At 71.1% G+C, this 50,721-nt stretch carries 48 protein-coding genes and 2 pseudogenes; 24 read left to right on the top strand and 26 right to left on the bottom strand.

Translation table 11 applies throughout. From position 1 onward, the window contains the following. Positions 1–29 precede the first annotated feature (29 nt). From CW362_RS26585 to CW362_RS26570, 4 genes are read left to right on the top strand one after another with little or no spacing between them, the layout of a single operon-like run. Entirely contained in the window at positions 30–1,103 is a 1,074-nt protein-coding gene (locus tag CW362_RS26585) for a substrate-binding domain-containing protein (RefSeq protein WP_103552072.1), read from the top strand. A 12-nt stretch (positions 1,104–1,115) separates the two neighbouring features. Beyond that, positions 1,116–2,288 (top strand): toxic anion resistance protein, encoded by a 1,173-nt coding sequence (locus CW362_RS26580; RefSeq protein WP_103552071.1) that lies wholly within the window; start codon positions 1,116–1,118, stop codon positions 2,286–2,288. Beyond that, positions 2,285–3,829 carry a substrate-binding and vWA domain-containing protein gene (locus tag CW362_RS26575; RefSeq protein ID WP_103552070.1) on the top strand — a complete coding sequence of 515 codons (1,545 nt, stop codon included), beginning with the start codon at positions 2,285–2,287 and terminating at the stop codon, positions 3,827–3,829. Before CW362_RS26580 ends, CW362_RS26575 begins: the two co-directional genes overlap by 4 nt. Beyond that, positions 3,774–4,424 (top strand): hypothetical protein, encoded by a 651-nt coding sequence (locus CW362_RS26570; RefSeq protein ID WP_103552069.1) that lies wholly within the window; start codon positions 3,774–3,776, stop codon positions 4,422–4,424. Before CW362_RS26575 ends, CW362_RS26570 begins: the two co-directional genes overlap by 56 nt. A gap of 61 nt (positions 4,425–4,485) precedes the next feature. On the opposite strand, the gene CW362_RS26565 is transcribed toward CW362_RS26570, so the two are convergent. The 7 genes from CW362_RS26565 to CW362_RS26535 all read right to left on the bottom strand — a co-directional run bounded on the left by CW362_RS26565 (position 4,486) and on the right by CW362_RS26535 (position 12,070). Continuing rightward, positions 4,486–5,655: a hypothetical protein gene (locus tag CW362_RS26565; protein WP_103552068.1), complete on the bottom strand. Its 1,170-nt coding sequence runs from the start codon at positions 5,653–5,655 to the stop codon at positions 4,486–4,488. Beyond that, entirely contained in the window at positions 5,652–6,458 is an 807-nt protein-coding gene (locus tag CW362_RS26560) for a PP2C family serine/threonine-protein phosphatase (RefSeq protein ID WP_103552067.1), read from the bottom strand. Before CW362_RS26560 ends, CW362_RS26565 begins: the two co-directional genes overlap by 4 nt. Positions 6,459–6,485: 27 nt before the next feature. Continuing rightward, positions 6,486–7,247, bottom strand: coding sequence for a vWA domain-containing protein (locus CW362_RS26555; RefSeq protein WP_103552066.1), 762 nt, complete (start codon positions 7,245–7,247; stop codon positions 6,486–6,488). Positions 7,248–7,264: 17 nt separating this feature from the next. After that, positions 7,265–8,458 (bottom strand): hypothetical protein, encoded by a 1,194-nt coding sequence (locus CW362_RS44815; protein WP_240658062.1) that lies wholly within the window; start codon positions 8,456–8,458, stop codon positions 7,265–7,267. A gap of 138 nt (positions 8,459–8,596) precedes the next feature. Beyond that, positions 8,597–9,061 (bottom strand): hypothetical protein, encoded by a 465-nt coding sequence (locus CW362_RS26545; RefSeq protein ID WP_103552065.1) that lies wholly within the window; start codon positions 9,059–9,061, stop codon positions 8,597–8,599. Next, complete coding sequence (locus CW362_RS26540; RefSeq protein WP_338069079.1) at positions 9,048–10,010, bottom strand: serine/threonine-protein kinase; 963 nt, start codon at positions 10,008–10,010, stop codon at positions 9,048–9,050. Before CW362_RS26540 ends, CW362_RS26545 begins: the two co-directional genes overlap by 14 nt. A 242-nt stretch (positions 10,011–10,252) precedes the next feature. Beyond that, positions 10,253–12,070 carry a phosphoenolpyruvate carboxykinase (GTP) gene (locus tag CW362_RS26535; protein ID WP_103552063.1) on the bottom strand — a complete coding sequence of 606 codons (1,818 nt, stop codon included), beginning with the start codon at positions 12,068–12,070 and terminating at the stop codon, positions 10,253–10,255. 321 nt (positions 12,071–12,391) lie between these two features. On the opposite strand from CW362_RS26535, the gene trhA reads away from it, so the two are divergent. From trhA to CW362_RS26515, 4 genes are all read left to right on the top strand, one after another. Beyond that, a complete protein-coding gene (gene trhA / locus CW362_RS26530; RefSeq protein ID WP_103552062.1) occupies positions 12,392–13,105 on the top strand; it encodes a PAQR family membrane homeostasis protein TrhA in 714 nt (237 codons plus the stop codon). 169 nt (positions 13,106–13,274) lie between these two features. After that, complete coding sequence (locus tag CW362_RS26525; protein ID WP_103552061.1) at positions 13,275–14,876, top strand: MFS transporter; 1,602 nt, start codon at positions 13,275–13,277, stop codon at positions 14,874–14,876. Continuing rightward, positions 14,873–15,535 carry a TetR/AcrR family transcriptional regulator gene (locus CW362_RS26520; protein ID WP_376453094.1) on the top strand — a complete coding sequence of 221 codons (663 nt, stop codon included), beginning with the start codon at positions 14,873–14,875 and terminating at the stop codon, positions 15,533–15,535. The genes CW362_RS26525 and CW362_RS26520 overlap by 4 nt, the downstream gene beginning before the upstream one ends. Positions 15,536–15,547: 12 nt before the next feature. Then, positions 15,548–16,273 (top strand): Mut7-C RNAse domain-containing protein, encoded by a 726-nt coding sequence (locus CW362_RS26515; protein WP_103552059.1) that lies wholly within the window; start codon positions 15,548–15,550, stop codon positions 16,271–16,273. A gap of 31 nt (positions 16,274–16,304) precedes the next feature. On the opposite strand, the gene CW362_RS26510 is transcribed toward CW362_RS26515, so the two are convergent. From CW362_RS26510 to CW362_RS26490, 5 genes are all read right to left on the bottom strand, one after another. Next, positions 16,305–18,569 carry a galactose oxidase early set domain-containing protein gene (locus CW362_RS26510; RefSeq protein WP_420856881.1) on the bottom strand — a complete coding sequence of 755 codons (2,265 nt, stop codon included), beginning with the start codon at positions 18,567–18,569 and terminating at the stop codon, positions 16,305–16,307. Positions 18,570–18,712: 143 nt separating this feature from the next. After that, entirely contained in the window at positions 18,713–19,918 is a 1,206-nt protein-coding gene (locus CW362_RS26505) for a glycosyltransferase (RefSeq protein ID WP_103552057.1), read from the bottom strand. Beyond that, on the bottom strand, positions 19,915–21,576 hold the full coding sequence (locus CW362_RS26500) for an ArnT family glycosyltransferase (protein ID WP_103552056.1): 1,662 nt from the start codon (positions 21,574–21,576) through the stop codon (positions 19,915–19,917). The genes CW362_RS26505 and CW362_RS26500 overlap by 4 nt, the downstream gene beginning before the upstream one ends. Further along, a complete protein-coding gene (locus tag CW362_RS26495; RefSeq protein WP_103552055.1) occupies positions 21,573–22,835 on the bottom strand; it encodes a glycosyltransferase in 1,263 nt (420 codons plus the stop codon). Before CW362_RS26495 ends, CW362_RS26500 begins: the two co-directional genes overlap by 4 nt. Positions 22,836–23,020: 185 nt before the next feature. Continuing rightward, complete coding sequence (locus CW362_RS26490; protein ID WP_103552054.1) at positions 23,021–25,057, bottom strand: thioredoxin domain-containing protein; 2,037 nt, start codon at positions 25,055–25,057, stop codon at positions 23,021–23,023. Positions 25,058–25,192: 135 nt separating this feature from the next. Here CW362_RS26490 and CW362_RS26485 point away from each other — a divergent pair, with 135 nt between their 5' ends. Further along, positions 25,193–25,555 (top strand): hypothetical protein, encoded by a 363-nt coding sequence (locus tag CW362_RS26485; protein WP_103552053.1) that lies wholly within the window; start codon positions 25,193–25,195, stop codon positions 25,553–25,555. Positions 25,556–25,633: 78 nt separating this feature from the next. Next, positions 25,634–28,828 carry a tetratricopeptide repeat protein gene (locus CW362_RS26480; protein ID WP_103552052.1) on the top strand — a complete coding sequence of 1,065 codons (3,195 nt, stop codon included), beginning with the start codon at positions 25,634–25,636 and terminating at the stop codon, positions 28,826–28,828. A gap of 246 nt (positions 28,829–29,074) precedes the next feature. Here CW362_RS26480 and CW362_RS26470 read toward each other — a convergent pair whose 3' ends face one another. Both CW362_RS26470 and mca read right to left on the bottom strand, forming a co-directional pair. Continuing rightward, positions 29,075–29,323, bottom strand: a complete 249-nt coding sequence (locus tag CW362_RS26470) for a hypothetical protein (protein WP_103552051.1) — start codon at positions 29,321–29,323, stop codon at positions 29,075–29,077. A 1-nt stretch (position 29,324) separates the two neighbouring features. Beyond that, on the bottom strand, positions 29,325–30,185 hold the full coding sequence (gene mca / locus CW362_RS26465; RefSeq protein ID WP_162684241.1) for a mycothiol conjugate amidase Mca: 861 nt from the start codon (positions 30,183–30,185) through the stop codon (positions 29,325–29,327). Between the two features lie 172 nt (positions 30,186–30,357). Here mca and CW362_RS26460 point away from each other — a divergent pair, with 172 nt between their 5' ends. Both CW362_RS26460 and greA read left to right on the top strand, forming a co-directional pair. Next, the gene (locus CW362_RS26460) at positions 30,358–30,759 is read left to right on the top strand and encodes a DUF4307 domain-containing protein (protein ID WP_103552049.1); all 402 of its coding nucleotides are present in this window, start codon (positions 30,358–30,360) and stop codon (positions 30,757–30,759) included. A 210-nt stretch (positions 30,760–30,969) separates the two neighbouring features. Then, a complete protein-coding gene (greA, locus tag CW362_RS26455) occupies positions 30,970–31,467 on the top strand; it encodes a transcription elongation factor GreA (RefSeq protein WP_037620575.1) in 498 nt (165 codons plus the stop codon). 124 nt (positions 31,468–31,591) lie between these two features. Here the strand turns inward: greA and CW362_RS26450 are convergent, their stop codons facing one another. The 3 genes from CW362_RS26450 to ilvA all read right to left on the bottom strand — a co-directional run bounded on the left by CW362_RS26450 (position 31,592) and on the right by ilvA (position 34,884). Further along, positions 31,592–32,449: an ABC transporter permease gene (locus CW362_RS26450; protein ID WP_103552048.1), complete on the bottom strand. Its 858-nt coding sequence runs from the start codon at positions 32,447–32,449 to the stop codon at positions 31,592–31,594. Further along, complete coding sequence (locus CW362_RS26445) at positions 32,446–33,456, bottom strand: ATP-binding cassette domain-containing protein (protein ID WP_103552047.1); 1,011 nt, start codon at positions 33,454–33,456, stop codon at positions 32,446–32,448. The genes CW362_RS26450 and CW362_RS26445 overlap by 4 nt, the downstream gene beginning before the upstream one ends. A 198-nt stretch (positions 33,457–33,654) precedes the next feature. Beyond that, positions 33,655–34,884, bottom strand: coding sequence for a threonine ammonia-lyase (ilvA, locus tag CW362_RS26440; protein WP_103552046.1), 1,230 nt, complete (start codon positions 34,882–34,884; stop codon positions 33,655–33,657). 165 nt (positions 34,885–35,049) lie between these two features. Here ilvA and CW362_RS26435 point away from each other — a divergent pair, with 165 nt between their 5' ends. From CW362_RS26435 to CW362_RS44805, 3 genes are all read left to right on the top strand, one after another. After that, the gene (locus CW362_RS26435; protein ID WP_206301061.1) at positions 35,050–35,556 is read left to right on the top strand and encodes a MarR family winged helix-turn-helix transcriptional regulator; all 507 of its coding nucleotides are present in this window, start codon (positions 35,050–35,052) and stop codon (positions 35,554–35,556) included. Positions 35,557–35,747: 191 nt separating this feature from the next. After that, positions 35,748–36,245, top strand: a complete 498-nt coding sequence (locus tag CW362_RS44810) for a sigma factor-like helix-turn-helix DNA-binding protein (RefSeq protein WP_103552045.1) — start codon at positions 35,748–35,750, stop codon at positions 36,243–36,245. Beyond that, positions 36,242–36,493 carry a hypothetical protein gene (locus tag CW362_RS44805; RefSeq protein ID WP_103552044.1) on the top strand — a complete coding sequence of 84 codons (252 nt, stop codon included), beginning with the start codon at positions 36,242–36,244 and terminating at the stop codon, positions 36,491–36,493. Before CW362_RS44810 ends, CW362_RS44805 begins: the two co-directional genes overlap by 4 nt. A 68-nt stretch (positions 36,494–36,561) precedes the next feature. On the opposite strand, the gene CW362_RS26420 is transcribed toward CW362_RS44805, so the two are convergent. Next, positions 36,562–37,716, bottom strand: coding sequence for a cystathionine gamma-synthase (locus CW362_RS26420; RefSeq protein WP_103552043.1), 1,155 nt, complete (start codon positions 37,714–37,716; stop codon positions 36,562–36,564). Between the two features lie 224 nt (positions 37,717–37,940). Here CW362_RS26420 and CW362_RS26415 point away from each other — a divergent pair, with 224 nt between their 5' ends. Together CW362_RS26415 and CW362_RS26410 are read left to right on the top strand one after the other, a co-directional pair. After that, positions 37,941–39,059 (top strand): hypothetical protein, encoded by a 1,119-nt coding sequence (locus CW362_RS26415; protein ID WP_103552042.1) that lies wholly within the window; start codon positions 37,941–37,943, stop codon positions 39,057–39,059. 88 nt (positions 39,060–39,147) lie between these two features. Then, positions 39,148–39,431: pseudogene (locus CW362_RS26410) on the top strand (DUF4291 family protein); the annotation flags it as partial. An 85-nt stretch (positions 39,432–39,516) separates the two neighbouring features. Here CW362_RS26410 and CW362_RS26405 read toward each other — a convergent pair. Beyond that, positions 39,517–40,059, bottom strand: a pseudogene (locus CW362_RS26405) (IS256 family transposase); the annotation flags it as partial. On the opposite strand from CW362_RS26405, the gene CW362_RS45700 reads away from it, so the two are divergent. The 4 genes from CW362_RS45700 to CW362_RS26390 all read left to right on the top strand — a co-directional run bounded on the left by CW362_RS45700 (position 39,997) and on the right by CW362_RS26390 (position 42,942). Then, complete coding sequence (locus CW362_RS45700; protein WP_420856880.1) at positions 39,997–40,182, top strand: DUF3885 domain-containing protein; 186 nt, start codon at positions 39,997–39,999, stop codon at positions 40,180–40,182. The pseudogene CW362_RS26405 and the gene CW362_RS45700 overlap by 63 nt on opposite strands. Before the next feature lie 332 nt (positions 40,183–40,514). Next, the gene (locus CW362_RS26400; protein ID WP_103552041.1) at positions 40,515–41,048 is read left to right on the top strand and encodes a hypothetical protein; all 534 of its coding nucleotides are present in this window, start codon (positions 40,515–40,517) and stop codon (positions 41,046–41,048) included. Positions 41,049–41,124: 76 nt separating this feature from the next. Then, a complete protein-coding gene (locus CW362_RS26395) occupies positions 41,125–42,474 on the top strand; it encodes a VanZ family protein (protein WP_240658060.1) in 1,350 nt (449 codons plus the stop codon). Between the two features lie 213 nt (positions 42,475–42,687). After that, positions 42,688–42,942 (top strand): hypothetical protein, encoded by a 255-nt coding sequence (locus CW362_RS26390; RefSeq protein ID WP_103552040.1) that lies wholly within the window; start codon positions 42,688–42,690, stop codon positions 42,940–42,942. A gap of 129 nt (positions 42,943–43,071) precedes the next feature. Here CW362_RS26390 and CW362_RS44800 read toward each other — a convergent pair whose 3' ends face one another. Beyond that, positions 43,072–43,845 (bottom strand): YqjF family protein, encoded by a 774-nt coding sequence (locus tag CW362_RS44800; RefSeq protein WP_240658059.1) that lies wholly within the window; start codon positions 43,843–43,845, stop codon positions 43,072–43,074. Positions 43,846–43,985: 140 nt separating this feature from the next. Beyond that, positions 43,986–44,534: a hypothetical protein gene (locus CW362_RS44795; protein WP_240658058.1), complete on the bottom strand. Its 549-nt coding sequence runs from the start codon at positions 44,532–44,534 to the stop codon at positions 43,986–43,988. A gap of 365 nt (positions 44,535–44,899) precedes the next feature. Between CW362_RS44795 and CW362_RS26380 the strand changes: the two genes are divergently transcribed. Continuing rightward, entirely contained in the window at positions 44,900–45,253 is a 354-nt protein-coding gene (locus CW362_RS26380) for a DUF6247 family protein (protein ID WP_103552038.1), read from the top strand. Between the two features lie 387 nt (positions 45,254–45,640). On the opposite strand, the gene CW362_RS43485 is transcribed toward CW362_RS26380, so the two are convergent. Next, entirely contained in the window at positions 45,641–45,889 is a 249-nt protein-coding gene (locus CW362_RS43485) for a hypothetical protein (RefSeq protein ID WP_162684239.1), read from the bottom strand. 429 nt (positions 45,890–46,318) lie between these two features. Between CW362_RS43485 and CW362_RS26370 the strand changes: the two genes are divergently transcribed. Beyond that, positions 46,319–46,603 carry a hypothetical protein gene (locus CW362_RS26370; RefSeq protein WP_103552036.1) on the top strand — a complete coding sequence of 95 codons (285 nt, stop codon included), beginning with the start codon at positions 46,319–46,321 and terminating at the stop codon, positions 46,601–46,603. A gap of 209 nt (positions 46,604–46,812) precedes the next feature. Here CW362_RS26370 and CW362_RS26365 read toward each other — a convergent pair whose 3' ends face one another. The 4 genes from CW362_RS26365 to CW362_RS26345 form a co-directional block, all read right to left on the bottom strand. Next, positions 46,813–47,406, bottom strand: coding sequence for a DUF4291 domain-containing protein (locus CW362_RS26365; RefSeq protein WP_103552035.1), 594 nt, complete (start codon positions 47,404–47,406; stop codon positions 46,813–46,815). A 348-nt stretch (positions 47,407–47,754) separates the two neighbouring features. Next, positions 47,755–48,159 (bottom strand): Imm50 family immunity protein, encoded by a 405-nt coding sequence (locus CW362_RS26355; RefSeq protein ID WP_103552033.1) that lies wholly within the window; start codon positions 48,157–48,159, stop codon positions 47,755–47,757. Then, entirely contained in the window at positions 48,149–48,646 is a 498-nt protein-coding gene (locus tag CW362_RS26350; protein ID WP_103552032.1) for an Imm50 family immunity protein, read from the bottom strand. Before CW362_RS26350 ends, CW362_RS26355 begins: the two co-directional genes overlap by 11 nt. A 304-nt stretch (positions 48,647–48,950) precedes the next feature. Beyond that, positions 48,951–49,451, bottom strand: coding sequence for a hypothetical protein (locus tag CW362_RS26345; RefSeq protein ID WP_162684238.1), 501 nt, complete (start codon positions 49,449–49,451; stop codon positions 48,951–48,953). A gap of 297 nt (positions 49,452–49,748) precedes the next feature. Between CW362_RS26345 and CW362_RS26340 the strand changes: the two genes are divergently transcribed. Next, the coding region (locus CW362_RS26340; protein WP_103552030.1) for a serine hydrolase domain-containing protein at positions 49,749–50,721 on the top strand (973 nt) is incomplete at its 3' end.

Here is a 50,721-nt window from a genome sequence, read left to right as displayed (position 1 = left end):
CGTTGGATTCCGAGGTGCACGCTCCAGGCGTGAGACGCATCGCGGGAATCGTCCTGGCGGTCCTGTTGATCGGCGGAGTGGCAGCAGCCGTCGTCGCGGGCCGCACTGGTCAGGACAAGGGCACGGCAACGAAGACCGTGCACGGAATGATCGGGTCGGAGAAGGCGGAGTTCTTCTCGGATCCGGACGTGGTGAAGGCCCTCGCCGCCAAGGGCTACACCGTGAGGACGGAGACCTCCGGGTCCTGGGCCATGGACGGCCTCGACCTCGAGGGGTACGACTTCGCCTTCCCCTCCAGCCAGGCGCCGGCCGACGAACTCGCGGACAAGTACCACGTCCGCAGGCCGCTGCCCCGGCCCTTCTACTCGCCGCTCGTCGTGGTGGCCCACCGCAGCGCGGCCCAGGTCCTCGCCGCCAACGGGCTGGCCACCCTCGACAAGAACACCGGCACCCTGAAGATGGCCGCCTACCTCGACGCGGCCGAGCACGAGCGGACCTGGCAGCAGCTCAAGGGCGCCAAGGCCCACGGTGAACTGACCGGCACGCTGTACATCGCCAGCACCGACCCCGAGACCTCCAGCTCGGGCGCCCTCTACCTCGCCGCCGCGTCCTACGTCGCCGACGGCGGGCGCGTCGCCTCCGACGACGCCGCCGTCGGCCGCACCGCGCCCCTGATGCACCGGCTCATCAGCGTCCAGGGCGCCCAGCAGCCCAGCACCGACGCCGCGTTCGGCGACTTCGTCAGCGGCGCCGGCAACCCGCTCGTCCTCGTCTACGAGTCACAGGTCGCCTCGCTGCTCACCCAGGGCCACGACGCCGGAGACCTCACGGTCCTCTACCCGGACACCACCGCCAACAGCGACCACACGGTCGTACCGCTCACGCCCGAGGGCCGCGCGCTGGGTGAACTCCTCAGCACCGACCCGGTGTTGCGCAAGCTGGCCGTGCGGCACGGGTTCCGTCCGCAGGGCGCGACCGGCGAGTTCACGGCGGCCACCGCCGCCCGCTCCACCTATCTCAACCAGAAGCTGACCGGCGTCCGGCAGGCGCCCGTGCCCGCCTACAAGGTGTTGCACGAGATGGCGCGCCGGGCCGGGAACTAGGGGGACCAGCACATGACCACCGAAGACACGTTCACCCTCACGCCGCCCGAGGCCGTGGCCCCCGTGCCCCGGGAGAAGGCGGGCGGGCTCGTCCCCGTCGACCCGGGGGTGCAGGACGAGATGGCGCGCAGGGCCGCGGAGTACGTCGAGGGACTCGCCGTCCTGGACGCCCGCTCCCCCGAGTTCGCCGGCAAGGTCGGGGAGATCGCCGGCCTGGGCGCGAGCGAGATGCGCGGCGCCGCCGCCCAGTCCAACCGGATGCTGGAGCGGACGATCCGCAGCCTGCCCGCCAAGGGCGAGGACGCGCAGTCGCACGTCGCCGGCTCGCTCGTCGAACTCCGGCGCGTGGTCGAGGACCTGGACCCGCGCGACCTGTCCGCGAGCAAGGGCAGGAAGTTCCTGTCCCGGCTGCCGGGCGGCAACAAGCTGCGCGACCACGTCGCCAAGTACGCCTCGGCGCAAGGCACGTTGAACAAGATCGTCGGCTCGCTGCGCGGCGGGCAGGACGAACTGCGCCGGGACAACGCGGCACTCCAGACCGAACGCGTGCGCCTCTGGGAGACGATGGGCAAGCTCCAGGAGTACGTGGTGCTGACCCAGGCCCTGGACACCGCGGTGGAGAACCACATCGCGGGCGTCGACGCCGCCGACCCCGCGGGGGCCGACACGCTCCGCTCCGACGTCCTCTTCCCGGTCCGGCAGAAGCACCAGGACCTGCTCACCCAGCTCGCCGTGTGCGCCCAGGGCTATCTGGCGATGGACGTGGTCCGGCGCAACAACGACGAGCTCATCAAGGGCGTCGACCGCGCGGCCACCACCACGGTCTCCGCACTGCGCATCTCCGTCATGCTCGCCTCGGCGCTCGACAACCAGCGCAAGGTCGTCGAGCAGGTCAACGCCCTGCGCGGCACGACGGAGGACCTGATCCGCGGCAACGCCGAGATGCTCTCCACCCAGAGCGGGGAGATCCAGCGCATCGCCGCCGACCCGGCCGTCGGCGCCGAGACCCTGCGCACCGCCTTCCAGGAGATCTACCGCACCCTGGACGCCATCGACACGTACAAGGCCCGGGCGACCGAGACGATGGCCGCGACGGTGGAGTCCCTGACCTCCGAGCTCCAGAACGCCGGAGCCCACCTGGAGCGCAGCCGCACCCGGGGCGCCCTGGAAGGCGGGAACGGATGAGAGCCCTCCGCCTCGCGGCCGGTGCCGCCGCGGCCCTGCTCGCCGTCACGGCCTGCACGGCCCACGAGGACACGAGGTCCGGGGACGACGGCGCCCCGCGGCCCGGCACCCTGCGCGTCCTCGCCTCCAGCGAACTCGGCGACATGAAACCGGTGCTCGAACAGATCCGGAAGGACACCGGCATCACGGTCCGGCCCACCTACATGGGCACCCTCGCCGCCGTGGACCTGATCGCGCGGGGCGCCTCCGACGACCGGTACGACGCCCTGTGGCTCTCCTCCGACGACTATCTGCGCCTGCGTCCGGAGGCGGCGAAGAAGGTCGTCTCGGAGACCCCGATCATGTCGAGCCCGGTGGCCGTCGGCGTCAAGCCCGCCACCGTACGGGCCCTCGGCTGGACACCGGGCGACGTCACCTGGAAGCAGGTGGAGCAGGCCGTCGCGGACGGAAGGCTCACCTACGGCATGACCGACCCGGCGCGCTCCAACTCCGGTTTCTCCACGCTGGTCTCGGTGGCCTCCGCACTGTCCGGCGCCCAGTCGGCGCTCACCGACGCCGACGTGGCCAGGGCGACCCCCCGGCTGCGCGAGTTCTTCGAGGGCCAGAAGCTGACGTCGGGGTCGTCGGGCTGGCTGGCCACCGCCTACGAACGCCGGGGCACCGTGGACGCCCTGCTCAACTACGAGTCCGTCCTCATGGGCGTGAAGGGACTGACGGTCATCCGCCCGCGCGACGGCGTCGTGACGGCCGACTACCCGCTCTCCTCCCTCGCCGCCTCCTCCCAGGACACCCGCGACGACGTCCGGCGCCTCGCCGAGGCACTGCGCGCGCCCGCCGCCCAGAAGCTGATCACCGAACGGACGCACCGCCGCCCGGTCGTCGCCTCCGTCGCCCCGGCGGCCGGACTCGACACCGGACGACGGCGTGAACTCCCCTTCCCCGGAAGCAGGTCCGTCGCCGACCGGCTCCTCGACTCCTACGAGAACGAACTGCGCCGGCCGTCCAGGACCGTGTACGTCCTCGACACCTCGGGCTCGATGGACGGCGACCGCCTCGCCCGGCTCAAGAAGTCCCTCGGCGATCTGACCGGCGACTTCCGCGACCGCGAGGAGGTGACGCTCATGCCGTTCGGCTCGCGGGTCAAGAGCGTGCGCACGCACGTGGTCCGCCCCGAGAACCCGCGGGCCGGGCTCGACGCCATCCGCGAGGACACCCGCGCGCTGAGCGCCGACGGCGACACCGCGATCTACACCTCGCTGGAGAAGGCGTACGAGCATCTGGGCGCCGACGACGACACGTTCACCTCGATCGTGCTGATGACGGACGGCGAGAACACCAGGGGCGCGAGCCCCTCCGACTTCGACGGCTTCTACCGTCGGCTGCCCGGCGGACAGCGGGAGATCCCGGTCTTCCCCATCCTGTTCGGCGACTCCGACCGCGACGAGCTCCGGCACATCGCCGACCTGACCGGCGGCCGTCTCTTCGATGCCCAAAAGGGCTCGCTGGACGGCGCCTTCGAGGAGATCCGTGGCTACCAGTAAGCTCCTCGGCTTCCTCGAGTCGCGCAAGAACCTCACCGGCAGCGCGTGCGGGATCGCCGGACTCGCGCTGACCTTCACCGGTCTCGCGGGCCCGTACTGGCCCGTCGTCGTCGCGGGTCTGTACGGCGCGGGCGCGCTGATCGCGCCGCCGGAACGCCCGGCCCCGCCCGACTTCCCGGACCCCTCCGCCCAACTGGCCGAACTGCGCGTCGACTTCGGCAAGCTGCGGGAGTACCTGGACGGCGTCGAGCTGCCCCCGGCGGCGGCCGGCCGGCTCACCGAGCTGACCGAGGTGCTCACCGCCCTGCTCGACCCGGGCTGGGTCGCCGAGGTCCTCGCCCAGGACCCCGAGAGCGTGCACGCCCTCTCCCGGACCGTACGGCAGGACGTCCCCGAGGCGGTCGACACCTTCGTCCGCACCCGGTGGTGGACCCGGCTGGCCCCCGGCACCGAACCGCCGGAGCGCCATCTGGAGCGTCAGCTCACCGTGCTGCAGGAGGAGTCGGACCGGATCGCGGCGGCGCTGCGGGAGACGGAGGCGCGGCGCCAGGAGTCCCACACGCGCTACCTGGAGGACCGCGGCCGCTCGCAGTGATCCCGGCCGCGCGAGAGCCGGGACCGCTCGCGGCGACCGGCGCGGCCCGCGGTCCGGCGGCTCAGGCGTTCGCCACGATCACCACCAGGATCATGACCGCCAGGATCAGCAGCGCCACCTTCAGCCCCGTGGGCCACGGCTCGCCCGGCGTCGGCACGGGCGGACCCGGCTGCGGCACGCCGGGCCCCGGGACCACCACCGGGACGTTGAACACGTCGTGCCCGGTGAGCGCCGCCCGGGTGCACCAGGGGCACGCGGTCAGATGCGAGCCGAACGCGTGCAGCGGGCGGGCCGGGCAGACCCGTACCAGCGCCCGCTCCTTGTCCAGGGCGCGCAGCCACGCCTCCGCGGAGGGCCGCGTGGCGGGGTCGTGCACCCCGGGACCGAAGGCGGTGCGGGCCAGCGCGAGGAGTTCGGGCGGGAGCACGGAGGGGTCGATGGTGCCGCGCGGCATGATGACCCGCTCGGGGCGCACGACGTAGGAGATGCTGGCGGCGATGTTGTCCTTGACGGTCGACTCGGAGGCGCTGTCGTGCGGGACGCCGCCGAAGGGGTGGTTCCCGGCCGTCAGCAGCTGGTAGACGAGGACCGCGAGGGCGAACTCGTCGGTGGCGCGGGTGGCGGGACCGCCGGCCTGCCGCTCGGGGGACGAGTAGTCGGTGGTGTGCATCAGACAGGGGAAGAGTTCCCCGGTCGCCGGGTCGCTGAAGGCGATGGAGTCGCAGTCGAGGAAGGTGACGAAGCCGTTGGCGTCGACGACGACGTTGCTGCTGGAGAAGTCGCCGATGACGAGATCGTCGTAGTGCATGCGGGCGGTCATGAAGGCGAGGTTCCAGGCGACGCCGAGCAGGAAGCGCCAGTCGGCCCGGTCGCCGAACAGCTTGAGGCGCTGGGCACGGGTGAACAGGCCGATCAGCTGGACGTGCTGGGGTTCGCCGAAGCGGCGCATGGCGTAGCCGAGGAACTCGCCCTCGGGGCCGCGGGCGAGAGCGGTCGGCCAGGCCAGTTCGGGCGGCTGGGAGGCGTCGGTGGGGCGGGTCACGAGCGGGGACATGGTCAGCATCCGCTTCAGCCGCAGTTCCTCCTTGAGCCCCGGCGCCTCGCGGTACAGCTTGACGACGATGCCGTCGTCGCCGACGACCGGGAAGACGGCCGCCTGGCCGCCGCCCTTGAGGGGCAGCTCGGCGAGGGTGACCCGCCTGCCGTCCAGGAACACCGTGCGGCCGCTCACGGCCGCGCCTTGAGCACGGCCCGCAGGAGGGTCTTGTCGTCGGCGTTGAGCGCGGTGAGCCGGTCCGACCGGAGCAGGGTCCCGAGGCCTTCGTGGGCGCTCGCGGTCACCGGGCCCGGGACGTCGAGGGAGCGGAACACGGCCTCGACGAAGGAGGTGTTCGGGGACAGCGCGCCGCCGGCGGACCGGTTGAGCGCGGCCTGCGCCAGTCCGTCGGTGGACAGCAGCACCCCGTCGACCCCCTCGTCGGACACGCAGTCGGTGTGCACCCAGCGGGCCGCGTCGGGCGAGGTGAGGAAGACCGTCTCGTTGCTGTACTCGCTGACTGCGGCCGGCTGCGGCAGCAGATGGAACTGCCGCTCGCCGTCCTCCGTGCCGGCCCGCAGGACGACGAAGCCGTCCCCCAGGGACAGATGGCCGAGCCAGCCCCGCGCGAGCACGACCACGGTGAGCGTGGTCGCGAAGTCCGGCGCGTCGGGGCCCGTGCGGTCCAGGAACACCTTGCGGACGTCGTGGAAGGCGTCCCGCAGCAGCTCGCGCACGGCCTTGCCGTCGCGGCGGTCCGCCGCGACGGCGGCCCGCCGCGCGAAGTGCTCGGTGGCCAGCTCCACCGCGAGCCGCGAGCCCTCCTCGGAACGCGGCCGGCTGCCCGCGCCGTCCGCGACGGCGAGGACCGCCACGGACTCCGTCACCGTGTACGCGCAGGCGTCCTGGCAGGGCCGGCCCTGGCGGCGGTGCCGGTACCCCTCGACGCTCATTCCGTGGATCCGCCACGGCGTACGGCGCTCGTCGACTGCGGTCATCACTCAGGAGTCCCATCGGGTCATCGGTCACGATTCCCAGGCCGGGCGCTGCGTCTTGAACTGGCTGAAGATCTTCTCGAAGACCTCGTCGCCCGCGCCCTTCTGCTCGGCGTTGGCGCTCGCGGACATCATCTGGAGCAGCTCGCGGAACGGGAATCCCTGCAACCGGGCGTTGAACTTCGGCGCGAACGACCGCAGCACCTGCTCGCCCCGGTCCGTGATGCCGCCGACGCCGATCGCGTACAGCCGGAAGCGGCGGGCCTGCTGCTCGTCGGCGAGCACCGGGATCAGCCGGTGCCAGGAGTCGGTGAGATGGCCCGTGGCGTCGGTGGGCAGTCCGTCGGTGACGAGACAGATCTGCGGCCGGTAGTACTGGAGCCCGGAGGCGCGCAGTTCGGCCTTGCGGGCGGCGACGATGTTCATCGACAGTTCGAGGGCCTCGGTCATCAGGGTGACCCCGGCGGCGGCGAGCTGCGGCGGGCGGAACATGTGCGCCGGCACGAAGGGGCTCACCGGGGCGCCCACGGGCAGCAGCTGGGGGCCGCGCCAGGCGGCGACGCCCTGGCCGCCGAAGGTGACCACGGCGACCTCGACGCTGTAGCTGAGGCTGACGTCGTCGTGCAGTTCCCGGGTCCACTCCGCGAGCGCGTTGTTGAGCGTCTGGATGGGCTGACCCGCCATGGAGCTGGAGATGTCGAGGCACAGGACGAGCGGCAGCCGCTGCGCGTTGTTCTCGAACTCGATGTCGGCGTACTCCGCCGGCAGGGTGGGCGGGTAGTCGCTGTGCATGGGGTTCTCTCCTGGTCTCAGGTCCTGGCGGCTTTGGCGTGCCGTCCGGGTGTCGGCGGGAACGCGTAGAGGACGTCGGAGCCCCGCTCCCCCGCCTCGGTGACGTCGACGAGTCCGCCGGGCGCGGGCGGCGGGCGGTCCGGCTCGGCCCACACCGCCCGGTACAGCACGTCGTCCACCTCGACATAGCCCTGCGGGTGCAGTTCGGTGCGGACGACGGCGGGCCGGGCGGGGCCCGGTACGTTGCCGACCCGCCGTCCGTGGCCGCGGGGCGACGGGGTGGTCCGCAGGCGGGTGGTGGCCTCGTCGGGCACGTGGGTGCGGGGACGGGCGGCGGGCTCGTCGGACGCGGGGGTGCGGGGGCGGGCGGCGGGCTCGTCGGACAGGTGGGTCCGGGGACGGGTGCGCGGCCGGGGCGCCGCGGCCTCCGGTACGGCGCCGACGCCCGAGGCGGCGAGCGAGTGCCGGGAGAGGCTCCCGACGGCGACGGACCGGGCGGAGCGGCGGATCAGGAAGAGGAGCAGGCCGAGCAGGAGGACGAGCACGGCGCACAGGACGGTGAGCACCTGGGTGGCGGTGTCCCAGCCGGAGTCGCCGCCGGGGTCGGTGCCGACCGCGGGGTCGCGGCCGGTACTGCCGATGTTCCCGGTCTCCTGCCCCTGTTTCCCGGCGGCGGTCTCACCGGCGGGGGTCGAGTTCGCGGAGGCGCCGCTTCGCGACCCGGTGACGGTGTAACTGCGCCGGGGCAGCTCGGCGGCCAGGCCCAGACCGATCAGGCGGCTGCCCCTCATGGTCTTGGTGAACGGGGCGCACCGGTCCGCCTCCCCCGCCTTGGGGTCGCAGGCCCCGCGGGCGGCCAGCTCCTCCCGGACCTCACGGGTCAGCGGGTCGATGACGGCGTCGTCCGCGACGCGCCTGCCCCTGCTGTCCGCCAGCACGAGGAGTGCCGTTCCGCCCAGCCCGGTGTGGACGCCCTTCGGCACCTCGACCAGGAGCCGCCCCCTCCGGTTCCACAGCCTCTGTTCGAGGTCCTTGCGCCGCCCGGCTCCGTCGTCGTCGAGCGGCAGGTTCCGGTCGAGGGTGACGCGGACGGCTCCCTGGTCGATCGCGTCGGCCCAGCAGCCGAGGTGCTGCTCGAAGGCCGGCCCGCACGGCTCGCGGGCCGCGGCGGGCACCGCCGGGGCGAGCGCGGCCAGGAGTCCGGAAAGCATGAGGAAAGAAAGCCGCCGCATGAAAAGACCCCCCGTGGCCCTGCGAAAACACCCCCGCGGCCCCGAAAGGCACTCGCCCATAGTGGCGGAAACCCGCGGTCCTCCGTAAGGGTTTGGGGAATGCGGCGGACTTCACTTCTACAACTCGAACACCTGATGGCATCGGGCGAACATTTGTCTCGCCTGCTCCACCCAGTCGCTGGCCAAAGCATCGAAATCCGTTTGCGTCATGCGACAGGTCAGGGGGAGGTCGCACACTCCCGCGAGACAGGGGCGCGGCCCCCGCACGTCCCACACGGACAGCATGGGACGGAGCTGTTCGGTGTTCCACGCGTTCGACGCGGCGGCGGCGAGCGCCAGTTGGTCCTTGCGCAGGAAATTCCCGTCGGTCGCGAAAGCCACCAGCAGCCTCTTGGTCGTCATGAACCGCACGGTGACCATCCGGCCCGTTTCCTCGAGGTCGAAACGCATGGAGACGGAAACGGTGTCGGTCGCCGTGTGGAAATTCCGTCTGGTCACCCAGTTCTGCACCAACTGCCGCCAGTGCGTTCCGATTTCGAGGATCTCGTGGCCGCGGCCGGGAAAGGAGTCAGGCGCCGCCACGGACCACCGCCTCGGTGACCATCGCGTCGGTCAGCCCGGCGTCGAGCAGCGCCCGGGCGTGCGACAGCAGACAGGAGGGCACGGACACGCTGGTGCTCTGCTTGCGGCGCTTCACCAGGTCCTGGGTGCGCGCCGCGATGCTGTGGGCGACCGTGGGCGGCGGCCAGACGGCCTCCCGGGGCTCCTGCTCCAGCAGTCCGGCCATCAGCCGGTCCAGCCGGGGCCGGTCCTCGGGACGCTTGGCCAGACAGCGCGCGATCAGCTCCCGCATCGGCCCCGTGATGCCGTCGAGTTCGGGCTCCTCGAAGGCGACGCGGTAGCGGACGGCCTCTCCGCTGCCGTGCGGCGGCCGTCCGGTGAGCGCGTACACCAGGACCCCGCCGAGGGAGAAGACGTCGCTCGGCGGGCCCACCGTGGCACCCCTGATCTGCTCGGGCGACATGAAGGGCGGGGTACCGACGACGACGCCGACCTGGGTGAGGCCCGGGGCGCCGTCCACGCGGGAGATCCCGAAGTCGATGACGCGCGGTCCGTCGGAGGCGAGGAGCACGTTGGCCGGCTTGAGGTCCCGGTGCACCACGCGTGCGGCGTGGATGGCCTGGAGCGCCTCGACCAGACCCGCGCCGAGCCGCCTCACCTGCGGCTCGGGCAGGGGTCCGTCGGCGCGGACCGCCTCGGCGAGCGAGGGACCGGGCACGTACAGGGTGGCCAGCCACGGCAGTTCGGCCTCGGTGTCGGCGTCGACCACGGCCGCGGTGTAGGCACCGCTGACCACGCGGGCCGCCGCGACCTCGCGCGCGAAACGCTCCCGGAACTCCCCCTCCGCGGCCAGTTCGGGCCGCACCACCTTGACCGCGACCTCACGCCCGGAGGGCGAGCGGCCGAGGTACACCCACCCCATGCCACCGGAGCCGAGCCGGCCCACGATGCGGTACGGACCGATCCTCATGGGATCACTGACAGGCGTACGCACCCCGCCCACCTCATTTCGGGGTCGACTGCGAGATGTCAGGAGTGTCCCCTGAAATCCTCGCTTTTTCAGCCGTTCCGGCACGGGCGGGGCGTGGAGCGCGAAAAAGCCGGGGTCCCGCACGGATGTGCGGAACCCCGGCGGGTGCGGTCACCGCGGCCGACCGCCGCAACAGTCGCAGGTCAGGGCAACTCGGGTCGGCCGCGGAGTCGTCGGGGGCGTCAGCCCAGGCGCTGCACCAGGGCGCGGTACTCGTCCCACAGTTCCTTCGGCGTGTGCTCACCGAAGGTGTTGAGGTGCTCGGGGACCAGCGCGGCCTCCTCGCGCCAGACCTCCTTGTCGACCGTGAGCAGGAAGTCGAGGTCGGACTCGGCCAGTTCGAGACCGTCGGTGTCGAGGGACTCCCGGGTCGGCAGGACGCCGATCGGGGTCTCGACGCCCTCGGCCCTGCCGTCCAGGCGGTCGACGATCCACTTCAGGACGCGGCTGTTCTCGCCGAAGCCGGGCCACACGAACTTGCCCGCGTCGTTCTTGCGGAACCAGTTCACGTAGTAGATCTTCGGGAGCTTCGCCTGGTCCTTGTCCTTGGCGACGTCGACCCAGTGCCCCATGTAGTCGCCCATGTTGTAGCCGCAGAACGGCAGCATGGCGAAGGGGTCGCGGCGCAGCTCGCCGACCTTGCCCTCGGCGGCGGCGGTCTTCTCGGAGGCGACGTTCGCGCCGAGGAACACGCCGTGGTTCCAGTCGAAGGACTCCGTCACCAGCGGGACGGCGGTGGCACGGCGGCCGCCGAAGAGGATCGCCGAGATCGGCACGCCCTTCGGGTCCTCCCACTCGGGCGCGATGATCGGGCACTGCGAGGCGGGCACCGTGAAGCGGGCGTTGGGGTGCGCCGCGGGCGTGCCGGACTCCGGCGTCCAGTCGTTGCCCTTCCAGTCGGTCAGGTGTGCCGGAGTCTCCTCCGTCATGCCCTCCCACCAGATGTCGTTGTCGTCGGTGAGCGCGACGTTGGTGAAGACGGAGTTGCCCCACAGCGTCTTCATGGCGTTGGCGTTGGTGTGCTCGCCGGTGCCGGGCGCGACGCCGAAGAAGCCGGCCTCGGGGTTGATCGCGTAGAGGCGGCCGTCCTCGCCGAACCGCATCCAGGCGATGTCGTCACCGATGGTCTCGACCGTCCAGCCGGAGATCGTGGGCTCCAGCATGGCGAGGTTGGTCTTGCCGCAGGCGCTCGGGAAGGCGGCGGCGACGTACTTCGACTCGCCCTGCGGCGGCGTCAGTTTGAGGATCAGCATGTGCTCGGCGAGCCAGCCCTCGTCGCGCGCCATCACGGACGCTATGCGCAGGGCGTAGCACTTCTTGCCGAGGAGCGCGTTGCCGCCGTAGCCGGAGCCGTACGACCAGATCTCACGGGTCTCGGGGAAGTGCGAGATGTACTTCGTGGAGTTGCAGGGCCACGGCACGTCCGCCTCGCCCTCGGCCAGCGGCGCCCCGAGCGTGTGCACTGCACGCACGAAGAAGCCGTCGGTGCCGAGTTCGTCCAGGACGGGCTGTCCCATGCGGGTCATGGTGCGCATGGACACGGCGACGTAGGCGGAGTCGGTGATCTCGACGCCGATCGCGGAGAGGTCCGAGCCGAGCGGGCCCATGCAGAACGGGACGACGTACATCGTGCGGCCGCGCATCGAGCCGCGGAAGACGCCCTGCTCACCGGAGAAGATCTCCCGCATCTCGGCGGGGGCCTTCCAGTGGTTGGTCGGGCCCGCGTCCTCCTCCTTCTCGGAGCAGATGAAGGTCCGGTCCTCGACCCGCGCGACATCGGTCGGGTCGGAGGCGGCGTAGTAGGAGTTGGGGCGCTTGATCGGGTCGAGCTTCTTGAAGGTGCCCTTGCGGACGAGCTCCTCGCTCAGTCGCTCGTACTCGGCCTCGGATCCGTCGCACCAGACCACACTGTCCGGCTCGGTCAGTTCGGCGATCTCGTTGACCCACGAGATCAGTTCCTTGTGGTTGGTCGGGACGGGAGCCGCGATGTCGCGCGCCACGATTGCTCCTAAATGAGGGGTTTGTTGTTGTGCCCCGTGGGGGCTGCGACCCGGATGCTTCTCGGTGCTGGGACCTCTGGCGCTCATCCGGTGCCGACCGCACTCATTTGATGATCCGACCGGGCCGCGCATATGTCCAGAGGGCCTCACACCTGAGCGGAGTGAGCATCGCCACTCGCCGGGAGGTTTCCGCCCGCTCACCCCGGGTTCACCGCGGGTACCCCGGCGGCGCCCCCCGATGCCGTGAGATCATGGCCACTATCGCGGTTCGCCCGCGCCGGACTGACACGTAACTTACGGTTCCGTAGGTACGATTCGGCCATGACTGCGCCCGTCCCCGACGCGCCCACGGACTCGCCGGCCGCCGGCCCGATGCCTGTCGCGCACTCCCTGTCGGAAGAGATCAAGCCCAAGCTCCGCGGCTGGCTGCACCTGGGCATGTTCCCGGCCGCCCTCGTCTCCGGACTGGTCCTCACCGCCCTGGCGGACTCGACCCGCGGCCGCATCGCCTGCGGTGTGTTCGCCCTGACCGCCTGCCTCCTGTTCGGTGTGAGCGCCCTCTACCACCGCGGCAACTGGAGCCCGCGGATGGACGGCGTCCTGCGCAGGCTCGACCACGCGAACATCTTCCTGATCATCGCCGGCACCTACACGCCGCTGACCCTGCTCCTGCTGCCGGACAGCAAGGGCCAGTGGCTGCTGTGGAGCATCTGGGCCGCCGCGGCGGCGGGCATCGTCTTCCGGGTGTTCTGGGTCGGCGCCCCGCGCTGGCTCTACACACCGTGCTACATCGCGATGGGCTGGGCGGCCGTCTTCTTCCTGCCCGACTTCATGCGCACGGGCGGCATCGCCGTCCTCGTCCTGGTGATCGTCGGCGGACTGCTCTACAGCGCGGGCGGAGTGATCTACGGGATCAAGAAGCCCAACCCGTCACCGCGTTGGTTCGGATTCCACGAGGTCTTCCACTCCCTGACCCTCGCGGCGTTCATCACGCACTACGTCGGCATCTCCCTGGTGGCCTACCAGCACGGCTGACCCCCACCTCCACCCACTCGCCCCTTCCAGTGGCCGCGGCTCCCCAGCCGCGGCCACTGCGCGTTTTCCGGCCACCCCGCATCCCCATCGCGCCAACATCCCCGCCGGCCATCGACTGAAAGTCATGCTCGATTGACTAAAGCCATCTTTTGAGAGTTACTCTCATTTCATGGTGACTCCCACACAAGACGACGCCGTTCGGCGCGATCCTCCCCCACTCTCGACTTCGCTCGAGCGGGGGCACCCCCAGCGCTGGTGGGCCCTCGGGGCCCTGGTCGCGAGCATGCTCGTGCTCGGTTTCGACATGACGATCCTCAACGTGGCACTGCCGACGATGGCCCGGGACCTCGGAGCGTCCACCGGTCAGCAGCAGTGGATGGCGGACGCCTACGTCGTCGTCTTCGCCTCGCTGATGCTCCCCGCCGGGCTGCTGGGCGACCGGTTCGGACGGCGCCGGATGCTCATCGCCGGACTCTCGGTCTTCCTCGCCGGCTCCCTGGCGGGCGCCCTCGTCGACGACGTCACCTGGGTGATCGTCGCCCGCGCCCTGATGGGCGTCGGCGGCGCGCTGGTGATGCCGCTCGCCCTCGCCGTGCTGCCCTCGCTCTTCGGGCCCGACGAGCGCACCAAGGCGGTCGGAGCCGTCTCCGCCGCCTCGGCGCTCGGCATGCCGCTCGGCCCGATCATCGGCGGCTGGCTGCTCAACCACTTCTGGTGGGGATCGGTGTTCCTGGTCAACGTGCCGATGGCCGCCATCGGCATCACCGCCTGCCTGTTCCTGCTCCCCGAGACCCGCGACCCCGCCTCGCCCGAGGTGGACGCCGTCTCCACCGCGCTCACCGCGGTCGGTCTCAGCGTCCTGGTCTACGCGATCATCGAAGCCCCGTCCCGCGGCTGGGGCGACCCGCTCGTCCTCGGCTGCTTCGCCGTCGCCGTCGTCCTGATCGGGCTGCTCGTCGCCCGCGAACGCCGCAGCCCGCGCCCGATGCTGGACCTCTCCCTGCTCGCCGAACGCGGCTTCCTGCTCAACACCCTCGCCGCGACGCTCGTCATGTTCGTCCTGTCCGGCCTGATGTTCGTGCTGCCGCAGTACCTCCAGGCGGTGCTCGGGCACGACGCCCTCGCCACCGGGGTCCGCATGCTGCCGATGATGGGCGGGCTGCTGGTCGCCTCCCGGGGCGCGCAGCCGCTGGTCGTCCGCTTCGGCCCCCGCGCGGTGATCAGCGCGGGTCTCGTCGTCCTCGCCTTCGCCGCCTTCCTCGGCAGCCGTACGACCGTCGACGACGGGTACGGCGCCACCGCCCTGTGGCTGTCCCTGGCCGGGCTCGGCTTCGGTTTCGCCGTGGTGCCCGCGATGTCCGCCGCCCTCGGCGCGCTCCCCCGCGACCGGGCCGGCAGCGGCTCAGGACTGCTGATGACGGTGCGCCAGGTGGGCAGCGCGGTCGGTATCGCCCTGCTCGGCTCGCTGCTGGCGAGCACGTACGCCGACCGCCTCGACACCTCCGCGCTGCCGCGCGCCGCCGCGAAGGCCGCCGACGACTCGGTGGTCGGCGCCCATGTGATCGCCGGCCGGCTCGGCGACCGGGCCCTGGATGCCTCCGCGAACGCCGCGTACATCCACGGCATGGACCTGGTGCTGCTGGTCAGCGGGATCGCCGCGCTGGTCACCGCGCTGCTGGCGGCGGCACTGCTGCCGAGCCCGGAGCGGCCGGCCGAGACGGAGCGCGAGGACGTCGGCATGGCCCCGGCCCCGGCGGATGCCGGACAATGAGAGACATGGCCGCCACCGCACAGACCTCCGCTCCCGCCGCGGAGCCCCAGCCGGGGCTCCGCGAGCGGAAGAAGATCAAGACCCGCATCGCGATCCGCGAGGCGACGTACCGGCTGATCGAGCGGCAGGGGTACGACGCCACGACGATCGAGCAGATCGCGGAGGCGGCCGAGGTCTCCCCCTCCACGGTGTTCCGCTACTTCCCGACCAAGGAGGACATCGTCCTCACGGACGAGTACGACCCCCTCCTCGAACAGGAACTGCGGGAACGCCCCGCGGACGAGCCGTGGTTCGACTCGCTGCGTCATGTGCTGAGGAAGGCCGTGGGCATCGACACCTCCGAGGACCCCGAGGTCAGCCGGCTCCGGACGCGGCTGATGGTCGAGGTCCCCGCGGTGCGTTCACGGATGATGGAGAGCATGTCCGTCACCGGGCGGCTGCTGAGCCGGGCCATCGCCGAGCGCTCCGGCCGGGACCCGGACAGCCTGGAGGTCCGCGTCTTCGCGATGTCGCTGATCGGCGGTCTGATGGAGACCTCCCTCTACTGGGCCGAGACCGGCCAGGGGGACGACCTCGCCGATCTCGTCGAGCGTGCCGTGAACGTCATGGAACACGGTCTGGTCCCACGAAACCCGGAGGACCGGGGCGCCCCCGCGTGACATCCTGACCGCGTGAACGGACCGGAGATCCACATCGAATTCGCCCCCGGACTGGGGGTGTTCGTCCCGCACGCCCGCCGCTCCGGGATCACCCCGGTCGGCACCGACGGCTCCTCCACCCTCGGCCATGTCGTCGAGTCGCTGGGCGTCCCGCTGACGGAGGTCGGCGCCCTGGTCGTGGACGGACACGAGGTGCCCTTCTCGCACATCCCGGCGGCCGGCGAGTCCGTACGGGTCGACGCGGTCACCCGCCCCCAGCGGGTGCCGGGCGCGCCGCTGCGCTTCCTCCTCGACGTCCATCTCGGCACCCTCGCCCGCCGGATGCGCCTGCTCGGCATCGACACGGCGTACGAGTCCACCGACATCGGCGACCCGGCGCTCGCCGCCCGTTCGGCGGCCGAGCGGCGGGTGCTGCTCAGCCGCGACCGCGGGCTGCTGCGGCGCCGCGAGCTGTGGGCGGGGGGCTTCGTCTACAGCACCCGTCCCGACGACCAGCTCCGGGACGTGCTGGGCCGGTTCGCGCCCGAGCTGAAGCCCTGGACGCGCTGCACCGCGTGCAACGGCCTGCTCGCGAAGGCCACCAAGGAGCAGGTCGCCGACCAGCTGGAGAGCGGCACCGAGCGGTCGTACGACGTCTTCGCCCAGTGCGCCGACTGCGGGCGCGCCTACTGGAAGGGCGCGCACCACGACCGGCTGGAGACCGTCGTGGAGCGCGCCCTCGCGGAGTTCGGGACCTGACGGACGGACCGCCGCAGTCCCGGGATCCCGTCTAACGCCTCATCAGGTCCTTCGCCCCGCAGGCCAGTCCGTCCCGGTTCGGGTCGAGGCCGAGCGGGTCGTCCTTCCCGTTGACCCCGAGCCGTCCGTAGGCGTTCTTCTTCAGCCAGGCGCAGCGGGAGACCGTTGTCCGCTTCACCCCTTCCGGGAAGGCTGTCGGGACGCAGACACCGACCGTGCCGTAGTGGCGGTCGCAGCCGGAGACGGTCGTGGACACCTTCTGCGAGGTCCGCTTCCGTTCCGGCCCCCGGACCGCTCCCGGCAGGGAGTCGGCGAAGGAGTGGACGTGCGCCGAGGCGGTGTCCGCGGCGAGCGCGGACGGCCCCTGGAGGTGCACCCATCTGGCCACCGACGGAACACCGTTGGCGTCGACCGCGAAGAGCATGTACCAGCCGGGCGGCGCCAGATTCGGGTTGCTCGTCACGTTGAGGTCGACGTTGTTCCCGTCCACGCTCAACGGCAGGTCCACGGACCGCTGGTTGGGGTCGGAGGAGTGGGTGACGGCGGCCGGGCGGATCAGTTCGGCCTTGACGACGGGCCGGTCGACCGTGATCCGCTGGGTGTCGCCGTAGGTCCACCGGTTGTCGATGACCGAAGTGATCGTCGGCCGGGCGCCCTTGAGCAGATAGGGCGGGGTGTAGATCGACACGTTGTGGTTCCAGGTGCCGTTGCCCGGGTTGTCGCCGGTCGACATCACCCGCCCGTCGGGCAGCAGGAACGACGAGGAGTGGTAGCCGCGCGCCTGCGGGTCGGCCGCCACCGGGTCGAAGGTGTTGGTCGCCGGGTCGTAGAGGGACGACTCGAAGACCGGGTCGGCGCGGTTGTGCAGCGCACCGCCCGTCTCCAGCACCTTGCCGTCCGGCAGCAGCACCGCGGAGACGTACATCTTGCCCTGGTTGCCGGTCTCGGCCACCGGGCCGTTGCCGAGGTCCACCGTGCCCTGCGGCAGCGGTGGCCCGGCCACGTAGGCGGGGTCGGCCGCCTTGAGGTCGATGACGTCGGTCAGCCGGTTGCCGTCCGGGTTGGAGTCGATGTTGCCGCCGCCGAGGGTGAGGACCTTCTGGTCCTGGGCCGGGGGCAGCAGCACGCTCGCCGACTGGTCGCGCTGGTCCTTGTTCCGCAGGCCGGGGATCTGGGTGATCGTGTTGGCGTCGTAGTCGTAGACCGCCGAGCCGGTGCCGGGGATGTTGTTGCCGAAGACATGGCTGCCCGAGTAGAAGAGGCGGCCGTCCTGCATCAGGATCATCGACGGGTACAGGCCCCAGTACGACCAGGTCTGGTTGACCTGCCACAGCGGCAGCCACTTCCGCTGCGTGTCCGACCACAGCTCGGCGGTCACCGAGCCGGTGGAGTCCTCGCGCAGACCGCCGAAGGAGATGACGTCACCGTTGCCGAGTTCCGTCGCCGACGGGTACCAATGGCCGTCGTTGAGGTCGTTGGTCCTGCTGTAGGTCTCGGTGACGGGGTCGAAGACGTACGAGTCCTTGAAGCCCTCGTAGCCGTGCCCGCCCGCCACCGGGAACGCCTTGTTGCCGCTCATCACCAGCACTCGGCCGTCCTGGAGCTGGATGTGCCCGGCGCAGAACATGTCCTTCGGGGTGGGGACGACCTTGTAGCTGCCGTCGGCCGGGTTGTAGACCGCCGAGGTGAAGGTGCCCGCGTCGAACTGCTCCTCGCTGTTGCCGGAGCCCGCGATCAGCAGCACCTTGCCGTTGTTGAGGACGACGGAGTGCATGGAACGCACCGGGTTCTGTGTGGGCAGCACCGTCCACCGGCCGTCGGCGCACTCGTCGGCGGTGCCGGTGCAGGCGGCCGGCGGTGTGACGTCGGGGACCTGCTCCATCGTGTAGTCGTCGGTGGTCGCCGAGCCGGTGCCGTAGACGGAGACGCCCCAGGTGATGCGGTCGGTGCCGGACGGCACCTCGGGGGTGCGGACCGAGGCCCGGGTCCAGTCGCCCCGCATCTCCAGCGTCTTGAGGTCGGTCCAGTACTGCCAGCCCGCGACGGTGTCGTGCCGGAACAGCGTGATCGCCGCGTCGGGGGTCGTCGTCCTGTAGTGGAGCCCGAGGTCGTACTGCCTGCCCGCGGTGACCACCGGCGCGCACGCGGCCGACTCGGTGATCAGCGCCTTGCGGTCGCCGTCGACCCGGCGGGTCAGCGTGACCTTCATGGCCTTGGCGCCCGAGTGGGCGTCGGACACGGTCGCGAAGGTGAAGTCGTTGTCGCCCCAGCCGGACTTCTCCCAGCAGGACGGCATGCCGTCGGTGCCGTCGGTCTCGAAGCCCGGGTTCGTGACGAGGTTGGCGGCCGCCGCGGGCTGCGGTGACACGAGCAGCAGCCCGGCGGCCAGACCCGTCACGGCCAGGAGCGCGGTCCTGCGTCGTGGTCTCACCCGGAATCTCACACGGTCCTCCTCGGCGTACGGCTCCCGCGCCCGCTCTCGCGGCTGTGGCGCGGCAGATAGACCAGCGCCTCGGTCCCGGCGAAGCGCAGGACGAAGGTCGTCACCAGGGCGAGTGCCGTGGCGGACAGGGCGCCCATGCCGAAGCGGTGGACGAAGAGCGCGATCAGCGGGATGCGCAGCACCAGATCGGCGTTGGCGAGCAGCGCGAACCGGCCGAGGCGGTCCCAGCCCTTGCGGTGCCCCCGGCGGTCCCGGAAGAGCAGGTGCTCGACGAGCAGGAAGTTCCAGGCCACGCCGAGCTGGTTGGCGAGGACCTCCGCCGGGACGTAGTGCACTCCGGCGGCCGTGAGCCCGTACAGGCCGAGCAGGTTCGGCACGAAGCCGGTGGCGCCGATCAGCCCGAAGACCAGCATGCGGGCGACCGGCGAGGCGGTGCGCAGCCCGACGAGATGGCGCAGGAACCGGAGGCCCTCGCGCGCGCTCGACTTGGACTCGCCCGCGAAGCGGTCCTGGAAGACGAACGGCACCTCGGTGACCTGGCGGGGGCGGCTGCGCACGGCCAGTTCGAGCAGGATCTTGTAGCCGAGCGGGCGCAGGACCTCGGCGGTGACCGCGCTGCGGCGGATCGCGAAGAACCCGCTCATCGGGTCGCTGATGCCGCGCAGCCTGCGCGGGAAGAGCGCCTTGGTCAGCCAGGTCGCGCCGCGCGACACCGCGATCCGGTAGCCGCCCGCGAGTCCCGCCCGGCTGCCGCCCTCGACGTACCGGCTGGCGACCACGAGACCGGCGTTCGCGCGCTCTCCCGCAGCGATCAACTCCGGTACGAGGGACGGCGGATGCTGGCAGTCCCCGTCCATGACGACGATCCACTGGGAGCCCGCCGTCTTCAGTCCCTCCACCACCGCGCCGCCGAGCCCGCCCTCGGGCACCTCGCGGTGCAGCACGGTCACCGGGAAGGGGCAGTCCCGCGCGGCCTCGGCGATCACCTCGGGGGTGTCGTCCGTGGAGTCGTCCACGAAGACGACCTCGCAGGGCAGCCGGGCGGGCACCGATTCGGTGATCTGCCACAGCAACTGCCGTATGTTCGCGGACTCGTTGAAGGTCGGGACGACGACGGTGACGGCGCCCGGCTCCGGGACCTCGGCGGCGCGTACCGCGGGGTCGCCCAGCTCGCCCGGGACGATGCTCTCGAAGCTGCTCATCGGCTGCCTCCGGAACGGGCGGTGGTGGTGTGGCCGGCGTCGATCCGCCGGATCTCGATGCGGTCCTCGCCGCTGCCGAAGGTGGCGACCGGCGTGGAGTGCCCGATCGCGGCCCGCACGTTCGGCAGGTCGGCCGCGTCACGCCGTACCGTCGGGGAGGCGACCACGTAGTCGAGGTCCCTCCAGCCCCGCGACATCGTCTTCGTGACCGCGGGATCGAGGTCGGCCTTGTAGAACCAGATGGCGCCGAGGCCCGGCCGGTAGCCGTCGTGCACGAGGTCCAGCCAGAGCGCGTCGTCGACCAGCACCCGGGTGTCCTCCGGGTCCTCCACCTCGGTCCGCAGCCAGGCGGAGGCCGCCCGGTAGGGGGCGTTGGCGTCGGCCGTCACGGCGGTGCGGTCGCCGTCGTACCAGCGGGGCACGACGTAGGCGCCCGCGGCCAGCACCAGCGCCGCGGCCAGCCCGCGCCGCCCCCGGGTCACGTACGCCCGCTCCTGTTCCGTCCGCCGTCTGCGCAGCACGGCGTGGGCGACGCTCGCCGTGCCTCCGGCGAGGACGAGGGCGAGGAAGGGGAGCGCCTGGATGACGTACATCGCGGGCAGGTAGCCGTTCGGGCGCAGCGCCACCAGGGCGAGGATCGCCACGGTGAGCGCGGGTCCGGCCAGGGCGCGGGCCGTCACCGACCAGCGGAAGGTGACCAGGAGCAGCAGCGCGCCCGCGAGGCCGCCGACCGGCAGGATCCGGTCGTAGTACAGCCAGGAGTGCAGGACCCCGTACGAACCGGTGCCGCGTTCCAGGACGAACCCGGAGCCGGGCCGGCTCATCTGGTAGGTGATGCCCTCCCAGAGCGAGACGTGTCCGCCGCCGGGGAGCAGCTCCCCCTTGAGCAGGGCGAAGAGCGGATACGCGGTGCCGATCAGCACGCAGGCCGTGACGGCACCGGTGAGCGCGAACTTGCGGGTGTCGCGGTGGCTGTGCCGCCACATCGTGACGAACAGCGCGGGCAGGACGACCAGCATCGTCTCCTTGGTCAGCACGGCGGCGGCGGCCGCGAGGCCCGCGCCGAAGTGGTGCCACAGGTGGCGGCTCGGCGACGCGGCCAGGCAGAACGCGAGCAGCGTCCACGTCACCGCGATGTTGTCGAGGAAGATCTCCCGCTGGAGCACGATCGAGAGCGGGGAGAGCCCGAAGAGGACCATCGCGAGCCCGGCCGCCCACCGCGGCAGCGACAGCCGGCGCGCGAGGACGTACAGCAGGACCGCGCTCACCGCGCTGACCACGAGCATCGTGGAGCGCATCGGGCCGACCGTCATGAGGGACGGGCTGAGGTGCGCGGGGACCCAGGTCAGCAGGGCTATCTGGATCCAGCCGAGCGGTGGATGGTCGTACCAGTACGTGTAGTGGGCCAGGCCCTTGCCCTGCTGGACGGCCCAGGCCTGGGCGAGGTAGGTGCCCTCGTCGTCGCTGAGGGTGGGATAGGCGGCGATGTTCCAGCCCTGCACGAGGAGGATCGCCACGAGCAGGCCCGCGCACAGGATCAGATCGGCGCGCGAGCCGCGAGAACGCAAGCCGGTGAACGGCGCGGAGACGCCTTCGGGTGCGGAAGGCCGCTGGGCGGGGACCGTGGATGTGGCCGTCGCGGGAAGGGTGGAGGTCACGCGGCAACGTCCTCTCGGGTCGCCTCGGTGAGGTGCGCGCCGACATGACTGGTCAACTCCCAGTCATCATGGCCCCGTTGCTCGCGCCAGACGGCGCGCACGGCGGCACCCGCGAGGAGCACCTGGTAGAAGGGACCGCCGGCGACGAGCTTCAGGTAATGCACGGTGCGGACGCGCAGCCCGTACTGCTTGCCGAAGTCGTGCAGTCCGACGAGCTCGAAGACGAAGGTGACCAGGGCGGTCACGGCCGGCAGGAAGGTGACGAAGGCGATCCCGACGGGCACGTCGAGGAAGAGCGCGACCGCCACGTCGAGCGGGATGATCACTCCGGAGACCGCCTGGAGGTACGGCGTCATCAGCGTGTAGCGGGCGAGCAACCGCTGCCCCATGGTGGGCAGTTGCTTCCAGTCGCGCTTGCGGTAGACCTGTAGGAATCCCTGGTTCCACCGGGTGCGCTGCTTGAGCAGCGACATCAGCGAGCCGGGCGTCTCCTCCTTGGTCACCATGTCGGAGTCGTACGCGACGACGACCTTCTTGCCGACGCTGGACAGTCTGACACCGAGATCGCAGTCCTCCGCGAGACACGCGGGGTCCCAGCCCTCGGCCTCCCGCAGGACGTCCGTCCGTACGAAGACGGTGTTGCCGCCGAGCGGGATGAACCCTTTCTGCGCGTGGAGGTGGAGGCGCGAGCGGAACCAGAAGAAGTACTCCAGGCAGTTGCGCAGGCTGTACCAGCTGGAGTGGAAGTTGATGAGCTGCACCCCGCCCTGGACGACGTCCGCGCCCGTCGTGCGGAACGCCTGGTCGACATGGGCGAGCAGCTCGGGGTGGACCTGGTCCTCCGCGTCGAAGACCCCGACCACGTCGCCGCGGCAGTGCGACAGGGCCGTGTTCATGGCCTTCGGCTTGTTCTTCCTCTCGTGGTGGTCGACGACGACCCGCACCCGCGGGTCGCGCGCCTCCGCGCTCCGGGCCACCTCGGCGGTCTCCGGGTCGTCGTGCCCCACGATCACGATGATCTCGAAGTCGGTGTGGCTGGATTCCAGCAGCCTCCGAATGGTGTGGTCGAGCACCGCCTGCTCGTGCCGCGCGGGCAGCAGCAGCGAGAAGGACAGGCCCCCACCCCCGTCCGGGCTGGCGAACCGGGTGGAGGCCAGCACCTCGGGCGTACGCCACGCGTGCATCTGCCACCACAGGGTGAAAGCGGCCATGCAGAAGAGCGCCAGTGAAACGGCAGCAATGAAGACAGACGTGAGCAACAGATCCCCCCAGATCCCCCGAAACCCCCGGTCGCGACAGCACGCCACTGTCGTCGCGTCACTATGTCGACACTATGGGCGATCTGTGAAGGGTGCGGGTTGTACTAATGAAGAACACGTTTCGTCACACTCGGTCGGCTTGCTGAACAATCCGCACTCTGGAGAGCCTTTGGCCCGGTTGGTGGTTACGCGTTTCGGCCGTTCAGGGCCGTGCGGAGCCGGTCGGGATCGGTCGTCGGGGCGTCGCACACGAAGTTGCGGCAGACGTACGCGGTCGGTTTCGCATCCACCAGCGGGCGGTCGGCCAGGAGCGGCAGCTCGTCGCTCCCCGGCGCCCCCACCGCCACGACGGCGCCCGGCGCGGTGCCCAGAAGTGCCGTCCGCGCGAGGGCTCTCGTGGCCGGATCGGTTCCCTCGCCCACCACCGCGACCTCCCGGGGACCGTCGAGCAGCGCCTCGGCCACCGCGAGACCCCACCCGATGAAGCGGGGCACCCGGGGCCCCAGCGTCTTCACCACACCCAGCGCCCGCTCGGCGGCGGTGCGGTGGGGCTCCGCGCCGGTCTGCGCGCTGTACGACAGCAGCGCCCCGGCCGCCGCGCTCCACCCCGAGGGCGTGGCGTTGTCGGTGGGGTCCTGCGGACGGCGGATCAGCCGCTCCGCGTCGGCCGCCGTGTCGTACAGCGCGCCGGACTCCGCGTCCGTGAACTGGGCGAGCACGTGGTCGAGCAGGAACCCGGCGAACTCCAGCCAGACCCCTTCCCCGGTCACGGACGTCAGCGCCAGGAAGCCCTCGGCGACGTCCGCGTAGTCCTCCAGCACCCCCGCGTGGGCGCCCGCCAGACCGTCCTTGCTGGTACGGGCCAGCCGCGCCCGGTCGTCCAGGTGCAGCCGCACGAGCAGGTCGGCGGCGCCGATCGCGGCCTCCACCAGATCGGGGCGGTCGAAGTAGGCGCCGGTCTCCGCGAGGGCGGCCACCGCGAGCCCGTTCCAGGCGGCGACCACCTTGTCGTCGCGCCCGGGGGCGGGCCGCCCCGCCCGCGCGGCGAGCAGCCGCTCCCGCACGGAGGCGATCCTGGCGGCGTCGAAGACCCCTTCCCGCTGCGGGAGCTGGAGCACGGAGGCGCCCTCCTCGAAGGTGCCCTCCTCGGTCACCCCGAAGTGCTGCGCGGCGAGTTCGGCGTCCGCGTCCCCGAGCACCTCGCGCAGCTGCTCCGGCGTCCAGACGTAGTACGCGCCCTCGACGTGGCGGCCGGTGCCGTCGTCGCTGTCGGCGTCGAGCGCGGAGGCGAACCCGCCCTCGTCGGTGCGCAGTTCACGCACCATGAAGTCCGCGGTCTCCAGCGCGACCCGCCGGGCGAGCTCGGACCCGGTGGAACGCCAGAGGTGCGCGTAGACGCGGCAGAGGAGCGCGTTGTCATAGAGCATTTTTTCGAAGTGCGGGACCACCCAGTCCCGGTCGACGGAGTAGCGGGCGAAGCCGCCGCCGAGCTGGTCGTAGAGACCGCCGCGCGCCATCCGTTCACAGGTGTCCACGGCCATCTGCAGAGCGCCCTCGGAGCCGGTCCGGGCGTGATGGCGCAGCAGGAACTCGATCACCATGGACGGCGGGAACTTGGGCGCGCCGCCGAATCCGCCGCGCGCGGCGTCGTAGTCCCGGGTGAGCCCGAGCAGCGCGGCGGCCAGCTCCTCCTCGCCCGGCACCCGGCCGTCCCCGAAGGACATCTCCCGCTCGGCGAGATCCCGCGCGATCTTCGCCGCGACCTCGGTGACCTCGTCCCGCCGGTCGTTCCAGGCACCCGCCACGCCCTCCAGCACCTGCCGGAAGGACGCCATGCCGTGGCGGGGCTCGGGCGGGAAGTAGGTGCCGAAGTAGAAGGGCTCGGCGTCCGGGGTGAGGAACACGGTCATCGGCCAGCCGCCCTGCCCGGTCGCCGCCTGCACCGCCTCCATGTAGACGGCGTCGACGTCGGGCCGCTCCTCGCGGTCGACCTTGACGCTGACGAAGTGCTCGTTCAGGTAGGCGGCCGTCGCCTCGTCCTCGAAGGACTCGTGGGCCATGACATGGCACCAGTGACAGCTGCTGTACCCGACGCTCAGCAGAACGGGCCGGTTGCTCCTGCGGGCCTCGTCGAAGGCCTCGGCCGACCACGGCCACCAGTCGACGGGGTTGTCGGCGTGCTGGAGCAGGTACGGGGACGTCTCATGGGCCAGTCGGTTCACCCTGCCACTCTCCCACGGCGTCCGGGACGACGCGGAAGCGCAGACGCACCGGGCGCGCCCCGTCAGGGGGCGCCCTCGCGGGCGCGGCCGCACCGGGCCCCTGCGCTGCTCGGCGCCACCGTCGCGGTGCTCCTCGTGCGGACACTCCGGGCGGGCACCGAGGTGCGGAACCGGCAGGTGGCCCGGGCGGGACCGGACGTACCGACGGCCGCGGGCCGCGCGGCCACCGCCGTGCCGGGACCGCACCGCGATCAGCGCGCCCGGCCGACCGCGTCGGCGACAGCCGCCGTCGCGGTGCCGGACGCCCGGTTCGGCACGGCCACCGCGCGGCCGGGCGCCCTTCTGGTCCAGGCCCTGGCCCGCGCGGTGGCGGGTCTCGCCTGCGCCTGCGTGTTCCTCGCCCTCGCCAAGAGCCGCGCCCCGCACGGCGGACAGCCGGGGTGCGCGCCTTCGAGGGGGCCGGCTCCGGAGTCCGGCACCCTCGGTCGCGGCGAATGATCGACCGCCCTCTCGCGCTCGCGTCCCGGCCGAAGGACACTCGTGGGCAAGGGAGTTGCTGCCTAAGGGGGACGTGACATGCGGGACGGCCATCGGGTGGAGGCCGAGCAGTTGCTGGTCCGGGCCGTCGAGGAGGAGGTGCGCCGCTCGGGGGGGCGTACGGACGGGGGTGCCCTGCTGTCGCGGGCGCGGGCCTCGCTCGACGCGATGGCGGAGACGGCCGCCGAGGAGTACACGGCCTACACACGGGCGCTGGACGAGTCCGAGGCGGGACGGCAGACCTTCGGGCAGCGGTTCGCGCGCGAGGGCTCCGGAACTCCCCTGCTGGTGGCCGCGGTCGGCGCGCTCGCGGCCGTCGTCGCCGACCTGGCCCTCGGCACCGGCGCGGGCACGGCCGTGGGCGCCGGGGCGACCGTGGCCGTGGCGGGCGCGGCGGCCACCGTCCTCAAGGTGACGGCCTCGCACCTGCCCGCCGCGAGCCGCCGCGCCGGGGCCCTGGGGCAGCCCGGAGGCCCCGAGCAGCTGCGTCTGCAGTGGCTGACGGCCCTGGACGTACGGGGCGTCCGCCCGTTCCTCGACCAGCAGCGGGTGCTCAGCGCCACCACCGGCGCCAAGAAGGGCGCGCCCCAACTGCGCCGCACCGACAAGAGCGCGGCGGCCCGGCGGCGCAGCGTGCTCGAGCAGTCCTTCGGCCAACTGCCGGAACAGGAGGGACCGTTCACCGGACGCCGGAGCGAACTGGCGCGGATCGCGCGGTGGGTTCACGCGGCCCGGGCGAGCACGGAGACGAGACCGACGGTCGTGGTGCTGCACGGCGCGCCCGGATCCGGCCGCAGCACGCTGGCGGTCCGGGCGGCACACGCCCTCAAGGACCAGTTCCGCGGCGCCTGCGTGGTCGACCTGCGGGGCGGCAGCCCGGACGATCCGCCGCTCACCACCCGCGACGCGCTGCTGCACCTGCTGAACCGGCTGGGCGCCCCGCGCGAACAGCTCCTCTTCCGCGAGCGCTCCTCGCAGGACCAGCAGGTCAAACGGCTGAGCGAGCTGTACCACCAGCATCTGACGGGCCTGCCCGTGACGATCGTGCTGGACGACGCGAGCGACGCCGAGCAGGTGCGCACCCTGGTCCCCGAGCGCTCCGAGAGCCTGGTCCTGGTCACCGCGCGGGAGCCCCTCGACCTGACCGGCGGCCTCTCCGCCTGGGTGCACCAGCTCCCCGTGGAGGCGCTGGACGCGGCGGGCTCCGAGGAGCTGCTGACCGCGGCGGCCCAGGACGCGTCCGGCCCCTACGACGCCGAATCCTCCGAACGGATACGGGAGCTGTGCGGCGGCCTGCCGCTGGCCCTGCGGGTCGCGGGTTCCTCGCTCGGCCCGCGCACCCCGCGCGCCCTGGCGGGCGACCTCGCGGCCTACGGCCCGGTGGAACCCGTCGAGCGGGTGCTGTGGCTGCGCTACACGGACCAGTCGGACCCGGCACGCCGGCTGCTGCGCCGACTGGCCCTGGCCGGCCGGGCCTCACTGGGCGCGGCAGCGGCGGCGGCGCTCCTCGCGACGGACGAACCCGAGGCCGTCCGTCATCTGACCGCCCTGTCCCGGGCGGGCCTGATCGACCACGTGCGCGGCAGCCGCTACCGCCTGCACGACCTCGTGCGGGCCTTCGCCGCGGCCCGTCTGCTCGACGAGGAGGAGGCCTCGGAGCGCACGGCGGCGCAGGAACGCCTGATCGTGAACTACGCGGAGCTGGCCGACTCGGTGATCCGCCTGGTGGACGGCAAGACGTCGACGCGCGCCGACCAGTTCGGACCGCACGGCTTCACCTCCCTGGACGCCGCGCTGCGCTGGCTGGACGACGAGTCGAGCTTCATCACGGCCGCCCTCAGACACGCGGAGGGGGTGGACCAGGCGGCGGTGCTCCATCTCCTGGGCGCCCTGTGCGACTACTGCCTGCTGCGCGGCGACCTGTACCGGCTGGGCGAGATCAGCGAGCTGACGCAGGCCGTCGACCAGGGGCTCCTGGTCCGCTCGGTGCAGTGGCGCACCGGTATCGCGGCCCGCCAGCTCGGCGAGCTGGACAAGGCGCGGACGACCCTGGCCGCGGTGGTGGACCTGTACTTCGAGGCCCACCACGACGCGGGGGCCGCCAGGGCCCTGTGCTCCCTCGGCATCACGCTGCACCACCAGGGCACCCTCGTCGAGGCCGCGGCCAAGCTCCAGGAGGCCATGGACCTGCAAGCCTCGCCCGAGCTGGCGGCCGACCGTGCCTGGACGATGCACGCGCTCGCCGCGGTGGAGCGCGACAGGTCCCGGCTCGGCCAGGCCCTCGGCCTGCTCACCGAGTCCCTGGTCCTGCACCGCGAGAGCGGTTCGGTGCACGGCGAGGCCTGGGCCCACTTCCAGCTCGGCCAGCTGGGTCTGCGGATGGGCGACGTGCCGCGCGCCGAGCGGGAGCTGCGCGAGGCGCTCGACCTGTACGGCCGTACGCGCGACGCCCGCGGCGAGGCCTGGGCGCTCACCCAGCTGGCCCGCGCCCGGCTCGTCGAGGGCGACCCGTCCGCCGCGGTCGACGGGCTGCGCCAGGCGGCCTCCCGGCACCGCGAGAACGAGGACGCGCGCGGCGAGGCCTGGACGGTCTACTACCTGGGCCAGGCCCTGGAGGAGACCGGGAACCTGGACCAGGCGGTACGTGAGCTGGAGCGCTCCCGGACGATGTTCTCCCGCATGCGGGACGTCTACGGGCTGGCCTGCGCCCGCCACCACTCGGCCCGCGTGACCCGGGACCAGCGCGCCGCGCAGACGGGCTCCCTGCGGAACTCGGGCTTCGCCCGCCAGCTCCTCGTCGACGCCCGCGCGGACTTCCAGCGCATCGGGGTGGCCCACGGCGAGGCGTGGACCTGCCTGGAGCTCGCCGTCGTCGACGCCGGGAACGCCCGTACCCAGCAGGCGCTGTCCCTGTGCGACGAGGCCGTCGGCCTGTTCGCCTCGTACGGCGACCGCCGCGGGGAGGACTGGGCCCGCTTCCTGCGCTGCACCCTGCTCCCCTACGCGGCGCCGGGCGGCCACGAGGTGGGCGCCGCGGTGGCCCTGGAGGAGCTGTCGCAGCTCGCGCGCGCGGGCCACGCCACCCGTGACGGGAGGCTGGACGACTTCATCGAGGCGTACCAGCTGCTGCTGGAGCGGGGGGTGGACCTGGACGCGGGCTGGCAGGCCTGGCGCCTGGGCATGGTGCCGGACCGGCACGCCCGCGACGTGATGGGCGTACCGGTGGTGACGTGAGGAGGGACCGTCCCCGACAGGGACCGTCCCCCGGCAAAGGCCGACCCCCACCAGGAGCCGAGTGCCGCACGAGTGACCGGAACCCCCGCGGGACGGGAGCAGCCGTGAAGGCCGGAACGCCCGCAGGGACCGGAACGCCCGCAGGGACCGGTGCTCCCGCAGGGACCGGTGCTCCCGCAGGGGCCGGTGCTCCCGCAGGGGCCGTGGCCCGCGCGGGTCACGGCGCCCGCGGGGTGCGGTGTCCGCTCAGCCCTTCGCCGGGCTGGGCCTCCCGGAGGCGGAGCGGTCCGTGCCGCCCGAGCCCTCCGACCCGTTCTCGGGGTCCTGCTCGAAGGAGACCTTGCCCATGTGACGGTTCATGGACTTCATCAGACCCCAGACGGCCAGGGCCATCACCGCGAAGACGATGAAGCCGAGGACGCCGGGGGTGACCTTGTTCTCGTCGACCTCCTTGGCGAGGGGGACGAGGTGCGTCAGTGCCAGGCTTGCGCTCATGTCAGGCATTGTCGCGGATGCCCGCAAAGAGGTCGTCCTCGGGGAGGGATGTGTCCACGAGGGACTTGGCGAGCTCGTACTCCTCGGTCGGCCAGACCTCCCGCTGGATCTCCATGGGGACCTTGAACCAGCCGCCGTCCGGGTCGATCTGCGTGGCGTGCGCGATCAGCGCCTTGTCACGGATCTCGAAGAAGTCCGCGCACGGGACGTGCGTGGTCAGCGTGCGCTCGACGCGCTCGAACTCGCTCCAGCGCTTCAGCCAGTCCCCGTAGGGCGACTCCATCCCGCGGTCCAGCAGCGCGTTGTGCAGCGCCTCGGTGCGCGGGCGGTTGAAGCCCTGGTTGTAGTAGAGCTTCTGCGGTCCGAACGCCGGCCCGAACTCGGACTCCGGGTACTTCTCGGTGTCCGTCGCGCCCTCGAACGCCACCATCGTGATCTTGTGGGTCATGATGTGGTCGGGGTGCGGGTAACCACCGTTCTCGTCGTACGTGGTGATCACCTGCGGACGGAACGAGCGGATCTGCTTGACCAGCTCGCCGGCCGCCTTGTCGATGTCCTCCAGGGCGAAGCAGCCCTCGGGCAGCGGCGGCAGCGGGTCGCCCTCGGGCAGGCCCGAGTCGACGAAGCCGAGCCACTCCTGCTTGACGCCGAGGATCTCCCGGGCCTCGTCCATCTCCTTCTTGCGTACCTCGTGGATGTTCTCCTCGATGTACTTGTCGCCCTGGAGCTTGGGGTTGAGGATGGAGCCGCGCTCCCCGCCCGTGCAGGTCACGACCAGCACGTCCACCCCCTCGGACACGTACTTCGCCATGGTTGCCGCACCCTTGCTCGACTCGTCGTCGGGGTGGGCGTGCACGGCCATCAGTCGCAGCTGGTCAGTCAAGACTCAATCCTCGGTCGGTCGGCTGTCGCCTGAGAAGGTCGGCTGTCGGCGCCCGGCGTGATTCCGCGCTCTGGGCGGCTTCTATAGTGACGGAATCGGGGGGCGAATAATTCCGGGGTCCGCCCCGCGGATCCCGGCCGAGAGGACGATCATGAGTACGGCGAGCACACAGCTGCCCGAGGGCCGGTACGGCCGCTCCGCGGACGAGCGTGCCGACCGGAAGCTCAAGATCATCGGCAGTGTCCTGGGAGTCGGCCTGATCGGCCTGGTCGGCTGGTTCGGCTACGACCACATCGCCGGGGCCGAGATCAGCGCACAGGTGATCACCTTCAAGGCCGTCTCGGACAGCGCGGTCGAGGTGCACCTGGAGGTGCACAAGAACGCGGGTACGAAGGGCTACTGCACGCTGCGGTCGCAGAGCGCGGACGGCGCCGAGGTGGGCCGCGCGGACTTCCGCTTCGACCAGCACTCGTCCCGCCTCGACAAGGTGGTTACCCTGCGTACGACGGCCCGGGGTTCCACGGCGGAACTCCTCGGCTGCCATTCGGGCTGAGCGGCCCCGCCGACTCGGGCCGGACGGCATCGGCACAGGTTCCCTCGCTCCGGGCGACCGGTGGCTGACCTGCGTCGATTAAATTCTCATGCCTTATGTCCTCCCCTCTGAGCCGCTGAATTGTTAGGCTCGTGGTTTCGCCCACCCGTGAGAGAACATGCTTGAGGGTAGGGCGATGCTTTGTATTCCCAGTACCTACGAGGAGCACCTGTGACCCAGACCAGCGAGAACGTCACCTGGCTGACCCAGGAGGCGTACAACCAGCTCAGGGCCGAGCTGGAGTACCTGTCTGGTCCTGCGCGCACGGAGATCGCCGCCAAGATCGCGGCCGCGCGCGAGGAGGGCGACCTGCGCGAGAACGGCGGGTACCACGCGGCCAAGGAAGAGCAGGGCAAGCAGGAGCTCCGTGTGCGCCAGCTGACCCAGCTCCTGGAGAACGCCAAGGTCGGCGAGGCTCCGGCGGCGGACGGCGTGGTCGCGCCGGGCATGGTCGTGACCATCGCCTTCGACGGCGACGAGGACGACACCCTGGTCTTCCTGCTCGGCTCCCGCGAATACGCGAGCTCGGACCTCGAGACGTACTCTCCGCAGTCGCCGCTCGGCTCCGGAGTGAACGGCAAGAAGGTCGGCGAGGACGCCCAGTACGAGCTGCCGAACGGCAAGCTCGCCTCGGTGAAGATCCTCAAGGCCGAACCGCACCGGGGCTGAGTCCCGGACAGGCGACGACGATGCCCCCGGCACACTGCCGGGGGCATCGTCATGTCCGCGTCGATCCGTACGGCCGCGTCACACGGTCGCCGGGCGATGTGTCACGCGGTGGCCGGGCGGTACGTCACGCCGTCGCCGAGCGGTACTTGCGGACGGCGAGCGTCCGGAAGACCACCACGATCAGGATCGAGTAGATCACCGAGGCCCAGACGGGGTGCTGCATGGGCCAGGCGTCGGACGTCGACACCCCCGGGTTGGCGAACAGCACCCGGCACGCCTGCACGGTGGCGCTGAACGGGTTCCAGTCCGCGACATGGCGCAGCCAGGGGGTCATGTTGCTGGTGTCCACGAACGCGTTCGAGATGAACGTGACCGGGAAGAGCCAGATCAGCCCGCCGGAGGTGGCCGCCTCGGGCGTCCGCACGGACAGGCCGATGAGCGCGCCGATCCAGGTGAACGCGTACCCGAGCAGGAGCAGCAGCCCGAAGGCCCCGAGGACGCGGAACGCGTCGGTGCTGCCGTCCGAGCCGACCCGCCAGCCGACCATCAGGGCCACCAGCGCGAGGACCAGGAGGGTCAGCGCGGTCTGCACGAGGTCGGCCAGGGTGCGGCCGGTGAGCACCGCGCCCCGCGCCATGGGCAGCGACCGGAAGCGGTCGATGAGGCCCTTGTGCATGTCGTCGGCGATGCCCGCACCCGCACCCGCGGTGGCGAAGGTGACCGTCTGGGCGAAGATGCCGGCCATCAGGAAGTTGGTGTAGGCGGTGGAGCTGGTGCTGCCGCCGATCTTCATGGACCCGCCGAAGACGTAGGTGAACAGCACCACGAACATGATCGGCTGGATCAGCCCGAAGATGACCATCTCGGGGATCCGGCTCATGCGGATCAGGTTCCGCCTGGCGATGACCAGGGAGTCCCGGATCGACTGGTAGACCGGGTTCGAGGGTGCCGTGAGCCGCACGGCGTCGCTGACGGCACTCACTTGGCGGCCTCCTTCCTGCTCTTGCCCGTACGCGCCTCCGCCGGCACGCCGTTCTCCTCGGGCTTCTCCTCGGCCACGTGGCCGGTGAGCGAGAGGAAGACGTCGTCGAGGGTGGGGCGGCGCAGGCCGATGTCGTCGATCTCGATGCCGCGGGCGTCCAGCTCGCGGATCACCTCCGCGAGGAGCTTCGCGCCGCCGGTGACGGGCACGGTGAGCTTGCGGGTGTGCTCCTCGACCGTCGTCTCGCCCTTGCCGAAGCCGCGCAGCACCTCGGAGGCGGTCGCGATGTGCTCGCGCTCGTGCACGACGACCTCGACGCGCTCGCCGCCGGTCTGCGCCTTGAGCTGGTCGGCGGTGCCGCGGGCGATGACGCGGCCGTGGTCGACCACGCAGATGTCGTGCGCGAGGTGGTCGGCCTCCTCGAGGTACTGCGTGGTCAGCAGCAGCGTCGTACCGCCGGAGACGAGCCGCTTGATGACCTCCCACAGCTGCTGGCGGTTGCGCGGGTCGAGGCCGGTGGTGGGCTCGTCCATGAACATCACCGGGGGCGACACCACCAGGGCCGCCGCGAGGTCGAGGCGGCGGCGCATGCCGCCCGAGTACGTCTTCGCGGTGCGGTCGGCGGCGTCGGCGAGGTTGAACTGCTCCAGCAGTTCGTCCGCGCGGGCCTTCGCGGCCTTCGCCCGCATCTGGTAGAGCTGCCCGACCATCTGCAGGTTCTCGCGGCCGGTCAGGTACTCGTCGACCGCCGCGAACTGCCCGGAGAGGCCGACCCTGCGCCGTACCGCGTCGGGGTCCTTGAGCACGTCGACGCCCGCGACGACGGCCTTGCCGCTGTCGGGGCGCAGCAGGGTCGTCAGACAGCGGACCGCGGTCGTCTTGCCCGCGCCGTTCGGCCCGAGCAGGCCGAGCACGGTGCCTTCCGGGACATCGAGGTCGACGCCGTCCAGAGCCCTTACGTCACCGAAGGTCTTCACCAGGCCTTCGGCGTATATGGCGCCCGGCATGAGTGTTCTCCACGTCGTTGGGGATTTTCGGATGCGCGCGCTTTCGGACGTGCGCCTACTGGAGACTCGTGCGGGACGGGAAAGTCATCGCCCCGGCCCCGTAGGCGCCGATCCGAACACCCACCGTAACGCGATGTATCGCGTCGCTCAATGGATTTTCCCGAGGACGGCGACCGGATTCCCCGGGCGGCCGCGGCCTCAGTCGATGACCGTGTACCCCGCCTCGCGCAGCGCCAGATTCACCTCGGCGCAGTGCTCGTGGCCCTTCGTCTCCAGGTGCAGCTCGACCTCCACCTCCGTGAGCCCGAGCCGTGGATCGGTCCGTACGTGGCTCACGTCGAGGACGTTGGCGTCCGCCACCGACAACACCCCGAGAAGCGTGGCGAGGGCGCCGGGCCGGTCGGTGAGCCGCAGCGTGACCGCCAGGTAGCGGCCGCCCGCCGCCATGCCGTGCCGCAGGATGCGCTGCATCAGCAGCGGATCCACGTTCCCGCCCGACAGCAGCGCCACCACCGGGCCCTCGAAGGAGCCGGGATCGCTCAGCAGCGCCGCGACGGAGCTGGCGCCGGCCGGTTCGACGACCAGCTTGGCGCGCTCCAGGCACAGCAGCAGCGCGCTGGACAGATCGTTCTCGGAGACCGTGCGGACCTCGTCGACCAGCTCCTCGACCAGGCGGAACGGCACGTCGCCGGGACGGCCGACCTTGATGCCGTCGGCCATCGTGACCGGGTTGTCGATCGACAGCGGCCGCCCGGCCGCGAGCGAGGGCGGGTACGCCGCCGCGCCCTCCGCCTGCACCCCGATGATCCGGATGTCCGGGCGCAGCGACTTCACCGCGAGGGCCACGCCCGCCGCGAGCCCGCCGCCGCCGATCCCCAGGACGATCGTGCGCGCCTCCGGGCACTGCTCCAGGATCTCCAGGCCCACCGTGCCCTGGCCCGCGATGATGTCGGGATGGTCGAAGGGGTGGATGAACACCGCGCCCGTGCGCCGCGCGTACTCCTGCGCCGCGGCCAGGGTCTCGTCGACCACCTGCCCGTGCAGCCTCACCTCCGCGCCGTACTCGCGGGTGGCCGCGACCTTCGGCAGCGGGGCACCGTTCGGCATGAACACGGTGGACCGCACGCCGAGCAGCGAGGACGCGAGCGCGACGCCCTGCGCGTGGTTGCCCGCGCTCGCCGCGACGACACCCGCGGCGCGTTCCTCCGGGAGCAGGCCCGCGATCCGCACGTACGCGCCGCGCAGCTTGAACGATCCCGTCCGCTGGAGGTTCTCGCACTTGAACTGCACCGGCGCGCCCACCAGCCGGGACAGGTACCTGCTGCCCTCCATCGCGGTCACCCGTGCCACACCCGAGAGCATCTTCTGCGCGCCGCGCACGTCGTCGAGGGTCACACTGGGAAAGGAGTCAGCCGTGCTGTAGCTCATGACCGCCAGTCTCGCAGTTCACGCGGCCGCGCTCCCGGGGTGACCACCCTCCGAGACCCGGTTTGCGCAGCGCCGGTACGGCCCGCGCCCGGGCCGCGTAACCTGTCCCCCAACCCAGCTCCCCACGCATGAATTGAGCCCCCGGCCATGCCCACTACACCAGAGATGTCGATGGACATGACGACCGTCGGTGACACCGGTCTTCTCGAATCCCTTCAGCACGAGGTCGCGGTCTTCGCGCGCCGTGCGGAACAGACCCGGCTCGGTGGGGTGGGGCAGGTGCGCAACTCCATGGACCGGGCCGCCTACCTGCTGCTCAACCGCCTGGACAAGGAAGGCCCGATGGGCGTCAAGGCGCTCGCGGCGAGCATGGGAATCGACTCCTCGACGGTCACCCGGCAGGTCGCCCCGCTGGTCGACACCGGACTCGTCAAGCGCACCTCGCACCCCGAGGACGGACGTGCCGTGGTGCTCCAGCTGTCCCCGCGCGGCCAGTCCCGGCTCGACGAAGTACGCACCTCCCGGCGTCAGTTGATGGCCGAGCTGACACACGATTGGGCCCCGGAGGAGCGCGAGGTGTTCTGCGCGCTCCTCACGCGCTTCAACGGCGCGCTCTCCGCCCGCCAGGCCACCCAGAGCATGCCGGCGCCGGAGTCCGAGCCGGCCTCCTGAGCCGCGCGGGGGCGGTGCGCCGCGCCCGGTGCCCCCGGAGCCCGGCGCCCCTTCACGCGCGTGTGCGCCGAACCCTTGACCGGAAGGCGTGCTCTGGCCTCATATGAGACCGGGTCCCCGTCGTACACCGGGTGACGGGTCGTACGCGGCCGCGGGCCCTTCCTCATGGTCACCCTCAGGCGGGAGGCACGGTGCGAGAACGGCGTGCTTCCCAAGGCATCCGCCGGGCCCGGGACTTCGAGTCGTTCGTGGCGGGCGCGGCGGGCCGGCTGCTGCACACCGCCACGCTGCTCACCGCGGAGCCCCGGGACGCCAACCCGCGCGCGCGGCGGCTGCTGACGCTGGCCCTCGCCCATACGTACGCCTCCTGGGACCGGCTGCACGGCGAGGACCCCTACGACAGCGCCCGCCGGCAACTGGCCGTGCGCTTCCAGCGCGCCGCCTGGCACCAGTACGGGGGCTTCGGGCGCCGGCGCGCCTCCCCCGACCACGGCCTGGCCCGGCTCACGCCCCAGGAACGGCTGATCCTCGTCCTCAGGCTGTACGAGGGGATCGCCGAGGAGCAGGCGGCCGCCCTGCTCGGCCTTCCCGCGGAACGGGTACGGGCGATCTGCGCCCGCGCCATGGCGACGCTGCTGCACCCGCCCCGCGACCCGGTGCCGGCCAGGATGGAGGTGGCACCGTCATGAACCTGCCGGAGCGCGAGGCTGCCGTGCGGCGGATGCTGGAACAGGAACCGCCGCCCCCGGTGCCGCCCGACCTGTACGGCGCGGTCGTACGCCGCGGAGGGCGCATGCTGCGCCGCAGGAGGGCGGTCCGACGGCTGCTGTGGCTCGCGCTGCTCGCCGCGGCCGTCGTCTTCACCGTCTGGGCGGCGACGGTCCGCCCGTGGGTGGAGCCGCCGTCGGAGACGACCCCACCGCTGACGGGCTGGTGACCGGCCCCCGCCGTCCACGGGCAGGCCCGCGGACGGCGGGGGCAACGGGGCCCCGGGGCGCCTCCCGGTCAGCCCAGGGCCTGCTGCAGGTCCTGGAGCAGGTCGTCGATGTTCTCGATGCCCACGGAGATGCGGACGAGGTCGGCGGGGACCTCCAGCGCCGAACCGGCGGCCGAGGCGTGCGTCATCCGTCCCGGGTGCTCGATCAGGGACTCCACCCCGCCCAGCGACTCCCCGAGCGTGAACACCTTGGCGCGGTTGCAGACCTCGACGGCCGCCTCCTCCCCGCCCACGACCCGGAAGGAGACCATGCCGCCGAACGCCTTCATCTGCTTGGCGGCGACCTCGTGACCGGGGTGCTCCGGGAGGCCCGGGTACAGGACGCTCGTCACGCGCGCGTGCCGGGTGAGCATCTCGGCGATCCGGCCGGCGTTCTCGCTGTGCCGGTCCATGCGCACGGAGAGCGTCTTGGTGCCGCGCAGCACCAGCCAGGAGTCGAAGGGCCCGGCGACCGCGCCCATCGCGTTCTGGTGGTACGCCAGCTCCTCGCCGAGTTCCTGGTCGCCGGTGATCAGGGCACCGCCCACGACGTCCGAGTGGCCGCCCATGTACTTGGTCAGGGAGTGCACGACGACGTCCGCGCCGAGCGCGAGCGGCTGCTGGAGGTAGGGGGTCGCGAAGGTGTTGTCGACGACGAGCCGGGCGCCCGCCTCACGCGCGATCTGCGCGACCACGGCGATGTCCGTGATGCCGAGGAGGGGGTTGGAGGGCGTCTCGACCCAGATCACCTTGGTCTTCGGGGTCAGGGCGGCCCGTACCGACTCGGGGTCGCTGGTGTCGGCCACCGACCACTCCACGCCCCACCGGGAGACGACCTTGGCGAAGAGCCGGAAGGTGCCGCCGTACGCGTCGTTGGGGATCACCACGTGGTCACCGGGGCTGAGCAGCGTACGCAGCAGGCAGTCCTCGGCCGCCAGTCCCGACGCGAACGCGAGGCCGCGGCGACCGCCCTCCAGGGCCGCGAGGTTCTCCTCCAGGGCGGTCCTGGTGGGGTTGGCGCTGCGGCTGTACTCGTAGCCGCCGCGCAGACCGCCGACGCCGTCCTGCTTGTAGGTCGAGACCTGGTAGATCGGCGGGACGACCGCTCCGGTGAGGGGGTCGGCGGTGTTGCCCGCGTGGATCGCGATCGTCTCGAAATGCTGACTGATGTGCCTGTCGCTCATGAGTCCCGAGCGTAGTGCTCCCCCGGGGTCCATGGCGGCGTACGCCCCTCGCGGGACGCGCGGGATCCCGTCGCGGAACCCGTGACGAGACCGGTGGCCGGATCCGTGGCGGACGGGTCGCCGGGCCGTCGCGGACGGGTCGCCGGGCCGCGGGGCGGGTCCTCGCGGAAAGCGTGACGGGACCGGGTTGGCCAATTGCCGGACCCGTCTGGTTCGCTTGAGCCATGGTGATTCTCTGGGTCCTGATGGCGCTGGCCATGTTCAGCATGGTCCTGCTGCCGGTGTTCCGGCGCAGGAGCTCCGGTATTCAGCTGGTCACGCCCGGCGACCCGGACGCGGCGGACCCGGCGGACTACGGCTTCCTGCGCCAGGAGGAGCTGGACATCCGCATGCCCGGCCCGGACGCGGACCTGCTGGACGTCCTGGACGTGGTGCAGCGGACCCAGGACTACCGCGCGGCCTCGCAGCTGCTCGCCGGCACCGAGACCGAGGGCGAGACCCGCTGGCAGCGGGTGCAGGCCTTCGCGGGTGCCGCGTCGCTGGAGCTCCAGCAGCGCCCCGGCGGGGTCAGCGAGACGCCGGGCGGACAGTGGCTGCGGGTGTGGCGCGCCGAGGCCCCCAAGGACGCGGGCGGCGCCGCGGTGCACGCCGAGTTCCTGGTGCAGCAGGCCTGGCGGACGTCGACGCCGGGGACCGACGACTTCCGGATCATCATGGAGGAGGCCCGGTCCGCGTGCGGCGACGCGGCACTACTGTCCCCCGGTGACCCGATCCCGTACATCATCGAGCTGTCCGTGGCCCGTGGACTGGGTTACTCCCAGCCGGAGTTCGAGAAGCTCTGGCTGAAGGTCCTGGACCGCGCGCCCTCCCACATGGGCGCGCACCTGGCGGCCCTGCACTACTGGTGCGAGAAGTGGCACGGCTCGCGGGAGACGGCGTACGCCTTCGCGGAGTCCGCGGCGGCACGCGCGCCGCAGGGCTCCCTCCTCGCGGCGATGCCGCTCTTCGCGGTCTTCGAGCACCTCCCCGAGGTGAACCTGGTCAGCAGCTTCTACCAGAGCGAGGTCGTCACCAAGGCGGTCCACGGCGCGCTGTACGCGGTCCACGCGGCCCGCCCCGACGACCCGATGCTCGCCCACGTCCGCCACCTGCTGATCTGCTTCCTGGTCCGCGGCGAGCGCTGGTCCGAGGCGATGAACCAGCTGGTGCACGTGGACGGTCACGTCGGCGCCCTGCCCTGGACCCTGAGCCCGGACCCGGCCGCGGACTACGCGATATACCGCGCCCTGGCGGTGGCGGGATACGAGGCGAACGGCGGAAGCCCGGCGACGCTGTCGCACTGACGCCGGCGGGGGCGACGCTGTCCCTCCATCGACGCCGGGGCGACGACGCCGCCCCGGCGCCCGCCGGCCACCAGACGTACCGCCCGAAGACCGGCGGGACCGGATGACTTGGATCAAGCCGTCGTTCCTGTGGATGACGTACCGCTGCGGCTGGGGCACGAAGGAGGGCCAGGAGACCGTTCTGGCCGTCGGGATCACCCGCGACGGGTTCGACCAGGCCCTGCGCAACGCGTGTCCGTCGCACCACGTGCACGGGCCGCACGCCGACCGGGCGCCTGGAAGCGGCAGTTGAGGCAGGCGCCCACCCGGGTGCAGTGGGTCCCGGAACGGGACCCACTGCTGCAGCCCTTGGCCCACCGGTCCCTGCAACTGATCGTGTCCCTTCTTGTGGTGTAGCCGACCAATGAGAAGTCGTGTTGGTGGTGTTGGGCAGCGCGGAGGCATCGCCGGGGAGCTCCGGGTAGAGCGGGTCCATGCTGCCCTCGGGCAGGTAGCGGCGCGGGAAGGCGATCCACTCGTCGTGCAACTCGAAGAGCACGGCGGTGACCAGCCGCAGCAGCGCGTCGTCGTTCGGGAAGACCTGGACGACGTCGGTGCGGCGCTTGACTTCACGGTTGATCCGCTCCAGCGGACTGGTCGACTGGATCTTCTTCCGGTGTCGTTCCGGGAAAGCGGCAAACGCGGTCAGGTCGTCCTTCGCCTCCAGCAGCATCTCTTCGACCTTCGGGAACTGCACCCCGAGCATGTCCGCGACCGTGTCGAGCTGGGTGCGGACCGCGTCGGCGGTGGGCTGGGTGAAGACCGTGCGGATCGTCGCGGCGACCATCTCGCCGGCGTCCTTGCTGATCACGCTGAACACATTGCGCAGGAAATGGACCCGGCAGCGCTGGTAGGCGGCGCCGAGCATGACCTTCCGGATGGCCTTGACCAGCCCGAGGTGGTGGTCGCCGATGACAAGCCGCACCCCGGTCAGGCCGCGTTCGCGCAAACGACGGAGGAACTACGACGCGTCCACCATCCCTACGCCGGCGGCGCAGATGTCATCCTCACCACGCCTGAGGAGCGACACCGACTCCGCGTGCCGCACCCCGAATGGCTCTCCAGCCGCCAGACCGGCCTCTGACAGAGGAGCGGATATCGCCGGAACCACCGAGCGGAATTCAAGAATCCGTTTCATGGCAATTATATTGACGAGTGATCAAGAACACTTTGATATAGCCCTGTTGATGATTTATGATCAACCCGATGCTCGGGGCCCTGACCAGGCCATCGGAGCGCGCGCCCGCCGAATACATCGGGGGCGTCTTTTCGGGGGAGTATATTTTGTACCGCTTGATCGGCCATTCCTGCGCGCCGTCATGCCATCGGCCTTGATCGCTTCCCGCGTTCCGTCCCGACTCCAGTGCCGCCTGTGGGCGTCACCTGTACCAATGGAATTCAGGGGAGGATTCTTCGATGCGCTCCGTTCGTAAGGGCGGCAGATCCGCCGTTCTCTTCATCTCGCTCGCTTTCGCCATGACCCCGGCCAGCGGATACGCCGCTGACAGCGTCCCGACCAGCACTGCGACGACCGTCGACTCCGGTAGCGATGCCGACCAAACCGACGATGCCGACACCTTGCCCGACGAGCCGTCGGGCCTTTCTTCCGTGCAGCACATCGACTGCGATCACAGCGGGCACACCGGAGATCCGCGGGAACGTTGCACGAAGCTGGAAAACGGATGGATGGTGCACGGAAAGAAGACCGTCGACAACTACACACGCGCTTACACCCGCTACGAGAAGAGCAGCGGTGGCAGTGTTTCACTCAAACTCGGCTACACACGCAACGGCAGTGAGCACTGGAGCAGCTACTTCACGATGAGGTCCGGTGATTCCAAGGTGAAGTCCTGGAACTTCGGTCGCATGAACTTGGAGTGCACCTCGTCGATCGGGCTCCTGCAGCAGCGAGGCCAGGACAAGCGCCAGACCCCTATCGCCAAGTGCTGACCTGACGGCACTTCGTGTGCGCCCCCGAGTCGTCCTCGGGGGCGCTTTGGGCACCGAGTGAGAGAAGAGCAAGGATTTGTTCAGCGCTGTCTTCGGTGACGACGTGTGGTTCCTGGCCGGGCTCGCTGTCGTCGCCACAGTTGTGGGAATGACAGCGTCGGCTGTCGCCCGTCGCCGCGAAGTGCATCACGCGGTCTGGTGGTTTCTCCTGGTGTTCTGCCTGACCGGCGTCTTCGGTGTCACCCTCGCGCTGCGGGGTGGCGAGTCGGGGTCGGCCTCATGCGTGATCAACCATGAGATCACCGAACCGCTGAACACCACGCAAGGCTTGTGGAACCTGGCCATGTTCGTCCCGCTCGGCCTGTTCGGTGTTCTGGCACTACGGCGTCCGCTACCCGTGCTCGCCGGTGTGCTCGTGTTGCCGTGTGCTATCGAACTCGCCCAGGCCCTGGCGCCGTTCGTGAGCGGCATCTGCGACAGCGCCGATGTCGAGATGAACGTCAGCGGGGGCGTGACGGGCGCAGCCGCCGCGCTCATGCTGGTGCGGGGCCGCGTCGACTGGCGTTCATGGGCCAAGCCCACGCTGCTTGTGGCGGGAGTGCTCGCCGTGACCGGGACGATCGTTTTCCAGACGGCGATCACCGCTGACCATGTGGATGGCTCCACCAGTCACGACGCACGGGGCGACGAACGGAAGGCCGCCGAGCGTGCCATACGTCAGGCTTTCGGCGATCACTACCGTGTCGATGCCGTGCGAGTCAGCCCCGGCCTCGACGGTTACAACGGCTGGATGTCCATCCAGATCGCCGACTCATTTCCCGCGCAGCTGATGTGGCCTGGCGGGCGTCAACTGAGCGTGAGCTTCGAGGACTCCACGCACCCGACCCGGGCAAGCTTCCCCGTCCCCGGCGCTACCACACCCCATGATGCCCGGGACGCGTACCGCATCGCCCGCTCCTACATGAAGACCCACTACCCGTGGGCGGCGACTGCCTCCCGGCACGAGACGCAACCCGTCGGCAACAAAGCCGAGTTCGGATGGCTCACGTCGTGGAGATTCAAGGAACGCGGGGTGACCATGCCACGAAGCCTCGACGTGCAGATCAACCGCTCAGGCCGTGTCTCCCAGATGCTGGTCGATTTCGGGCCCAAGCACGTGGAACTCCCGGCGCGGCTGATCCTGGCCGACCAAGCCGAGGACATCGTCCGCAAGGAGCAGCAGCGGAACGGCGCCGATCCCCGTGACCTGCGGATCCACGCCGACGTGTTGAAGACCGAACGTGCAAAGGGCTGGCAGGGACCTTGGCTCGTGGTGTGGTCCGTGAGCGTCACCGACACGGGGTGCGTCCCCGACAAGGACGGCGGCGGCTGCGACCCGACGAACACGGTCCTCGACGCCGGCACGGGAAAGATTCACGACGAGTGATCCGTACCCGTTGAGGGAGGCGGGATCGTCGCTGCCCTGGATCGACCGCGGCGTTTCGCAGTACGCACTGACGCCGGTGTCCGGCAGCTGCGAGGTAACACCCGATCGACGGGACCGCCCCTTCCGGATCATGCCTGAACAGCTCCGGCCGAGCCTCTCTCGCGGCTCCTCGCCCTGATCCGAGCGCGGAGACCAGTACCCCCAAGGCATAGGGTGCCTGTCACCACCGCGAGCCTGATCGGCTTGCACGGCAGATGGCCGGACGACGCAAAGACAGAGGCGTACGGCGTTGCCAAGTACGACGGCGTGGAGATCTTCTTCAACGGCGACGAGATCGACTGGTCCCGGCCGGCCGACCACCACACCGTCTTCGTCCACGTGGACAAATGGGGTGATCTTCCACGGGCGGAGAAACTCGCCGCGCACCTCGGCAGCACCGTGCCGGGAAACGCCCAGGTCGGCTGGTGAGGAGCGCGGCCCCGTCAGTCCGGTCGACCTCTTGAACCTGCTGGAAAGGTCCGTGAACGCGGCTCGGCATGATCAAGCGCCCGCCAGATCCGACTGGAGCCGTTGTCGCCCAAGGGCGAGAGGCCCGGGTCAGGGCTCCGTCGGCTCCGTCGGCGGGACATGACTCCGGGGTGTCAGGTCGGTGGGTCTGCCGAGGCGTACCGGGACTCCGGGCGAGTACAGGACGCTGACGGGTGGCCCGCCGGGAGGCGGGAGCCCGGCCGCCGCGAGGAGGTTCTCCTCGCAGGTGATCAGCTCCGCGCGGTGGAGCGGCCAGCGCGGATGGTCGTTGGCGAGGTAGCCGGTGCCGCCGGAGAAGGCGTTGTGCATGCCCCAGCGGGCCGTGAGGAAGTGCTCCAACCCTGTTGGTTCCGGAATGGGTCGGCCGGCTCTGACGACAATTCGGCTCCGCGCCCGGGAGGTTCCGGGCCCGCGCCGGGAACTCCTGTACGTGACGGTGTCGCCGTCCGCTCGTACGTCCATGCGGGACCACACGTACGGGAGCCGGAAGCCGAGGCGCCCCAGGAGCACCGGCACGAGCCGCGACGCGTCCATGGACCGGAAGACGACCCCGCGGCGGCCGTGCGCGTCGACCGAGTAGAGGCGCACGTTGGTCTCCGGGAAGGAGCCGAAATACGGCACCCCGGGGAGCCGGAGCCAGCCCACCTTGTCCATCCGGAAGGCGACGAGACCGGCGTAGGTGACCCCGTCGTACGTGTCCGCGGTGAGCCCGTGCGGCAACAGCGGGGCGACGGCCGCGGGATCGACGGCCCAGTGGATGAAGGTGAGGTCGAGCCACCGCTGGGTGAGGAGCGGACTGCGCACCACGGTCGGCGCCTCGGGCGTGATGGGCGTGGGGTGCACCCCACAAGGGTGCCAGACCGCATACGGGAGGCGGGGGTCGGCCGGGCGTGCGGGGCCGGGGCGACGGGGGGTGACCGGGGCGGCGGCAGTGGCTGTCGCGCGCCGCGTCGGTACTGTCCGGTGCACCACGGCAGCCGGTTTCAGCCGTGCAGCGGGACCGTGCGGCGGCGGGCCGGAGAGGACGGCCACCGCAGCATGAACCGCGGCCGCACGAGCATGGCGTGGGTGAAGAGCACGCGGAGCAGGGCGACGTTCATCATGAACCGCTCCACCTGCGATTCCTTCGCGCCCAGGTCCTCGTGGCGCAGGTAGCCGGCGACGATGCTGGCGTTGTGGGCGCGGTACCAGGCGGCCGGCGACGGCTTGCGGATGCAGTCCACCCGGTACTCGACGCTCCTGGCGCTCGCCGCCCCGGGGGCGCCGGCGCACAGCAGGCCCGCCTCCACCTTGTCCCTGAGAAGGCCCTCGTTCACGGAACGCCACCATGGGCTGCCCGGGCGCGCACCGGACTCCGCGGCGAGCACTCCGCGTGCGGCGGACCACCGCAGAAAGCTCAGCTCGGCGTGGCCGTACCGGCGCAGGGGCTCGGAGGAGTGCGCGTAGAACTCCCGTGCCAGCGCGAGGCGTGCGGCCACGTCGTCCCGGACCAGTGCGATCCGTCGCTCGGCTCGGGAGGCTGCATCGGGCATGAGGATCCTGTCGGGCCGCTGTCATAGGAGGGGCTGAGGAATCCAGGGCCTTCCTGGACGGGTCACCGGTGGGTGCCCTGCCGGGCCGCTCGTGGCGACGGCAGCGCTCACGTCCGTTCGGGGAGACGTTCGTGGCATACGGCTTCCTCCGCGGGGAGTGAGGCAGCAGCCGCTCCCCTCCCCTCAGGATCCTTGGTGGCGCCGCGTCCTGCCAGTCATCCCGGACCGGCCGCCCGTCCCCCGGGCTCCCGGTCCCGGTCCGGGCGACAGCGGAATCGCTTCTCCCTCACTCGTTCGAGCGGAGCGGCAGTGCTCCTGCCCGCTAGGCTGAGGCGTGGGACAGAATCGCGCCCATGGGAGCAGCCATGACCACCCCAGCCGCTGAGCAGCCACTCATCCCTCAGCCGCCCGCAACGGTCGCCGCGCTACGGCAGGCCATCAGCCAGATCGCGCCCGCCTCGCTCCCCGCCTTCACACGAGAGCTGGACCAGGCCGCCGACCAGTCCCGCCAGAGCTCCGATCTCGCTCCTCTCCGGCGATTCATCACCCAGTGGGCCGTCTATGTCCACATCCACCGCCAGCCCGGCCTGGCCGCGGATTTCCGCCGCTGGGAGGACACCGCCGAAGCGGGCGATCCCGTGCAGACGCGACAGGCCGCCGCCGAGATCGGACGAATTCTCGACGAAGCCCACGCGGCCGTCGGTCTCCCGACCCGGTGACTCCGGACTGGCACTGGGAATACGACCCTGATCACGACCACGTGGCAGGCGGCCTCCCGGCCCACGTCGTGGCGGAAGTCGAACGTCTGGCGGGCCAACTCGTCGAACTCGCCAATACAGGGATCGACGTCAGCGATCTCGGCAACGGCCCGAGACCGGGCGGTCTACGACGTATGGATGCGGCAGGCGGGTGGTTCTACTTCCTCGTGGCCCCACGCGCCCCACTCATCGTCATCGTCCGCATCGTGCCCCCGTTCGACGCTCTGTAGCGACTGCGCCCGCCCTCTCTCCTCTCTCGGCGCGAAGGTGAGCGCTCGCCTGCCAGAGCCTTCATCACGGCAAAAACGTGGGGCTGGTGAGTCTCATGACCCAGTACAGCACCGACCGTCAACGGCTCGTACATGCAGGACAGTTCGCCGGTGGTCCACTCCACCCGCCCGGTGCAAGCGGTTGGAGGCCCGCGTAGTTGCGCAGTCCGAAAAGACAGCCGAAGGCCGCGTAATCGGTCTCGTCATACAGCGGCCGAAGATCCATGGCGGCCACCCACGGCTCGCCGTCGTAGTAGTAGTAGTCGGCACCGGTGCCGGGATGGCGGAACTCGATGCCGCCATGGATATCCGTACTCGCGAAGCTCACCGACCCGAATGTTTCCACGCATGAGCCACCACGTCTTCACCCCGCCCCTCCCCCGATCTCTCTCCACGGAAGGACGCTACTGCTGCCCAAGCGCACTCGGGATGTGGGAACCAGCCGCTCCACATCGGAACAAGGTGGTTGGACCGCCCTTCGTAAAGGCCTGTGAACGAGGCTTGACGTGGATCGCCGTGCCGCGTTCACAGCCTCTTCCGTGCTGAGGGCCGTCACGCCCGAGGCTGCTCCACTCCACGTCGATGCCGTCTCGTGGGAGACATGCGCAGGGCCGTGCGTCCGGGCCGGCGGCCGCCGTTCGGATCACCGGAGGCGGCCCTTCAGGTGACTGCCGGACGCCTCATGAGACAGGCAGCCGTCGCAGGGGTACGACGTCTCAGCAGAGAAAGAGCCCGGAACGCCGTGAGGAGCTTGGCGATGTACGCAGCAGTCCGGCGGTACGAAGGGGTGACCGACTCGGCCGAGGCGGCACGGCTCGTGAACGAAGGGTTCGTGGAGCTCATGCGCCAGGTCTCCGGCTTCGTCGCCTACTACTGGATCGATGCCGGGGACGGGGTGATGGTCTCGACCAGCGTCTTCCAGGACCGGGCCGGTGCCGAGGAATCGATCTCGAGGGCCGCGGACTTCGTGCGGGACAACCTTGCGTCGCTGCTCCCCAACCCTCCCCAGGTCATGGCCGGCGAGGTGGTGGCTTCCGCATGACGGCGTTCGGACCGGCCGCATGAAGTCTCCGGGGATGTACCGGCCTACAGTGCCCACGTGGTCGCCCTTCACAGCGTTGATCCCACGAGGCGCGTCGGCCGCGAAGAGGTCTGCGAACGCGGCTTGACCTGGATCATCGAGCAGCGTTCACAGACCTCTTCCGCCGTGTGATCCGTGGGTGGCGTCGGCGGTTGTGCCCGGACTGCCGGTCAGGGAGACAGATGGGCCAGTAGCTCTTCGCCTGCGGGGTATCCCCGCTCCTGGGGGAGCAGGCGGGTGGCTGCGTCCAGTTCGCCGTCCCTGACGAGTGCGTGGATCTCGTGGGCGAGCGGGGTCACGTCACTGATGGACACGATCCACTCGTTCGCGTAGCGCGTCGACGCCTCGCCCGAGAGCCCCAGTTGCAGCGAACGGTGCGGCAGGGGACGCAGGTGCAGATCGCGTTCGGGATCCCACTGGACCCGGGCCGGTGCGCGCTTGAGGTCACGCTGCCATGCGGCGCGATCGGGATGCAGTCCGCGGACGTAGTGCGACAGGCACGCGTTGCGCAGCGCCCAGTCGAAGCCGTCGCGGGTGATCTCGACGGCGAGGACGGTCTCCTGACCCTCCTTCGTGCCCCAGCCGCAGCGGTACATCATCCACAGGAAGCTGGGTTTGATCCACGTCATGCGGTCGGGCTTCCACGCGGCGGGGAAACGGCCCTTGCGGGCGGCGGGGCCGCCGATCTCCGGGCGGTACGCCTGGTAGACGGTGATCGTGGACGCCGTGTGGAGCGCGCGGATCCTGCGGTGCGGTTCTTCCATGGCGTACAGCGTGGGCTCGGCCGGCTCAGGTGACCACCGATTATTCGATCCGTCGCTCGATCCGACGGAGCGCGTCGGCCGCGGAAGGCAGGCAGTCGCCCGTGCGGGCCACGTGGCGTCCGGCGCGTGGAGCGACATCTCGGCGGTGCCGTACTCGATGGACTGACGCGTCGGGCGCGGTCGTTCGTCACCGCGCACGGCATCAGGATCGACGTGCCGCCGGTCGGCCGGCTTGCGGAGCGGTGGCTCGCGCTTGCCCACCACGCGTCGATGACGAGTGGGCGGTCGCCATCCGCGACGTCACCCCGCTCGCTCCTCGGCCGCCCGTGACGGTCGCCGCCCCGGAATTCAGATACCGCCCGAGGCGAGATACGCGTGCGTCCTGGCCAACCGGGCCGTGGAGGCGTGGAACGCGATTCCCGACCCGGGCGACCCGAGGATCACCTCGAAGTTTTCCTCCCGGACGACCATGCCGATCCTTCTCGCCGCAGCGGCGTCCCAGCCGGTGACCCGGAGTCCACTCACCCTTTCGAAGACCAGGTGGAACTCAAAGGCGTTGAACCTCTTCTCCCGCCATGCAGCAGGAATGCGCACCGGCAGAACCCGCGTGTCGAACCCCAGGGTCACCGAGTTCTCACGTTCGTCGACGTGCACGTAGAACGGGTCGCAGGAGTCGGCCGAGGGAGGGTCGCTTCCGTACAGTTTTCCCAGGAATTCGGGGGACGCGAGGAGTCGCGACCAGTCAGCGCTCATAGAACGTCCTGTCCTGGGTGCCGGGAAGGGAGCTGTGCCGTCGAGCGTCGATCCTGCTCATGAACAGGTGACCGCCGTCGTCGAGTCCGTTCTCCGCCGTTTTGAACGCGCTCACGTGGCCGACGCGCACGGATTCGCTGCAATCGAATTCCAGTGACAACCCATCGCCCCTGAAGGCCACCCGCATGCGTCGCTCGATTCCGTGCGGAGCCATCTCCAATCCGCCCAGAGCCGGTGGGGTCCAATCGGCGAGAGAGATCCTTTCCACCGCCAGGAACTGGAATTGGCACTGCACCGTGTCGAACCCCGCGTCGACCCATTCCCGTGGCGCCGACTCGGGAAAGGAAGGCAGGTCGACGCGTAGCGTCACCGTGGGCCCGCGCCAATTCAGATTGACCGACCGCACCCGAATTCCCGCCAGACGGGGGATGCGGCCGTACAGGGACCGCAGGTCCTCCGGATTGACGAGAAACTTTTCGACGGTCATGGCGGCAATGCTCCTCGGATGTGCGCCCGACGGTCTCGCCGCGTTCCGGTTCCGGGGGCGGTCCCCGTGCGGGGGGCGTGGACGTACACGACCGGGCGTCCGGTTCAGGGGGTTCTCCGTCCCGGTCGGGCGTCCCAGGGTTCCATATGCCGAAGTGACGGCCCCCGGCCGGTACCGCGTCCGCGTCCCGACGGCCGGCCCGCACGCTCGGGCGGCTGCCTGGACACGAAGCTCCGGTGGTACGGGGGTGACCCGCCAAGTCCCCCCGCACGAGCGGAGCTTCGGTGTGCTCCGGGCCCCGGCCTCAGAACGCCCCGACGATCCCCGCGACTCCGCCGACGAGCGCGCTGGCCAGCATCGCGGCGAGCAGTCCGGCGAGCAGCAGCATCAGCTTGCGGGGGCTGCCGCGTGCGCCTGCCAGGACGTTCACGGCCGCGGCGCCCAGGACCAGCACCGCCAGGCCGAACAGGGAGACCGCCAGCCATCCGAACAGGGCGCCGAAGCCCGTCCGTTCGTAGCCTCCGGAAGCCGTTTGCCGCAGGCCGACCGTACTGCCGACGGGCAGGCGGCTGTCGATCGTGGCACCGGGGTCCACCACGGTCCCGTCGTCGGAACGGAAGACGCCGTGGCAGTGCGGATACCGGTGCCCTCCGCTCTCGCTCCACGTGCAGGCCTCGACCTCGAGGTGACCGGACGTGCCCGCGAGGCCCGAGGTGTAGGCGAGATGCGTCACCGCGAGCCAGGTGACGACGGCACCCACGACGAGCAGACCGGCGGTCACGAGCAGGAGGCCCCCTGCGGGCATCCTCTCCCGGAGCCGTTCCCGGCGGTTCGTCCGTCCGCTCATCCCGCCCTCCGGTCCCGGACCGTCCCGGTCCTGATCTCTCCTGGCGTATTGCAGACACACGGGCGCGCCCGATGGTTGCAGGCCGTACCGCCTGCCTCCACGCCCCGGGACTCCGATCGAGTGGACTTGCCGGAGCGCCGATCGGACCGGCGCCCCCGCCGGGGGCGCGGATGGTGGTGTTGCCGTCTGTTCCCCGCGTCCCCGTGTCCCCGTGACCTGGGCCTGGACCCGGACCTGATCTGGAAGAGGCGCCCCATGCGACGTACCCCCCACCGCCGTCCGTTCGCCGCGGCACTGCTCGCGGCGGCCGTGCTGGCCCCGATGACAGCGGTCTCCGCCGGGGCGGTTCCCGCGGCAGGCGCGGGCCGCGCCCACGTGAGCGACACGGGCGGATACGGCAAGGACACCGAGGACGGCGACGCGCTCGACAGTCTGGACCCCCGGCTGAGCGCGCGGCTGGACAAGGCCGTCGAGGACGTCCGGCGGCAGGCGAACATCCCCGGTGTCGTCGTCGGACTGTGGATGCCCGGCAAGGGGAACTACGTCCGCGCGACCGGTGTCGCGGACACCGCCACCCGCGAGCCGATGTCCGCCGGCTCCTACGTCCGGATCGGCAGCGAGACCAAGACCTTCACCGTCACCGCGCTGCTCGAACTCGTGGACCGGCACCGGGTCCGGCTCGACGACCCGATCTCCCGCTACGTCGACGGGGTCCCCGACGGCCGGAACATCACCCTGCGCCAGCTCGCCGAGATGCGCAGCGGGCTGTTCCCCTACACCTCCGACCCGGACTTCCAGCACGATCTGCTCAGCGACCCGCAGCGAAGCTTCACCCCGCGCGAACTGCTCGCGTACGGCTTCAAGCACCCCAACACCTTCGCGCCCGGCGCGCGGTTCGAGTACTCCAACACCAACCTCGTCCTGCTGGGCCTGGTCGTCGAGAAGGCCGGCGGGCAGGGGCTCCGGGACTTCATCCACCGGCAGGTCCTGCGCCCCGCCGGGCTGCGGCACACGCTGTTCCCCGAGGGCGCCGAGTTCCCCCAGCCGCACTCGCACGGCTACACCGACCAGACCCTGAGCGGCGCCGTCGAGGACGCCACCGACTGGACCCCCAGCTGGGCCTGGGCGGCCGGGGCGATGATCTCGAACCTGCGCGACCTGCGGCACTGGGCGAAGACCGTCGCCACGGGCACCCTGCTCAGCCCCGGGACGCAGGCGCAGCGTCTCA

The organism is Streptomyces populi (assembly GCF_002911015.1).
In the GTDB taxonomy this organism is placed as follows: Bacteria; Actinomycetota; Actinomycetes; order Streptomycetales; family Streptomycetaceae; genus Streptomyces; species Streptomyces populi.
This window is presented reverse-complemented; position numbering and strand designations above follow the sequence as displayed.

What these genes read in the sequence shown, in the direction of transcription:
- CW362_RS26580 (WP_103552071.1), top strand. Translation starts at nt 1,116, where the DNA reads ATGACCACCGAAGACACGTTCACCCTCACGCCGCCCGAGGCCGTGGCC.
- CW362_RS26575 (WP_103552070.1), top strand. Translation starts at nt 2,285, where the DNA reads ATGAGAGCCCTCCGCCTCGCGGCCGGTGCCGCCGCGGCCCTGCTCGCC.
- CW362_RS26570 (WP_103552069.1), top strand. Translation starts at nt 3,774, where the DNA reads ATGCCCAAAAGGGCTCGCTGGACGGCGCCTTCGAGGAGATCCGTGGCT.
- CW362_RS26560 (WP_103552067.1), bottom strand. Translation starts at nt 6,458, where the DNA reads ATGACCGCAGTCGACGAGCGCCGTACGCCGTGGCGGATCCACGGAATG.
- CW362_RS26555 (WP_103552066.1), bottom strand. Translation starts at nt 7,247, where the DNA reads ATGCACAGCGACTACCCGCCCACCCTGCCGGCGGAGTACGCCGACATC.
- CW362_RS44815 (WP_240658062.1), bottom strand. Translation starts at nt 8,458, where the DNA reads ATGCTTTCCGGACTCCTGGCCGCGCTCGCCCCGGCGGTGCCCGCCGCG.
- CW362_RS26540 (WP_338069079.1), bottom strand. Translation starts at nt 10,010, where the DNA reads ATGAGGATCGGTCCGTACCGCATCGTGGGCCGGCTCGGCTCCGGTGGC.
- trhA (WP_103552062.1), top strand. Translation starts at nt 12,392, where the DNA reads ATGACTGCGCCCGTCCCCGACGCGCCCACGGACTCGCCGGCCGCCGGC.
- CW362_RS26525 (WP_103552061.1), top strand. Translation starts at nt 13,275, where the DNA reads ATGGTGACTCCCACACAAGACGACGCCGTTCGGCGCGATCCTCCCCCA.
- CW362_RS26520 (WP_376453094.1), top strand. Translation starts at nt 14,873, where the DNA reads ATGAGAGACATGGCCGCCACCGCACAGACCTCCGCTCCCGCCGCGGAG.
- CW362_RS26510 (WP_420856881.1), bottom strand. Translation starts at nt 18,569, where the DNA reads ATGCCGTCCTGCTGGGAGAAGTCCGGCTGGGGCGACAACGACTTCACC.
- CW362_RS26505 (WP_103552057.1), bottom strand. Translation starts at nt 19,918, where the DNA reads ATGAGCAGCTTCGAGAGCATCGTCCCGGGCGAGCTGGGCGACCCCGCG.
- CW362_RS26480 (WP_103552052.1), top strand. Translation starts at nt 25,634, where the DNA reads ATGCGGGACGGCCATCGGGTGGAGGCCGAGCAGTTGCTGGTCCGGGCC.
- CW362_RS26470 (WP_103552051.1), bottom strand. Translation starts at nt 29,323, where the DNA reads ATGAGCGCAAGCCTGGCACTGACGCACCTCGTCCCCCTCGCCAAGGAG.
- mca (WP_162684241.1), bottom strand. Translation starts at nt 30,185, where the DNA reads ATGGCCGTGCACGCCCACCCCGACGACGAGTCGAGCAAGGGTGCGGCA.
- CW362_RS26460 (WP_103552049.1), top strand. Translation starts at nt 30,358, where the DNA reads ATGAGTACGGCGAGCACACAGCTGCCCGAGGGCCGGTACGGCCGCTCC.
- CW362_RS26445 (WP_103552047.1), bottom strand. Translation starts at nt 33,456, where the DNA reads ATGCCGGGCGCCATATACGCCGAAGGCCTGGTGAAGACCTTCGGTGAC.
- ilvA (WP_103552046.1), bottom strand. Translation starts at nt 34,884, where the DNA reads ATGAGCTACAGCACGGCTGACTCCTTTCCCAGTGTGACCCTCGACGAC.
- CW362_RS26435 (WP_206301061.1), top strand. Translation starts at nt 35,050, where the DNA reads ATGTCGATGGACATGACGACCGTCGGTGACACCGGTCTTCTCGAATCC.
- CW362_RS44805 (WP_103552044.1), top strand. Translation starts at nt 36,242, where the DNA reads ATGAACCTGCCGGAGCGCGAGGCTGCCGTGCGGCGGATGCTGGAACAG.
- CW362_RS26420 (WP_103552043.1), bottom strand. Translation starts at nt 37,716, where the DNA reads ATGAGCGACAGGCACATCAGTCAGCATTTCGAGACGATCGCGATCCAC.
- CW362_RS26415 (WP_103552042.1), top strand. Translation starts at nt 37,941, where the DNA reads ATGGTGATTCTCTGGGTCCTGATGGCGCTGGCCATGTTCAGCATGGTC.
- CW362_RS26400 (WP_103552041.1), top strand. Translation starts at nt 40,515, where the DNA reads ATGCGCTCCGTTCGTAAGGGCGGCAGATCCGCCGTTCTCTTCATCTCG.
- CW362_RS44795 (WP_240658058.1), bottom strand. Translation starts at nt 44,534, where the DNA reads ATGCCCGATGCAGCCTCCCGAGCCGAGCGACGGATCGCACTGGTCCGG.
- CW362_RS26380 (WP_103552038.1), top strand. Translation starts at nt 44,900, where the DNA reads ATGACCACCCCAGCCGCTGAGCAGCCACTCATCCCTCAGCCGCCCGCA.
- CW362_RS26370 (WP_103552036.1), top strand. Translation starts at nt 46,319, where the DNA reads ATGTACGCAGCAGTCCGGCGGTACGAAGGGGTGACCGACTCGGCCGAG.
- CW362_RS26365 (WP_103552035.1), bottom strand. Translation starts at nt 47,406, where the DNA reads ATGGAAGAACCGCACCGCAGGATCCGCGCGCTCCACACGGCGTCCACG.
- CW362_RS26355 (WP_103552033.1), bottom strand. Translation starts at nt 48,159, where the DNA reads ATGAGCGCTGACTGGTCGCGACTCCTCGCGTCCCCCGAATTCCTGGGA.
- CW362_RS26350 (WP_103552032.1), bottom strand. Translation starts at nt 48,646, where the DNA reads ATGACCGTCGAAAAGTTTCTCGTCAATCCGGAGGACCTGCGGTCCCTG.
- CW362_RS26345 (WP_162684238.1), bottom strand. Translation starts at nt 49,451, where the DNA reads ATGCCCGCAGGGGGCCTCCTGCTCGTGACCGCCGGTCTGCTCGTCGTG.